This window comes from Candidatus Cloacimonadota bacterium, assembly GCA_019429305.1.
In the GTDB taxonomy this organism is placed as follows: domain Bacteria; phylum Cloacimonadota; class Cloacimonadia; order Cloacimonadales; family JAJBBL01; genus JAHYIR01.
In genome coordinates, this window is record JAHYIR010000005.1 from 1 (window position 1) to 57,671 (window position 57,671).

General features: G+C 38.8%; 56 protein-coding genes and 2 rRNA genes (1 of these 58 running past the window's edge). 32 read left to right on the forward strand and 26 right to left on the reverse strand.

The features are described from left to right. The 3 genes from K0B81_03590 to K0B81_03600 form a co-directional block, all read left to right on the forward strand. A 23S ribosomal RNA gene (locus K0B81_03590) occupies positions 1–388 on the forward strand; the annotation flags it as partial. A 50-nt stretch (positions 389–438) separates the two neighbouring features. Further along, positions 439–555 (forward strand): 5S ribosomal RNA (gene rrf / locus K0B81_03595). Then, on the forward strand, positions 555–707 hold the full coding sequence (locus tag K0B81_03600; GenBank protein ID MBW6515686.1) for a hypothetical protein: 153 nt from the start codon (positions 555–557) through the stop codon (positions 705–707). The genes rrf and K0B81_03600 overlap by 1 nt, the downstream gene beginning before the upstream one ends. 144 nt (positions 708–851) lie before the next feature. On the opposite strand, the gene K0B81_03605 is transcribed toward K0B81_03600, so the two are convergent. The 15 genes from K0B81_03605 to K0B81_03675 all read right to left on the reverse strand — a co-directional run bounded on the left by K0B81_03605 (position 852) and on the right by K0B81_03675 (position 19,515). Next, entirely contained in the window at positions 852–3,131 is a 2,280-nt protein-coding gene (locus tag K0B81_03605) for a vitamin B12-dependent ribonucleotide reductase (GenBank protein MBW6515687.1), read from the reverse strand. Between the two features lie 36 nt (positions 3,132–3,167). After that, positions 3,168–4,568 carry a hypothetical protein gene (locus K0B81_03610; protein MBW6515688.1) on the reverse strand — a complete coding sequence of 467 codons (1,401 nt, stop codon included), beginning with the start codon at positions 4,566–4,568 and terminating at the stop codon, positions 3,168–3,170. Between the two features lie 10 nt (positions 4,569–4,578). Beyond that, complete coding sequence (lon, locus tag K0B81_03615) at positions 4,579–6,900, reverse strand: endopeptidase La (protein MBW6515689.1); 2,322 nt, start codon at positions 6,898–6,900, stop codon at positions 4,579–4,581. 109 nt (positions 6,901–7,009) lie between these two features. Beyond that, positions 7,010–8,227 (reverse strand): ABC transporter permease, encoded by a 1,218-nt coding sequence (locus K0B81_03620; GenBank protein MBW6515690.1) that lies wholly within the window; start codon positions 8,225–8,227, stop codon positions 7,010–7,012. 16 nt (positions 8,228–8,243) lie between these two features. Then, positions 8,244–9,746, reverse strand: a complete 1,503-nt coding sequence (lysS, locus tag K0B81_03625) for a lysine--tRNA ligase (GenBank protein ID MBW6515691.1) — start codon at positions 9,744–9,746, stop codon at positions 8,244–8,246. A 166-nt stretch (positions 9,747–9,912) separates the two neighbouring features. Then, the gene (locus tag K0B81_03630; protein ID MBW6515692.1) at positions 9,913–10,395 is read right to left on the reverse strand and encodes a YbaN family protein; all 483 of its coding nucleotides are present in this window, start codon (positions 10,393–10,395) and stop codon (positions 9,913–9,915) included. A gap of 35 nt (positions 10,396–10,430) precedes the next feature. Further along, complete coding sequence (locus K0B81_03635) at positions 10,431–11,897, reverse strand: catalase (protein MBW6515693.1); 1,467 nt, start codon at positions 11,895–11,897, stop codon at positions 10,431–10,433. Further along, positions 11,894–12,382, reverse strand: coding sequence for a transcriptional repressor (locus K0B81_03640; protein MBW6515694.1), 489 nt, complete (start codon positions 12,380–12,382; stop codon positions 11,894–11,896). The genes K0B81_03635 and K0B81_03640 overlap by 4 nt, the downstream gene beginning before the upstream one ends. Before the next feature lie 217 nt (positions 12,383–12,599). Further along, on the reverse strand, positions 12,600–13,193 hold the full coding sequence (locus tag K0B81_03645; protein MBW6515695.1) for a hypothetical protein: 594 nt from the start codon (positions 13,191–13,193) through the stop codon (positions 12,600–12,602). Between the two features lie 23 nt (positions 13,194–13,216). Further along, complete coding sequence (locus K0B81_03650; protein MBW6515696.1) at positions 13,217–13,486, reverse strand: RNA-binding protein; 270 nt, start codon at positions 13,484–13,486, stop codon at positions 13,217–13,219. Between the two features lie 40 nt (positions 13,487–13,526). Next, positions 13,527–14,900, reverse strand: a complete 1,374-nt coding sequence (locus K0B81_03655) for a family 10 glycosylhydrolase (protein ID MBW6515697.1) — start codon at positions 14,898–14,900, stop codon at positions 13,527–13,529. Next, on the reverse strand, positions 14,864–16,216 hold the full coding sequence (gene xseA / locus K0B81_03660) for an exodeoxyribonuclease VII large subunit (protein MBW6515698.1): 1,353 nt from the start codon (positions 16,214–16,216) through the stop codon (positions 14,864–14,866). Before xseA ends, K0B81_03655 begins: the two co-directional genes overlap by 37 nt. A gap of 153 nt (positions 16,217–16,369) precedes the next feature. Then, positions 16,370–17,125, reverse strand: a complete 756-nt coding sequence (locus K0B81_03665) for a SagB/ThcOx family dehydrogenase (protein ID MBW6515699.1) — start codon at positions 17,123–17,125, stop codon at positions 16,370–16,372. A gap of 261 nt (positions 17,126–17,386) precedes the next feature. Next, on the reverse strand, positions 17,387–18,865 hold the full coding sequence (locus tag K0B81_03670; GenBank protein ID MBW6515700.1) for an inorganic phosphate transporter family protein: 1,479 nt from the start codon (positions 18,863–18,865) through the stop codon (positions 17,387–17,389). 5 nt (positions 18,866–18,870) lie between these two features. Further along, complete coding sequence (locus K0B81_03675) at positions 18,871–19,515, reverse strand: DUF47 family protein (GenBank protein ID MBW6515701.1); 645 nt, start codon at positions 19,513–19,515, stop codon at positions 18,871–18,873. A gap of 700 nt (positions 19,516–20,215) precedes the next feature. Here K0B81_03675 and K0B81_03680 point away from each other — a divergent pair. The 7 genes from K0B81_03680 to K0B81_03710 all read left to right on the forward strand — a co-directional run bounded on the left by K0B81_03680 (position 20,216) and on the right by K0B81_03710 (position 27,264). Continuing rightward, positions 20,216–21,631, forward strand: a complete 1,416-nt coding sequence (locus tag K0B81_03680; protein ID MBW6515702.1) for an MATE family efflux transporter — start codon at positions 20,216–20,218, stop codon at positions 21,629–21,631. A 157-nt stretch (positions 21,632–21,788) separates the two neighbouring features. Further along, positions 21,789–22,451 (forward strand): hypothetical protein, encoded by a 663-nt coding sequence (locus tag K0B81_03685; GenBank protein ID MBW6515703.1) that lies wholly within the window; start codon positions 21,789–21,791, stop codon positions 22,449–22,451. A 34-nt stretch (positions 22,452–22,485) separates the two neighbouring features. Then, positions 22,486–23,121: a hypothetical protein gene (locus tag K0B81_03690; protein ID MBW6515704.1), complete on the forward strand. Its 636-nt coding sequence runs from the start codon at positions 22,486–22,488 to the stop codon at positions 23,119–23,121. A 448-nt stretch (positions 23,122–23,569) separates the two neighbouring features. After that, complete coding sequence (locus K0B81_03695; protein MBW6515705.1) at positions 23,570–24,547, forward strand: asparaginase; 978 nt, start codon at positions 23,570–23,572, stop codon at positions 24,545–24,547. Between the two features lie 310 nt (positions 24,548–24,857). Next, the gene (locus K0B81_03700; GenBank protein MBW6515706.1) at positions 24,858–25,313 is read left to right on the forward strand and encodes a GNAT family N-acetyltransferase; all 456 of its coding nucleotides are present in this window, start codon (positions 24,858–24,860) and stop codon (positions 25,311–25,313) included. Positions 25,314–25,610: 297 nt separating this feature from the next. Then, positions 25,611–26,315 carry a flavodoxin family protein gene (locus K0B81_03705; GenBank protein ID MBW6515707.1) on the forward strand — a complete coding sequence of 235 codons (705 nt, stop codon included), beginning with the start codon at positions 25,611–25,613 and terminating at the stop codon, positions 26,313–26,315. 472 nt (positions 26,316–26,787) lie between these two features. Further along, positions 26,788–27,264 carry a flavodoxin domain-containing protein gene (locus K0B81_03710; GenBank protein MBW6515708.1) on the forward strand — a complete coding sequence of 159 codons (477 nt, stop codon included), beginning with the start codon at positions 26,788–26,790 and terminating at the stop codon, positions 27,262–27,264. Positions 27,265–27,356: 92 nt separating this feature from the next. On the opposite strand, the gene K0B81_03715 is transcribed toward K0B81_03710, so the two are convergent. The 10 genes from K0B81_03715 to speD all read right to left on the reverse strand — a co-directional run bounded on the left by K0B81_03715 (position 27,357) and on the right by speD (position 37,906). Further along, on the reverse strand, positions 27,357–27,785 hold the full coding sequence (locus tag K0B81_03715) for a PUR family DNA/RNA-binding protein (GenBank protein ID MBW6515709.1): 429 nt from the start codon (positions 27,783–27,785) through the stop codon (positions 27,357–27,359). A gap of 578 nt (positions 27,786–28,363) precedes the next feature. Then, positions 28,364–29,461 (reverse strand): nitronate monooxygenase, encoded by a 1,098-nt coding sequence (locus K0B81_03720; GenBank protein ID MBW6515710.1) that lies wholly within the window; start codon positions 29,459–29,461, stop codon positions 28,364–28,366. 140 nt (positions 29,462–29,601) lie between these two features. Further along, the gene (locus K0B81_03725; GenBank protein MBW6515711.1) at positions 29,602–30,900 is read right to left on the reverse strand and encodes a phosphoglycerate kinase; all 1,299 of its coding nucleotides are present in this window, start codon (positions 30,898–30,900) and stop codon (positions 29,602–29,604) included. 877 nt (positions 30,901–31,777) lie between these two features. Beyond that, positions 31,778–32,863 (reverse strand): hypothetical protein, encoded by a 1,086-nt coding sequence (locus tag K0B81_03730; protein ID MBW6515712.1) that lies wholly within the window; start codon positions 32,861–32,863, stop codon positions 31,778–31,780. A 112-nt stretch (positions 32,864–32,975) separates the two neighbouring features. Further along, a complete protein-coding gene (locus K0B81_03735; protein ID MBW6515713.1) occupies positions 32,976–34,046 on the reverse strand; it encodes an ABC transporter ATP-binding protein in 1,071 nt (356 codons plus the stop codon). Between the two features lie 5 nt (positions 34,047–34,051). Further along, entirely contained in the window at positions 34,052–35,125 is a 1,074-nt protein-coding gene (gene buk, locus K0B81_03740) for a butyrate kinase (GenBank protein MBW6515714.1), read from the reverse strand. Between the two features lie 158 nt (positions 35,126–35,283). Then, on the reverse strand, positions 35,284–36,120 hold the full coding sequence (gene speB, locus K0B81_03745) for an agmatinase (protein ID MBW6515715.1): 837 nt from the start codon (positions 36,118–36,120) through the stop codon (positions 35,284–35,286). Positions 36,121–36,131: 11 nt separating this feature from the next. Further along, positions 36,132–36,977 carry a polyamine aminopropyltransferase gene (speE, locus tag K0B81_03750; GenBank protein ID MBW6515716.1) on the reverse strand — a complete coding sequence of 282 codons (846 nt, stop codon included), beginning with the start codon at positions 36,975–36,977 and terminating at the stop codon, positions 36,132–36,134. 21 nt (positions 36,978–36,998) lie between these two features. Next, a complete protein-coding gene (locus K0B81_03755; protein ID MBW6515717.1) occupies positions 36,999–37,466 on the reverse strand; it encodes an arginine decarboxylase, pyruvoyl-dependent in 468 nt (155 codons plus the stop codon). Between the two features lie 5 nt (positions 37,467–37,471). Then, complete coding sequence (speD, locus tag K0B81_03760; protein ID MBW6515718.1) at positions 37,472–37,906, reverse strand: adenosylmethionine decarboxylase; 435 nt, start codon at positions 37,904–37,906, stop codon at positions 37,472–37,474. Positions 37,907–38,412: 506 nt separating this feature from the next. On the opposite strand from speD, the gene K0B81_03765 reads away from it, so the two are divergent. Beyond that, positions 38,413–40,686 (forward strand): T9SS type A sorting domain-containing protein, encoded by a 2,274-nt coding sequence (locus K0B81_03765; protein ID MBW6515719.1) that lies wholly within the window; start codon positions 38,413–38,415, stop codon positions 40,684–40,686. Between the two features lie 452 nt (positions 40,687–41,138). On the opposite strand, the gene K0B81_03770 is transcribed toward K0B81_03765, so the two are convergent. Beyond that, positions 41,139–41,873, reverse strand: coding sequence for a TetR/AcrR family transcriptional regulator (locus tag K0B81_03770; GenBank protein MBW6515720.1), 735 nt, complete (start codon positions 41,871–41,873; stop codon positions 41,139–41,141). Between the two features lie 434 nt (positions 41,874–42,307). Here K0B81_03770 and K0B81_03775 point away from each other — a divergent pair, with 434 nt between their 5' ends. The 21 genes from K0B81_03775 to K0B81_03875 form a co-directional block, all read left to right on the forward strand. Beyond that, on the forward strand, positions 42,308–43,441 hold the full coding sequence (locus tag K0B81_03775; GenBank protein ID MBW6515721.1) for an OmpA family protein: 1,134 nt from the start codon (positions 42,308–42,310) through the stop codon (positions 43,439–43,441). A gap of 136 nt (positions 43,442–43,577) precedes the next feature. Then, on the forward strand, positions 43,578–43,730 hold the full coding sequence (locus K0B81_03780) for a lmo0937 family membrane protein (protein MBW6515722.1): 153 nt from the start codon (positions 43,578–43,580) through the stop codon (positions 43,728–43,730). Positions 43,731–43,856: 126 nt separating this feature from the next. After that, positions 43,857–44,357 carry a porin family protein gene (locus K0B81_03785; protein ID MBW6515723.1) on the forward strand — a complete coding sequence of 167 codons (501 nt, stop codon included), beginning with the start codon at positions 43,857–43,859 and terminating at the stop codon, positions 44,355–44,357. A 633-nt stretch (positions 44,358–44,990) separates the two neighbouring features. Further along, positions 44,991–45,986 carry a 4Fe-4S dicluster domain-containing protein gene (locus K0B81_03790; protein MBW6515724.1) on the forward strand — a complete coding sequence of 332 codons (996 nt, stop codon included), beginning with the start codon at positions 44,991–44,993 and terminating at the stop codon, positions 45,984–45,986. A gap of 4 nt (positions 45,987–45,990) precedes the next feature. Next, a complete protein-coding gene (locus K0B81_03795) occupies positions 45,991–46,812 on the forward strand; it encodes an FAD/NAD(P)-binding protein (protein MBW6515725.1) in 822 nt (273 codons plus the stop codon). A 9-nt stretch (positions 46,813–46,821) separates the two neighbouring features. Then, complete coding sequence (locus K0B81_03800) at positions 46,822–47,322, forward strand: 4Fe-4S binding protein (protein MBW6515726.1); 501 nt, start codon at positions 46,822–46,824, stop codon at positions 47,320–47,322. An 81-nt stretch (positions 47,323–47,403) separates the two neighbouring features. Next, positions 47,404–48,333 (forward strand): NADH-quinone oxidoreductase subunit H, encoded by a 930-nt coding sequence (locus tag K0B81_03805; GenBank protein MBW6515727.1) that lies wholly within the window; start codon positions 47,404–47,406, stop codon positions 48,331–48,333. 66 nt (positions 48,334–48,399) lie between these two features. Continuing rightward, the gene (locus K0B81_03810; protein ID MBW6515728.1) at positions 48,400–48,789 is read left to right on the forward strand and encodes a GxxExxY protein; all 390 of its coding nucleotides are present in this window, start codon (positions 48,400–48,402) and stop codon (positions 48,787–48,789) included. Between the two features lie 92 nt (positions 48,790–48,881). Continuing rightward, positions 48,882–49,322 carry an NADH-quinone oxidoreductase subunit B family protein gene (locus tag K0B81_03815; protein MBW6515729.1) on the forward strand — a complete coding sequence of 147 codons (441 nt, stop codon included), beginning with the start codon at positions 48,882–48,884 and terminating at the stop codon, positions 49,320–49,322. Positions 49,323–49,364: 42 nt separating this feature from the next. Continuing rightward, the gene (locus K0B81_03820) at positions 49,365–49,811 is read left to right on the forward strand and encodes an NADH-quinone oxidoreductase subunit C (protein ID MBW6515730.1); all 447 of its coding nucleotides are present in this window, start codon (positions 49,365–49,367) and stop codon (positions 49,809–49,811) included. After that, positions 49,812–51,014, forward strand: a complete 1,203-nt coding sequence (locus tag K0B81_03825; GenBank protein ID MBW6515731.1) for a nickel-dependent hydrogenase large subunit — start codon at positions 49,812–49,814, stop codon at positions 51,012–51,014. A gap of 110 nt (positions 51,015–51,124) precedes the next feature. Next, on the forward strand, positions 51,125–52,981 hold the full coding sequence (locus tag K0B81_03830; protein ID MBW6515732.1) for a hypothetical protein: 1,857 nt from the start codon (positions 51,125–51,127) through the stop codon (positions 52,979–52,981). A gap of 13 nt (positions 52,982–52,994) precedes the next feature. After that, the gene (locus K0B81_03835; protein ID MBW6515733.1) at positions 52,995–53,531 is read left to right on the forward strand and encodes a DUF4040 domain-containing protein; all 537 of its coding nucleotides are present in this window, start codon (positions 52,995–52,997) and stop codon (positions 53,529–53,531) included. Beyond that, positions 53,528–54,001 carry a hypothetical protein gene (locus tag K0B81_03840; GenBank protein ID MBW6515734.1) on the forward strand — a complete coding sequence of 158 codons (474 nt, stop codon included), beginning with the start codon at positions 53,528–53,530 and terminating at the stop codon, positions 53,999–54,001. The genes K0B81_03835 and K0B81_03840 overlap by 4 nt, the downstream gene beginning before the upstream one ends. Next, positions 53,998–54,333 (forward strand): cation:proton antiporter subunit C, encoded by a 336-nt coding sequence (locus K0B81_03845; GenBank protein MBW6515735.1) that lies wholly within the window; start codon positions 53,998–54,000, stop codon positions 54,331–54,333. Before K0B81_03840 ends, K0B81_03845 begins: the two co-directional genes overlap by 4 nt. 4 nt (positions 54,334–54,337) lie before the next feature. After that, positions 54,338–55,870: an NADH/ubiquinone/plastoquinone (complex I) gene (locus tag K0B81_03850; protein MBW6515736.1), complete on the forward strand. Its 1,533-nt coding sequence runs from the start codon at positions 54,338–54,340 to the stop codon at positions 55,868–55,870. A 2-nt stretch (positions 55,871–55,872) separates the two neighbouring features. After that, positions 55,873–56,358 (forward strand): Na+/H+ antiporter subunit E, encoded by a 486-nt coding sequence (locus K0B81_03855; protein ID MBW6515737.1) that lies wholly within the window; start codon positions 55,873–55,875, stop codon positions 56,356–56,358. Then, positions 56,358–56,615 (forward strand): cation:proton antiporter, encoded by a 258-nt coding sequence (locus K0B81_03860; GenBank protein MBW6515738.1) that lies wholly within the window; start codon positions 56,358–56,360, stop codon positions 56,613–56,615. The genes K0B81_03855 and K0B81_03860 overlap by 1 nt, the downstream gene beginning before the upstream one ends. Further along, complete coding sequence (gene mnhG / locus K0B81_03865; GenBank protein MBW6515739.1) at positions 56,608–56,931, forward strand: monovalent cation/H(+) antiporter subunit G; 324 nt, start codon at positions 56,608–56,610, stop codon at positions 56,929–56,931. The genes K0B81_03860 and mnhG overlap by 8 nt, the downstream gene beginning before the upstream one ends. Further along, positions 56,928–57,539, forward strand: coding sequence for a 4Fe-4S binding protein (locus K0B81_03870; protein MBW6515740.1), 612 nt, complete (start codon positions 56,928–56,930; stop codon positions 57,537–57,539). Before mnhG ends, K0B81_03870 begins: the two co-directional genes overlap by 4 nt. 106 nt (positions 57,540–57,645) lie before the next feature. After that, a protein-coding gene (locus K0B81_03875) for a hydrogenase maturation protease (protein MBW6515741.1) crosses the window boundary here: on the forward strand, positions 57,646–57,671 show its 5' portion. It continues 439 nt past the right edge of the window; 26 of the gene's 465 nt are visible here — the first part of the coding sequence; the start codon lies at positions 57,646–57,648; the stop codon falls past the right edge of the window.

The following is a 57,671-nucleotide window of genomic DNA, read 5'->3' on the forward strand; positions in this document are numbered from 1 at the left end:
CTCGATGTCGGCTCAACTCATCCTGGGGCTGAAGAAGGTCCCAAGGGTTCGGCTGTTCGCCGATTAAAGAGTTACGCGAGCTGGGTTCAGAACGTCGTGAGACAGTTCGGTCCCTATCCTTCGTGGGAGCAGGAAATTTGAGGGGGACTACATCTAGTACGAGAGGACCGGTGTGGACGAACCTCTGGTGTATCGGTTGTGACGCCAGTTGCATTGCCGAGTAGCTATGTTCGGTCAGGATAACCGCTGAAAGCATCTAAGCGGGAAGCCGTCCCCAAAATAGATTTCCCTGAAGAGTCGTTGTAGACTACAACGTAGATAGGTCACAGGTGTAAGCACAGTAATGTGTTCAGCCAAGTGATACTAATCGCTCGATTGTCTTCGTGCCTTTTTTCTCTTATCTCTTAGTTTCACAATAATCAAGTATGAGGCATTCATTCTGGTGGTAATGGAAGTGAGGTCACACCTGTTCCCATCCCGAACACAGCAGTTAAGCTCACTATCGCCGATGGTACTGCACGGGCAACTGTGTGGGAGAGTAGGTCGCCGCCAGAATGAATGCCTCTTTTTTTTATCAAAACAATCAAATACATATCTGGTTCTTAGTTACTATTCGACACAATACAGTATCCTTCGATACACCCTTCGCCAAAATGGAGTACTCCCTCAATGATGCCTGCCATTTTGGTGCAGAAGACTCAGGTTGATAACTACGAGGGAGTGAATGGGTGAGAAGGCGAATATTGATCGATCACTCAGATTGAATAAGATCATTGTACTGAAAAGGAAAGCAGGATCCCGGATGGATCCTGCTTTTGAAAAATAATAAGTAATTAAATCTTATCTATATTTTAACATTTAGACCAACCACAGAGATGACACTTTTTACATCCTTCACTGAATTCGACAGTACCTCCACAATCAGGGCAAACTCCTCCTATACTCTTTTTTTCTTTCTTTTCAGGATTCGAACTGGGGTTTGAACTGAGAACGACATCAGGATCAGAGGAAGAAAAACCATTTAATTGACCTTTCTTATACAAACTAAGATATGATTCTAAGGACTTAGCAATGGCATCAGCACAAGAGGATACTACAGTTCCGCAATACCACATAGGAGAAGGACAACGAATACCTCTTAGCTGATGAATCAGTGATTCTACTTTGACATTTGTACGTAGGCAAAGTGAAGCTAATCGGGCAACAGCTTCCAACTGTGCAGAAGCGCAACCACCGACTTTTCCCATTTGAGTAAAGATTTCGAAAGCGCCATTTTCATCAGAATTAATTGTTATATACAGATGTCCGCAACCGGTTTCTATTCTGCTGGTCAAACCTGTCATTATTTCAGGTCTTGTTCTTGGAGTAATTCTTTGATCGGTCGGATCATAAGTAACAGAAGTTTTTTTACCAGTACTAAGTACCTGGTTAGCCCTACTTCCGTCTCGATAGACTGTAACCCCTTTACAACCGAGTTCATAAGCTAGTAGGAAACTGTTTTTAATATCTGCTTTAGTAGCAGTATGGGGGAAATTGATAGTCTTAGATACAGCATTGTCGGTATATTTTTGGAAGGCAGCCTGCATTTTTATATGCCATTCAGGAGAGATATCATGCGATGTGATAAATACTTTTTTTACATCATCAGGGATTTCTGCAACATTAAGTAAAGAACCGTTTTCCGAAATTTGCTCCATCAATTCTTTAGAGTAAATACCGATCTCTTTCATCTTTTTTTCAAACACAGGGTTAACGTAGAGCAGTTTTTCTCCATCCATGACATTTTTTACATATACAAGAGAAAATTGAGGTTCAATACCACTGGATGTATTACAGATCATACTAATTGTACCAGTAGGTGCAATAGTTGTTACTGTTGCATTTCTTATGCCGTTAGCTTGAATATCAGCCATAATTTGTTCCCAGTCGAGCTTATTTTTTTGACGTTTAAGGTTTTTAGTATCATATATACTTTTGGAGAAGTTAGGGAATGCCCCTTTATCTTTTGCTAACAACATTGATTTCAACTTAGCATGATAATCAATAAATTCCATTAACTCTTCAGCAAAAGATACTGAGGCATCACTATTATATGGTAATCCGATTTCAAAAAGCAAATCGGCGTATCCCATTATTCCGAGTCCGATTTTACGATTTTGCCTTGCCATATTATCAATTTCAGGAAGAGGAAATTCCGATTGGTCAATCACACAATCGAGAAACTCAACAGCATCGAAGACAGTCTCTCTAAGTTTGTCCCAGTTGAAATTACCATTTTCGTAGAAACTATGGACATTTATAGAACCGAGATTACATGCCTCATTAGCCAGAAGAGGTTGTTCGCCACATGGGTTTGTTGACTCGATTTTTCCAATATGGGGAGTAGGATTATGTTGATTAATAACATCAATAAAGACTATACCAGGTTCGCCGTTTTTATATGCCATTTCCACTATCAGATCAAAGACCACTTCTGCCTTTTTTGTTTCAATAACTTGATGTGTATGGGGTGAAACTAATTGAAATTCACCTTTATTTTTTAAAGCATCCATAAAAGAGTCAGTTAAACCAACACTAAGATTGAAATTTGTTAACTCATTAGGGTCACTCTTTGCCGTAATGAATTCAATAATTTGTGGATGATCAATATTGAGAATAGCCATATTGGCACCTCGACGAGTACCACCCTGCTTTACAGCATCTGTTGCAGCATTAAAGACCCTGAGAAATGAAATAGGCCCACTGGAAACTCCACTAGTTGTTTTAACACGAGAATTTGTCTCTCGTAAACGGCTAAAACTGAATCCGGTACCACCCCCACTTTTGTGTATCAAAGCTGCATTTTTAATGGAATTAAAAATACTGTCCAAACTGTCTTCAATAGGTAGTACAAAACAGGCAGAGAGCTGTTGTAGATCGTTACCCGCATTCATTAGTGTCGGTGAATTAGGTAAAAACGCGCCAGAATCAAGCAAAGCACAAAACTTCCGGAAAAGAACCGGATCCCCTTTACTAATATTTCCGGCAACTCTTTCTATAAGCTGTGACCAATTTTCAATGATTGCACCACTCTCATCTTTCTTAAAATATCTCTTTTCCAGTACGACTTTAGCGTTCTCTGATAGTAACATAACAAAACTCCGTAATAGTTTATTTATAAAAAAGTTTTACCTGTCCATCCAATGATAATAAATATCATGAGGAGAGCTTAACCAGGCATTTCTTTTCAGTACTAACTTCAATAATCTTAAATAATAATCAAAATTCAAATCGTTTAATGGTGATATTTGCGAATGATTCCAGATTATACCAAAGTGAGTTTTATATAGAGTTGCATCGTCAATCAAGTATTTAATATGGTTCTTAATAAACCTTTTTGATCGGGGAATGCTCGTAAAAAGAGTATTATTAATAACTTGTGGTATCTCCAGTATTGTAAAAGGTTTATTCTCTTTGATATTATAAGGGTAATATGGATAAGATATCCCTGCTCTATAACCCAATACATCGCAATAACTTATTGATATATCATACTTGATGTCTGTCTCTTCTAAAATCTTCATTAAAGGTTGATAATGATGACACCAGCAATTTTGATAGTAACCCTGAACAATAAAGCCCTGTTCTACATATTTCGAATATGATTCATTGATTTGCTCGGTTGTGACCTCTTTGTCCGCAAAAATTCCGATTGTTTTATCTGATACAGAAGAAAGAATAAGACTAATAAGGGAGTTAATATCTTTTAGTTGCTTTTCATGCAAATTGCCAGGTAATTCAATGGGAAGGAAAAACTCCGGTGTTGATTTGAGATTCTTTTCTCTTTTTATTTGATTTAATAAGCGAGTTGTAGATATCAACTTCTGAGTAGTCAAATCAATCGATTGTTTCTTCTTAGTCTTTTTCCTTTCTGAGCTATCATTTCTTTCAATATCATCCCCAGCTATTAAATGACTGACAGAAGCAGCAAAATCCTTATTATGAGGCAGCTTCATTTGTCTTTGATAACCCGGAAGCATTGTTTCTAAAGCTTTCTGAAAAATATCACAGTATCTATCAACTATAGGTATGTCTTCGAAGTCCCAAGTTCGTTGAATGGTTAATTGCTGAGCTTGTTTTTTAGGAGCATTCTTTTTTTTGTTTTGATGACAAATATCATTTTTCCCCTGAGTGTATTCTTCCCAGCAACTCAGGAAGAAGAAAGCAGAAGAGATGATATCTTTCTTAATTTCTAAGCTTTTAGCCGTATAGAGGAATAATTGCCCCGGTTTTGAGAAAAGAAAGGGTATATTTTCGTTTCTGTAGTTCAGGAAATGAATCTCTTCACTGAAATTATTTTGCTTATTGAAAAAGTCAGCTGCCTGTTTATTGTAATAGATCTCTATAGGTCTTTTGTCTTCAACCGGTGGTCCATAATAGACATGAATATCTTCCAACGTATATTCATAATAGAAATTGGGCTGCAAACCGAGGATCTTACCAAAAGTACGAAACACGTATTCTGCTTTAGGGATAAAGCTTTTCTCTACATTGAGCAAGATACTGATATTTCTACTAATTTCATCCATTGAACTAATACTACTTGTTTAGGATTACCAGATCAAGGATTTCCGGATATTCCCTAACAAAGTGAATTTGCATATCTTGGCGAATCTCATCGTCGAGATCTTCATACGTATCTCTATTCTCTTCGGGGAGAATAACATTCTTGATTCCTGCTCTTTTTGCGGCTAAAATTTTTTCTTTCACACCGCCAATTGCCAGTATCTTCCCTTTTAGTGTTAGCTCACCAGTCATAGCAATGTTTGGTTTAACTTTCTTACCTGTAACCAGAGAAACAATAGCTGTAGTAAGAGTAACTCCGGCAGAGGGACCATCTTTCGGTATCGCACCTGCAGGTAAGTGGATATGAAAATCAGATTTTTTGAATCTATCTATATCGATCCCAAATGTTTGATAATTGCTCTTTATATAACTAAAAGCCAATTTAGCCGATTCTTTCATTACTTCACCCAGAAGACCGGTTAACGAGAGTTCCCCTTTGCCCGGCATAGCAGTTGCTTCACAAAAGAGAATTTCTCCACCATAAGGAGTCCAAGCAAGTCCCGTAACCACTCCAATCTCCGGTTTTTTATTTGCTAATTCCATAGAGAATTTTCTTCTACCGAGAAATTCCTTAACATTCTTATCGGTAATTATATGTAGTTTTGTATTTCCGGTAGCAATCTTTCTGGCAATTTTTCTCATAATCGAAGCGATCATTCTCTGCAAGTTTCTCACCCCGGCTTCTCTGACGTAATACCTGATTATCTCCTTGAGAGCAGAATCCTGAAAGCGAACATTCTTCCCGGTCAGTCCATTGTTCTGTGCTTCTTTTGGAACGAGGTATTTGCGGGCTATATGGATCTTCTCCTCTTCAACATAACTGGAGAACTCCAATATTTCCATTCTGTCTCTAAGAGCAGGAGGAATTGTATCGAGAATATTAGCTGTAGTTATGAAAATAACTTCCGATAGATCGAATTTCAGGTTGATATAGTTATCGATAAACTCGTTGTTTTGTTCCGGATCGAGTACTTCTAACAGGGCAGATGCAGGGTCACCCCGAAAGTCACGACCAATCTTATCAATTTCATCAAGCATGAAGAGCGGGTTAGCTGTTCCGGCGCGTTTAATCTCATTAAGGATCTTACCCGGCATAGCTCCGATATATGTTCTGCGATGTCCTCTAATCTCCGCCTCATCATGAATGCCACCTAGAGAGAGGCGTATAAATCTTCGTTTGAGAGCTCTCGCTATCGATTTTCCAAAAGATGTTTTTCCAACACCCGGAGGACCAACGAAGCAGAGTATCGGACCTTTTAGTTTTTTATTGAGTTTCTTAACCGCGATATACTCAATTATTCTTTCTTTTATCTTGGGAAGGCCATAATGATCAGTTTCCAGAATCTCTTCAATTTTTTGCAGATTCAGACGGTCTTTTGTCTGTTTTCGCCAAGGTAAGTTAACCAGCCATTCCAGATAGCTACGGATAACATTATACTCCGCAGAAGCCGGAGACATCATTGCTAAGCGGTCTAATTCCTCAAAAGCTTCCTTTTCCACATAATCGGGCAGATCAGCAGTTGCGATCTTTGTCGTCCAATTCTCTATCTCCATATTAGCTTCGTCTGTTTCGCCGAGTTCTTTTTTTATAGCAGCAAGCTGTTCTTTGAGATAGTACCGTCTTTGATCCTCATCCATTTCCAGTTGAATATTACTGCGGATAGTATTTTCCAACCGCATCTGCTTGATTAGCTCAGCAAGATACTTGTTTAATCGCTCATATCTTCTTACCAGATCTACAGCTTCTAAAACGGCTTGTTTTTGCTTTACTTCCAATGGAATATTGCCGGCAATAATATCTGCCACACGCCCGGCTTGTTTTATATTCTTCAAACCAAGGATGATCTCTTTATTGAGATCGGATGACTCACTAATGATCTTCTCGACAAGTTCTGTTGCAATATTACGCAGCGCTGTTATCTTAGGAGATTCTTCCAAAATCTCCGGTATGGTCTCAACCTCAACCATCATGAAGGGTTCTTTTTGAGTAATTCTATCTATGCGGATCCTTGATACACCTTGCAAGAGAAGACTAATAGAACCGTCTTGATTTCGCAACATTCTCAATATAGAAACAGCAGAACCGTATTCATATATTTCAACTTCATCCCTTTTATCTTCAATTTCGCGGGTTAAGAAGAATCCTAACAATTTATCATTGGAGAGGGCATAATCGATCACCTTTTTTAACGATTCTTCAGAGACGACCAAAGGGATCATTAAATAGGGAAACATTACCGTGTTGTTGAGATGTATTACCGGTAAAGAACGGGGAATACGATTATTCTGTTCCATCCTTTAACCCTCTGAAATATCCTTTTGTAAACATTTATTCCTCTTAATTATTATGCTAAAAAGACTTTATTAAGCTTACTAACAAGCCGTAGAAAGAATAATGATCAATTTATTCTAATTCCCTTATTATTCGAATAGGTTCAATTTCTTTGATTTTTTGTAAAGCAATTATTGTTGCTAAAAGGCAAATAATTATCACTATACTTGGCACGACAAGAAAATCGCTACTCTTCATGACTACCGGCAGCCACTGCATAGGAAAACCGGGAACAGGTATTTGTATAAACTGATAGTTTTCTTGTACATAAATGAAAGCGAGCGATATAAAACCACCTAAAAAAATACCAATGAATCCCAGCAATAGATTAATGCCGATAAAAAAGCGATTTATCCGGCCTGATTTCATACCGAGTGCCTTCAATATGCCGATCTCTGTCTTTTTCTCTGCTACAGTTTTAAGTGAATTACCTGCCATATTGAAACCGGAAATGATCAACATCAAAGCCAATACTGTAAACATCACTGCTTTTTCTAATTGCATTGCTTGAAAGAGATTAGCATCAAACTGACTCCAATCTTCAACCAAATACTTCCTATCAACTATTCTCTGCAAAGAAGAAGCATATCTTGTCGAATTTTTAGGATTGACGGTCTTAACCTGCAGCAGTGTTACCGCATCACCAATATCAGAAAAAAATCGGGCATTATTGAGCGAGATGTAAGCATAAGTTTTATCGAATTCCGGCATATCGGAAACAAAGATTCCCATCACTCTGAATCGCTTCATTCTCGGCAGTAAACCAAAAGGTGAAGGTGCCCTGTCCACCGGAGATGAGAGCTGTATATATTCACCAATAGTAGCACTAAGTAGAAGAGAAAGGTCGAGTCCAATGATTATTCCGTTCTCTTCGAACTCTTTAATGTCTGGTTTACCTAATCTGATCTGTTGTTCAAGAGAGATCAATTCATTATGTTTTTCATAATCGATACCGAAAGCATTTATCACGGTAGTTGCCTGTCCCTTATGTGCTAATAATTCTTTATTAACCACAGGGGATACAGCAACCATAGAAGGGTGGTTTTCGATATCGGAGACCAGCGATTCGTATTCACTAATTGGGCTTCTGTCGGCACTGATAACACGGATTTCCGCTTTAGAGCCAATGATCCGGTTCATCATATCCTGCTCAAAACCATTCATCACAGTTGATACAATAAGTAGAGCAGTAACTCCGATCGTAATCCCTACAAGAGTAAAGATATGTGAAGTTTTGGGAAAAAAGCGGTTCTTTCCGCAAAGAAACTTCTTGATCAGTATGTAATCCATCTGGTTTTAAGAACCCTTAAATATGATGCTCAGGTTTCATTTGAGGAAAGAGAATTACCTCTTTTATTGACGAATTATTGGTAAAAAGCATACAAAGCCGGTCAACACCAATACCCAAACCACCTGTTGGCGGCATACCATACTCCATAGCTTCCAGAAAATCCTCATCAAAAGGAGCTGCTTCCATATCACCGGCTTCCCTCATAGCTGCTTGCTTCTGTAGTCGTCTTTCTTGTTCTATAGGGTCATTGAGCTCGGTGAAGGCATTTCCCAATTCATGACCGGCTATGAAGAGTTCGAACCTTTCCACAAAGTGTGGATTGTCAACACGACTCTTTGCTAATGGTGAAACCTCTTTTGGGAAGTCTATAATAAATGTCGGTTGGATCAAATTCTTCTCTATATAAATCTCAAATAGTTCAATTATTAATTCACCTGCGGTGGCTTTCTCTGGTATCTCCAGATTATGCTCTTTAAAGAAGGAAGTTAGCTTTGCCAGATCACAATCGGAAGTATCCAAACCGGTCTCTTTCTTGATCAGGTCAATCATACTCCCTCTCGCCCACGGTTTCTGTAATGAAATGGTGTGATTGTCATATTGGAAGCTTGTTGAGTTAAATAACTTTTTCGCAATCGTAGTGATCATATCTTCTGTAAGATCCATCATTGTATGATAGTCAGCATAGGACTGATAGACCTCCAACATAGTAAATTCGGGATTATGATTTCTATCCATCCCTTCATTACGAAAATCTTTGCCGATCTCATATACTTTCTCAAAGCCACCAATGATTAATCTTTTCAGATAGAGTTCGGTTGCTATTCTCAGATAGAGGTCGATATCGAGAGTATTGTGATGAGTAATAAAAGGACGGGCATAAGCACCACCATAGAGTGGCTGTAGCACAGGCGTCTCCACTTCGATAAAATCATGGTTATCGAGATATTCGCGCATAAAACGGATGATATTCGCTCTTGTTATAAAAGTCGCTTTATTATCCGGATTGAGCAGCAAGTCGAGATATCTCTTGCGATAACGCAGCTCAATATCTGAAAACTCATCATAGCGGACAGTTTTACCATCTATAACCTTCTCTTTAACTGTAGGTATAGGTCTGAGATTCTTCGACAAGAGTTTTAAGGTCAAACATTTTAGAGAGTATTCACCTCTTTCTGTTATTATTGCCACTCCGCGAGTCTGAATAAAGTCTCCTAAGTCACAGTGTTTGTATATCTCATAATCAGCTTCTCCAATAGTATCAAGGCGGACATAGAGTTGTATCTTGCCACTCATATCCTCGATATTAGCAAAGCCAATCTTTCCGTGACGACGTAAAGCAGTTAAACGACCTGCAATAGTAATCTCTTCCTGAGATTGCAGTAGATTTTCTCTCTTTTGCTGCAACTCTTTTATCTGATGGGTTCTTTCTACCCTGTTGTGGTAGGGATTTATGCCCATTTCAATGATCTTCTGCAGCTTTTCTCTTTTCAATTTAATGATCTCTGTTGTGTTATGCATATTTAACCTCTTATTTTGGAGACTATTTCTGGAACAATCATTTGATTAGACGTTCAATGTCAAGGATTATGAAGTGTTCATTTCTTGTTGTTCCCATGCTTTAAAAAAGAAAGAAATGAATATCCCTACAAATATGGGGGGTGATAAGATGAAATAAAACAGACTATTATTCTGTAACTACCTCCCGACTCTCTTTTTGTTTTTCTTGCGTCTTGATTTTCAGAATATGGATTGTCACTCCAAGACCTATTAAGAGCAGAACGATTCTTACATACCATCTTTCCGGTGAGACGGCAAGAAATGCCGAACTAGCCAGAGTAATCCAGAGTACTGATAGCACCCCTATTTTCAATTCTAAGGGAATACCCTCTTTATTCCGATATCTTCGCAAATATTCTCCGAAAATCGGATTGGTATGCAACCAATTATAAAGTTTCGGAGATGCATTAGCAAAGAGCGCTGCCGATAGTAGAAGAAATGGGGTGGTTGGTAATAAAGGCAGAATAATACCAACCACTCCCAAGGTTAAAGATATCAAACCAATAGTAATAAAGATAATCCTCTGGACTTTCTTGCCGGAATTTTTGAGTTTCCTCGTAACTATACTTTTTTGTGTAGTTACGAAAGGTTGCTTGTCATTTATACTCATAAGATTATCTCCTATCGGTTTTGATCAATTTTTTTTTAACTCTCGTTTAAAGCTTCTTCTAAAGAGATTCCCAATGCTTTGGCGACACCTTCACCGTAAGGAGGATCTACCTTATGACAATTGCGGATATGTCTTGTTTTGACATGTTTCGGAGCATCTCCCATATTACGGGCGGTGTTTTCATAGAGAACTTGTTGCTGTTCCGGTGTCATCAATCGATAAAGAGCCCGAGGTTGAGAGTAATAATCCTCATCTTCACGATGATCGTAATGATAGGCATCTCTATGTAGTTTCATTGGTGGTTCTGTAAATTCTGGTTGATCCTGCCATTCACCATAGCTGTTTGGTTCATATCCCAGTCTGCTTCCTTGATTGCCGTCAACTCGCATCTGTCCATCCCGGTGATAGCTATGGAAAGGACACTTCGGTCTGTTGACCGGTATTTGATGATGATTAACACCAAGGCGATATCGTTGAGCATCTCCATAAGAGAATAGGCGTGCCTGCAATAGTCGATCAGGGGAATATCCTATACCCGGAACGATATTTGCCGGTGTAAAAGCTGCCTGTTCAACATCTGCAAAATAGTTCTCCGGATTACGGTTAAGCTCCAGAATACCAACTTCCATCATTGGATAGTCACCGTGTGGCCATACCTTAGTTATATCAAAGGGATTAAACGGACAATTCTCTGCCTGCTCTTCAGTCATGATTTGAATAGACATTTTCCATCGTGGAAACTCTTTACGTTCGATACTCTCATAAAGATCTCTTTGATGGCTTTCTCTGTCCTTACCTACAATAGCTTCAGCTTCCTGATCGGTTATGTTCTTAATTCCCTGCATGGTTTTAAGATGGAATTTTACCCACACCTTCTCATTCTTTTCATTGAACATAGAGAAAGTATGGCAGCCATAACCATTCATATGACGATATGAATAAGGAATACCGCGATCACTCATAGTAATTGTTACTTGATGAATAGCTTCCGGTAACATTGTCCAGAAATCCCAATTGTTTCGAGCACTGCGCATATTGGTTCTGGGATCTCGTTTAATAGCATGGTTAAGATCCGGAAACTTGAGCGGATCTCTGATAAAGAATACCGGAGTGTTGTTTCCCACTAAATCCCAGTTACCTTCTTCGGTATAGAATTTAACGGCAAATCCGCGAATATCTCTCTCGGCATCGGCAGCACCTCTTTCCCCGGCTACAGTAGAAAATCTCATAAAGACCTCTGTCTTCTTGCCAATCTCGGAAAAGATCTTGGCTTTGGTGTATTTAGTGATATCATGGGTCACGGTAAAATGCCCAAAAGCTCCTGACCCTTTGGCATGCATACGTCGTTCAGGGATTACTTCCCGGTCAAAATGAGCCAGCTTCTCCTGTAACCACATATCCTGCATCAATATCGGACCTCTTGGTCCGGCGGTTGTTACATTCTGATTATCTACTACCGGTGCTCCGGCAACAGTAGTCAGCTTCGGTTTTTCTTCTTTCATGTTTTACTCCTTTTTTGTTTATTTATTGGTGATTTGTTTTCTTTCTTATGACATTTATCACAAATACCCTGAACCTCGACTTGTAATGAGATTGTTTCGCCATATTCTTTGGCTTCTTTAGGGATTTTTAGCTTACTCAACTCTTTGTTGGTAAAGTCTCTGAGTATACGACAACGAATACAATAAAAGTGATGATGATGATCTGTCTTGCCATCAAAACGGATGCTTCCCCTATCTTGAGAGACTGTATTAATAAAACCTAGATCAGCCAGCATCCATAAAGTACGGTAAACAGTATCAAGAGAAACGGTCGGCATTTTCTTTTTCAATTTAGCATATATCTCTTCAGCACTGGGATGATTTTCACTTGTTGTTAAGAGCCGGTATATTGACAGTCTTTGATGGGTAACTTTTATGCCTGCTTCCCTTGCTGCTTGCTGGAAATCATCCAATCTCCCTTTAATCTGCTTTTCAGTTAAATGCATAATATTTCCTATTTAGGTATAATTACTAACTAAGAAACAATTAGTATTAGGTCGCATTTTGAGTCAAGCCATATTTTTTTATTAATGAGTATTTAGCTAGCTAAGCTAACTTTCGCTAGCTATAATAAGATGCAATAGGAGCTAATCAGAATAGTAAGATTACAAGATTCAGAAGTCTAAAAGTTTAGAGGTCAGTTATTTATAAGGGTGAAAAGTTTTATTTCATGCCGTACCATGGTTCGGAGTTTAGATCATCAAAGAAGAGAGTTCTGTTCTCTTCAGCAGCGATCTTTTCTCCGGCTTCCCTTGCCAGTTTAAAATTCTTTTCGAACTCGGTAGTATTACCGGCTGAGGCATAAGCTCTCGCCATTGCTTCATAAGCATAAGCGAGATCAAAATCAAGGAAACCATGCTCTTTGGTCAGTGCAAGACAATTTTCTGCATGATAAACAGCAGCTTCAGGACGGTTGAGTACTGCGTAAACACGTGAAATTAACCATTCTCCTCTCTGCAGATTAATAGCTGTACCGATCCTGCTCCAATGGTAAAGAGAAGTATGAGCAGCATGGATCATCATATCTTTGTCCTGCTGAGTTTTCTCTTCTTTATCCAATAGATTCCAGACCAGATTGTTCAATCCGATAGCATATTTTTGGTGAAATTCATTTTCGGTTAACTTGATCTCTTCGGTCATCTCATTATCCTGATTCATAGTCTCTGCAAAGCAACAGAGCATAGTTGACAACAATAAAGCTATTATAAATATGATACAAAGACAATGTCTTTTATTTTTCTGATAATCATTGAACATTTCTTATCTCCTAATATGGATTATTAATAATTAACTTCCAATTTCTCACGGGAAATTACTTCATAATACTCGGTAGCATTTTTCTTAGAAACGTTTCCCAGCGGGATTTTTATGATTTTGATCACGGTTAGATAACCATAAATAGAGTATTGGAGAGTATCATTTTCGTGTACTGTAGAACTCGCTTTAACAGGTTCTCCATTGATAAGAACCAGTTGATGATCACAGGCTTTTTTTGCCACACTTCTGCTCTTCACAAGGCATAGTTTGTTCATTAGTTGATCGATTCTCATATCTAACTCCGTTTAATCAAGGATTCACCCTTTCTATTTTTTAATCGGTGAAACTGAGATTATATTTAACAGGAAATACTTGCGGAGAAGAAGGGATGTATATATTGCTGGAAAAGACAACATTGATCCCCTTTTCTGTTTTCAGCCAATAATTACCCGGCTTCAGCTGATTAAAGAAAAAGAAGCCGTTCTCATCAGTATAAGTTTTGATGGCATTACCATTAAGAGATACCGGTATTTTAGCTAATGCTTTTCCGTTCTGATCAGTAATGTAGCCAAAGATGAAGTTATTGGAGAGTGAGTTAGCAGGTGAGGAATTTCCTTCTAATGCTTTGTTCAAGACGAAGTTATTATTTGCTCTGATTCCGGTATAGGAGAAGAGTGCAATCCCAGGAAATCCTAATCTTTTACTGAGTAGGATCTTGCTACTTATCAGGTTTGGTGAGTAAGGACGACCATTTTCTGTCCAAGTACGAAGCCCGACAATAATACGGTCTTTCCATTTCTGAACTTCTAGCAATTCTCTATTAACAACTTCATCTGAGGTAGAATAAGACATAATATAGGCATAGTCGATATAACCATCTTCCAGCCATTCTGTCCAGTTTTGGGAGTATCTCATTTTTGCCTTGTTAAGGTCACTAATTACAGCTGCTGATACGATCAAATCAGGATTATGATACTTCATCTCAGCATAAAAGCGACGTACAAACCGATTAATCTGCTCCTCTTTCCATTTATGAAAACTGTTCGATTCAAAATCGGATTGATTGTACTGCTCAATTGCAGCCGGATTATAACCGAATTGACTGTCCGGATACCTGATATAATCTAACTGAATACCTTGAACCTGATAATTACTGACAATATCGAGAAAAACAGTGATCAGATAATCCTGTATCTCCGGTACACCGGGATCAAGATAAGCCCCTTCATAGGAGTTGTATGACATCTTAGTACCCAAAAAATCCTTTGTGAACCATTCACTACGTGTCTTATAAAGGTGTTCAATAGCAATGTTTTCGATAGTTCTGGGAGTTGCAACAAAAACAGTGACCCAGGCATGGATCTCCAAATTTGTATCGATGGTATTTTCTATCAGGTAAGCCAATGGATCAAAGACCTCACAATTAAGGATATAACTCCTCGGTTCCGGATTATAGTAGGTATCGAAAAACCTGTTTGGTATATATAGGGCATCAGAACGATATCTTGTATGAGCGAAGATCTGAGTTATGTTATGTGACAGCGCAAAGGCGATCATTTTATCTATTTTTTCCGGAGTATTCAGATCCCACGCTGTAACCCAGAGAGCTCTGATATCAGCACAGATTGATTGGCTGCTCAGCATGATCAGAGCAGTCAAAAGCAAGAGGGTCAGTAATCTGATTTTTCTACTTTTTCTACAGAGCATTGGCAAGTTCCGTCTTGTAATTTTATTTCCAGTGATCGAGTTTTATCTATTTTATCAACCGAATTTATTATCTTTTTTTCCTGTCTGATAATTCCATATCCTCTTTTAAGTGCTTCATAGGGAGATAGTTTACTGAGTTCATGACTTAAGTTATTCAGTTTTTCTTTCTCTCGTGAGGCAAGATTCATTGTTAAGTTGATCATTTTATTGGTAGTTTTCTCCAGCTTCATTCTATCCTGATGTATGATCTCACTACTCTTTCTATTGCTGAGATAGACAAGTTTATCCTGAAGATTGCGGTTTTGATTTCTCAATTCCGGAATGATTTTCAAACTATTGGCTAAAGATACTACCGCCTCGTCTAATTGTTGTTGAAACTTGAAAAGCATAGACTGAGGATGTTTTTGGTAAAGAGTTTTTTCTGCAGATCGAAGAAAGTGCTTATAATGCAAAAGTTGTTGAGCAGTTCTTACTTTTAGTTGCTTCTGATATTGCTTGAGTTGTTGTAGTATTTCCTGTTTATCCGGAACGGCTAATTCAGCAGCTGCAGATGGTGTAGGTGCTCTTAGATCAGCAACAAAATCAGCAATTGTAAAATCTATTTCATGTCCTACTGCCGAAATAACCGGGATTTGGGAAGCAAATATCGTTCTTGCCAACTCTTCATCGTTGAAACAGAACAGGTCCTCTTGAGAACCGCCTCCTCTACCGATAATAATTATCTCGACAGTAAACTGCTCATTGAAATATCTCAATCCTGCGATCAGTTCCTGTACAGCTTTATCACCCTGTACTGCAGCTGGATATAGATAAATATGGCAAGGAAATCTTCGGGTCAGAATGTTCTTTATATCCTGAAAAGCAGCACCGGTAGGAGAGGTAATTATCCCTATTGATTCCGGATATTCCGGGATCGGCTTCTTATGACGGGAATCGAACAAACCCTCTTCATCGAGTTTTTTCTTCAGAGCATTGAACTTTATCTGCAGTTCACCAATGCCGGCAGGAAGCATCTGCCTGACCAACAATTGATATTGCCCCGATTTCTCATAGACATCGACTTTCCCGAAGCAGAGGACTTTGTCACCCTCTTGAGGATAATAGGTCGAACTGATATTATATTGTTTGAAAAAGGCACAGCGGATAGTGCTTTCTTTATCTTTCAGGGAGAAATAGGTATGACCGGAAGAGTGCGAAGTATAATTAGCCACTTCTCCTTCTACCCAGAGTAAAGGCAGATTCTGATCTATGAGGTTTTTGATTATCTTGTTTACGTCAGAAACGCTAAATATATCTTCTTTCTTGATCTCTAACATAATTATTCAATACCTGATTTGGATTACTATTTTCGACCATTTGTCACTCAGGGTGACACAGAGAGAAAACTTCATCGATTCCCGTGCCACTCCAGTTGAGATCTTTCCGCTGCCTTGACTTCGGTATGTGCCGAAATATCACCTGATTTATCATCATAACTTTCCGACAGGTGCCAGATAGACAACAAATTCATCATCACCATCGAGTTGTAACGCTTGATCGATCTTTTCCTGATCGTAAGCAGCGATACCACAGGTACCTAAACCTAGTGCCTCAGCCACAATATAGAGATTCTGACAGATATGTCCGGCATCAAGCAGGATCAATTTGGCTGCTTCACCGTTATAACGCCATTCGGTGCGGTAAGGAATGGCAACCCATAAGAAAACAACAGGGGCTTGAGCAACAAAACTTTGTCCCATTGTAGCTTCTGTGATCATATCTTCTGTGCAGATTATCTGCTCTTCTTTGACTAATTGATGCTCAACACCTAAGTAACGATAAACACCGGACTCAATACCGGCAACCCGGTTAATGATCAGATAGGTTTCTAAGGGATGTCTTGCTCCGGCAGATGGAACAGTGCGTAAAGCAACAGAATAATCATCACCACGCTTAAAGATTCGCTGAACACCATTAGTAAACCACAGGAGCAGAGATAGTTTCTCCTGTGTGAGCGATTCCTCAGTGTATTTTCTCCTACTGCGTCGGTTTTCCAGACAGTTGAAAATATGACTGTTCTTAACGAATGATTGATCCGGCTTTGGTAAGTCAATGACCTTACTCACCTCCGAAACAGGTTTCTGCAGCGGGGGGCAGGGGAGACCTTGCATCTGGTCGGTCACAATATCATGTAATTCATTGAAATGTGTCTTGGCATTTTCTCGATGATTCTTAGCATCTTTCATGGTTTTTCCCTTATCCTATTGTTCTGAAAAACATTAATAACTTTGATTAAAGGGTGTTACTGTCAACCAAAAAAAAAGAGAAAAGCAACATCTGTATCAAGTGGTATTACACTTTAAAAAAGATATCGTTTGATCACAGAACAGTTAAGTTTTTTACAGTCATCTTAAGTGATCAATTATCTCCTTGTGTATGAAGAAGATTATTTTTTTCTTTTTTATTAAAGTTCATTGGTGACTTTATCAGTCCCTATTCAAGGAAGATCATTTTCTCCTGATCAAGAACAGTTCACGCAGGTATTGCAATATTCGTCTCAGATCTTGATTATATTCAAGATTTTCTTCCGTCTCTTCTTTGAATCGCCATTCATCGGATAATTGTTGTAAAGTTTCATAAAACTCCCATTCAAAGAAAAAAGTTTGTCCTTTAAGTGAATTGAGAGTCATTAATTGCCGTGATGTTAACATCTCCGGCGCAATTTGCCGTAATAGCAATTTACTGATCTCCATCTCAAGTATTGCTGAGTAATATCTGATTTTCGCTCTCTGTTCCGTATCCCTGACCCCAATTTCATTCAGATAGCGATTTAATCTTCTAATATTGCCGAACTCCATTCCGGCAAGCAATTCTAGATCATCCCCCGGAATATCTTCTTCCTGCAATCTTTCAATTACTACATCAGGAAAGGCATATACCGTTTCGTGATAGACATGCTGATCGAAGACATTCTGGACAAAAAATAGTGCAACAAAGGCGATCAATCCGGCTATTACAGGAGTTGTTACCCAACCGGAAGATATTCTTCCCAGTACATTCCACTGGATATTCCTACCACCTTTCGCTATGGCAATTCCAATTATAGCTCCTATAACTGCCTGAGAACTCGATACGGGAACGAGTGGTAAAGCAGGTAGATTATGGGATAACAACCAGTCTCTCAATCCCTGTGAGGCAAAAAGATACAACACCAATGAATGAGATAAAACAACAATAAAAGCAGTGACCGGGGATAAGCGGAAAAGATCTTTCCCGACAGTTCTCATGACTTTAAATGAATAGGTAAAGACACCAATAGAGATAGCTATAGCACCAAGGAAAAAGAGCTGCTGGACTGAAGATATCGTTATAAAATCTCCGATCAGGATCTCTTGAAAAGGGGAGGTCGGGACAAAAACACCAACAACATTAGCTATATTGTTGGCACCTAAGCTATAGGCACCAAAAGCACCAACTATGATCAAGGCGGTACGAGTAATGGCATCCATAGTGATCAAGTGGATCTTGGAGTTTTCTAAAAAATATTTTGTTATCCAGTAGAGTATGATCGCAAAAAAGGCAGATATAACCGGGCATAGAACCCATGTAAGAACTATCTTGGTTAACGAAGTAAGATCAGTAGGAGAGCCACTAAAGATATTCCAGCCGATAATAGCTCCAACAATAGCTTGAGATGTCGAGACCGGTAAGCGTAATCTAGTCATAAAAGTAACGGTAAATCCAGCTGCAAAAGCAACAGCAAAAGCACCGGGGAGTGTATTGACAGCTCCCAACTCTCCCAGAATATGAGTTGCCCCCGATCCTTCCAGCACTGCTCCCAATATAACACAGATCGAGGCGATCAAAGCGGCAGTCTTGAATTTGATCATTTTGGTGCCTACTGCCGTTCCGAAGACATTGGCAGCATCATTGGCGCCTAAAGACCAACCTAAAAAGAGACCACTCGATAGGAAAAAGAGTATCATATTAATTAGATCATTCGTTTAATAGTATAAATTGCCAATCTGTCTGTGACCGATTCTGCACAATCGGAGATAGATTCAATGCTCGAAGCAAAAAAACGAAGATGAATCTTGCTGCTTAAGTCTAATTCATCGGCAAATATCTGTGTCTTTAGTTTGACAGCTATATCGTCGGTCTCCTTCTCATAGAAACCGACTTTGTGGATGTGGTCGTTAACAGATTTAATATCCTTGAAAAAAGCTCTAACAGATCTGACTAACCACTCTACTGATTGGATAGAAGAATCGGTAAGCTCATTAAAGAGAACATCGAATTTGGAGGGGATATCTGGTCTCTCTATCGAAAATTGCTGTAGAGTATGCTTCATTGAGTCGATAACATTGTCGGTATTTTCCAAGATTGCCAGAACATCGCCGCGGTTTTCTGGGATCAAGGTTCGCATATAGAGTTGCTTTTCTACAACCAGTCTCAACTCGTCAGCTTTTCGTTCATAATCTATCACTCTTTCCAAACGGGCTTCAAATTCTTCAGTATTATCCTTGAGATAGTTATCGATAGCTTTCTTGAAGATCAAACCGCTCTCGGAAACAAGGTCAAGGAATTCATCTATTTGGTTTTCAATTACTTTGGATATTTTTAACATCATTGCCATTTGAAATCACTCTCCTTTCTCTTAAATGACAGATATTTAACATATTTATCAAACTGCTTTTGTCAAATTATTTCGTGTTGTTCATTATTGTATCACATGGTCAGAAAACAGTTAATGATAAGTAGGGGCGATTCACGTATCCCCCTCTTTTTTAATTTTAAAAGGTAATTATGTTTTAATGAGTTGATTTCTTAGTCGAAATTCTATTATTAGTTATCCTATTGCTTTTTCGGTGATTCCTGCTCCGAAGTATAAACTATTTTGTGACTACTTCCGAACTCGATGGAGTCATTAGTGCCTATATGTTTGGTAAAGGGTTGGATCGAGGGATAGACAAGTAAGAACTGTCTAGCTAGTATTTGTCGCCTCTTCAGGGCGTTATTAAGAATAAACAGAATACTAAACTGTAATTTGGTTAATTATTATTACTTGTGTCACCCTGAGTGGCACTTGGTAGTGCTTCTTGCTTATGCTTACCAAGTGATGTATCGAAGGGTAAGAAAAGCACAAAACCGTTTCAGTATAATGCATCCTTCGATACATTCTGCTGTTAAGAGCAGCACGAAGCTTACAGCAGAACACTCAGGATGACAATATTGGGTTTCTGGTGAAACTAACAGAGGGTGTGAAGCAAGAACAAACTTGACAGTAGATGAACCGGGAATATATTCCCAAAATAAATGAGCATACAGGAGAGATTTTGGATAGAGTAAATCGAGCAGTCCTGACTAGCGGGAACATTACCAAGCAGCTCTTTTATCTTACATTGCCGATGATAGCCGGTATGCTCGGGATAGTGATCTTCAATCTCACCGATACCTTTTTTGTCGCCAGATTAGGAGAAGAGCAATTAGCAGCCCTATCCTTTACTTTTCCGGTGGTGATGGTCATCAACAGCTTTTCTGCCGGGATCGGTATCGGTGCCGGTGCTCTGATCTCCCGTTATGTCGGAGCCGGTGATCACTACAAGGTTACCAGATTAACTACCGATAGCCTCACTCTCGGTTTTCTTTTTATACTTATTCTCTCAGTTATAGGGTTATTAACTATCAAACCACTTTTTACTATGCTCGGAGCCAGAGGCATCATACTTGAATACATCAATGATTACATGTCCGTCTGGTATTTTGGCTCCTTTATGGTCGTGATCACGATGATAGGCAACAATATAATAAGGGCTTTAGGCGACACCAAGACACCCGGTCTGATAATGATCATCTCGGCAATGATTAACATGATACTTGATCCCTTGCTTATATTTGGGATCTGGATCTTTCCCCGTTTAGAGATTCAGGGTGCTGCTCTGACGACTGTCTTTTCCAGAGCGATCATAACAGCAGTTGCCATCTATGTTCTTCATTTCCGCAGACGATTAATATCATTTAAAAAGGTAAAGCTCATAGAAGTTCTCACTTCTTGGCAAGAGATCCTTCATATCGGCATCCCATCGGCTTCGATCCGGCTCGCTTTACCGGTCGGGTCAGGGTTTATTACCCGGCTTTTAGCTTCATCCGGACCGCTGGTAGTAGCAGGATTCGGGGTGGCTACCAGAATTGAGTTCTTTGCCTTAGCACCGATTATGGCTCTCTCTTCTGTAATGAGCCCCTTTATCGGGCAGAATCTCGGTGCGGGAGATCTTGACCGGGTAAAGAAGGGCAAGAAGATCGGGCATCGGTTCTCTCTGGCGATTGGTGGCTTTTTGGCAATTATTCTTGCCGTTTTTGCCAGACCTTTAGCCGGTATCTTCAATGATAATCCGCTCGTTATTGAAACGATAGTTCTCTATCTCAGGATCGTTCCGATCTCTTACGGCTTAGCAGGAACTTTGCAGATCAGTTCGACTATTCTCAATGTTTTTAAAAAACCTTATCTCGCTTCCGGTATGATGGGATTTCAGATCTTTGCCATCTACTTACCACTCGCCTTCCTCGGACATTTCTTTCTCGGTCCGCAAGGGGTCTTTGCTTCATTGACGATCTCTTACCTGCTTGCCGGGTATATTGCCTACGAGTTAGTAAGAAAAGAGATAAAAATTATTAAACAGAAGCGTGCTCAACAATTAACATATGAGAAACCTGAAACACTTGATATCGAGACTTTCCCTCCTGAGCCGTAATAAAATCCAAGACAAGATATAATCTTCATAGTATCGGGTAATAATTTCTATATCCATTATTTAATTATTATCTTGACAAAATAAACTGAATTCAAGTTGAATATTCCACATAACAACAATTGCTCAGAGATTACCAGAGACCAATAGGAGGTAACAAATGAGAATTCCTTTTTCCGTTGATCAATTCCTGAGCTTATTTAAAATCTATAATATTACTGTTTGGCCGATTCAGATTTTCTTCTATCTGGTAGCATTATTAGCCCTATTTCTTACCGTCAAAAGGAGTGCTCTTACTGATAAGATGATCTCGATTATCATAGCTTATTTCTGGCTCTGGATGGGGGTAATATTTCATCTGTTTTTCTTCACGATGATTAATAAAGGAGCTTATCTCTTTGGCGTTCTCTTTATAATTCAAAGCATTCTCTTTCTCTATTTTGGACTGTTGAAGTCAAAATTGTCATATGAACTGAAACTGGATCTTTATGGAATAACCGGCAGCATCTTTATTCTCTATGCTTTGGCTGTTTATCCCCTCTTAGGTCATTTTTCCGGGCATACTTATCCCCATTCACCGACTTTTGGAGCTCCCTGCCCTACAACGATCTTTACCTTTGGAATACTATTATTGACGATCAAGAAAGTACCTAAGATAATCTTGATAATCCCCTTCTTGTGGTCTCTGACTGGCTTTAGTGCCGCTCTGAATCTTCTGATTAGAGAAGATTTCGGTTTGCTCATAGCCGGTTTATTAGGTACAATACTGATAATCATCAAAGACCGAAAAGGTTGTTTTGATAACCTTAGTAAGAAAAATTGATGCATAAATAAAACAATGCCTAGGAGGTGTAATTATGAAAAACAGACAAATAATAATCTTATTACTAATGCTTGTGTTCAGCGTTGTTTTGATGATTATTAAGGACAATCCATTGCTCCCCTTCATGTTTCCCTTAATGTTTGCTCATTGTGATAGTATAGACGGCCCCGTTATTAGTGCTGCAAAAAAAGCATTGGATACAGAAAATGTAAATTTAGTTTTAATATGGATACCACAGGAAGATGAAGCCGATTTAATAGAAGTCTTTGAACAAGTCCTGAGTATCCGGAAAATTAGTCCTCAAGTAAAAGAACTCGCCGATAGGTTCTTTTTTGAAACCTTAGTTCGAATCCATCGAGCAGGTGAGGGTGAAACTTATACCGGTATTAAGCCAGCAGGTACAGAAATTGATCCTATTATTGAGTTTGCTGACGATTCAATAGATAATGGTTCAGTTGATGATTTGCTCGATGAAATTACGAATGAACTCACAAAGGGCATTCGGGAACGTTTTGCCTTAGTGATGGAAAAAAAGAAACATAAGGAAGATAGTGTTGATGCCGGCAGAGAGTATGTTGAAGCATATGTTACTTATGTACATTTTGTTGAGAGTTTACACAATATATTGTCAGCTAAGGGCTCTCACCATACTGCTGATCACAACCATTAGTTAGTTTAGCTTTAATCTTTAGGGTGCCTACGAGTCGGCTGTGTCAGACTCGTGTCGTGCCTAATGTTAAACCATTGGTATTATTGTTTCGAAGTTGATATCTTCTCACATTCCCCTCGTTTTCTGGAAAATATTCAACTATAGCCGGATACAGGTTTCCGAACATAACAGGTAGATGCTATAACGATATCACCCGTATTTCCGTTTATAAAAATAATCATAATGAAGATGAACTACTAATGAATCATGATTTTCAGATAATTAACGGAGCAAACAAGATAGACCTTCAATTGGAATAGATATAAAAAAAGAAACTCATAAGCTTAATTCTATCAGTTCATCAAAGACTTCAGTATTTGAACAAAGTGACTCGTTGCCAGCTTATAATACTTTCCTTGACACAAAGCATTACAAAAAAGTGTTAATAAGGAAATTTATTGAGGCGGTAATGAAGAAAAAAGTATTGATCATAACGACCGGTGGAACGATCTCTATGCGGTATGATGCTGAATTGGGTATCATACCTGACAATAATCTGGTTGATTTGTTGGCTAACTTTCCGCAATTAACCTCTGCTGCGGAGATTGAGGTTTTTGAATTTTCTAATATGCCGAGCCCCCATGTAACTCCCCAGCGGATGTTTGAACTGGCTAAAATGGTCGATAATAAGATCAGTGATTATGATGGGGTTGTTATCACACATGGTACTGATACCCTGGAAGAGACCGCCTATATGCTCGATCTGGTTTTGACGACTCGTAAACCCGTCATTTTTACTGCTGCCATGAGAAGCGGTTCGGAGCTTGGTCTTGATGGTCCCCGCAATATCGTAGGAGCCGTAAGGGTAGCTGTACATCATGAGTCGATCGATAAGGGTGTTCTTGTGGTAATGAATGATGAAATTCATACTGCCCGTGATGTTGTCAAAGCTGATACCGGCAAACTGGAATCTTTTGTTTCTCCTAACTTTGGTATTCTCGGCATAGTCGATACCGACAGGGTCGTCTATCATCGCAAGCTCTTGTTCAGAGAGAATGTCTGGACCAACGAATTGGATTACAATATTGATCTTATAAAAGCTGTAGCCGGCATGGATGGTCGCTATATCGAGAGTTCCATCGCAAACGATGCAAAAGGAATAGTTATCGAGGCATTCGGCAGAGGGAATCTGCCTCTTACTATGATAGAACCTATTAGAAGGGCAATAGCACGTGACATTGTTGTTGTCATCACCTCCCGTGTATTCAAAGGGCGTGTTTTACCGGAATACGGCTATGAGGGTGGTGGTTTCCATCTGAAAAAGCTCGGTGTCATTCTCGGAGAAGACCTGAAGGGGGTCAAAGCCCGTATAAAACTGATGGCTCTCTTCGGGAAATACAAGGAACCGGCATTGGTGAGAAAAAACTTCACTTTCGTTTATGAATAAAAGGATTTGTCCACGAATGCACACGAATAAATGCACTAATTTGCACTAATAAAAAAAGAATTATGATTATTGTCATCCTGAGTATTATATAACAAGAATGATCACTTCATCTAGTGGATTTCAAACTACTGTAGTCGTTGTAATGATAAGGAGATAACACAGATATGTAGATTAACAGTCTATTGTCATCCTGAGTGTTCTGCACCAGAATGGTTTACTTCATCGAGGGGGCTTAGCATTTTGGTGCAGAATGTATCGAAGGATTAAGCATTCTAACTCACATTCAATAAGGAACTAATAAGAAAAAACCATGAAATATCGAGAAATAACAATATCCGACATCCCTGTTCTGATCGAGCTCAGAACAAAGACCGACGAAAACGATCTATCCTTAGAAGTGCTTCTATCTCTCGGGATCAACGAAAAAACATTCGCCGAAAAACTATCCACAACCTACAAAGGGTGGCTATGCGAGATTGCCGGCAATGTTGTCGCTTTCGCTATAGGTGACAAACAAACAGGTGAGATGTGGGTCATTGCCGTCTTACCGGAATATATCAAACAGGGGATTGGGGGTAAGTTACTCACCTTAGTCGAAGAATGGTTATTCACGCAAGGATGTCAAAGAATATGGCTGACAACCGATATCGATACTAAGCTCCGTGCCTATTCCTTCTATCTAAATCATAGCTGGCTCGATGACAGGATAGAAGACGGTATGAGGTATATGATCAAAGATAGACCGGATAATAAATCCTTATCTTAAATATTTCCAAGCTTTTATTCAACTTCCGGATCACTGACTTCAGATCATCCGGCTTTACAATTAACGGTGTTAAGAAAACCGTACGAGAATCTGCTTCGTAGCTACTGTTAGACGAGCGGAGCGAGGAGTTTAGCGAAAGAAGCAGAGTCGAGAAGGTTTTTAACCGTTGCATTGTACGCCGGGAGTTTTTCTTTGGTACTTTCTTTTGACGGATCAAAAGAAAGAACATAAAAAAGTTGTATTGACAGTTTATTTGGCTGAATTCAATAAAAGTCATAACTCACAAGGAGATTGTTCATGAAAATAACCGTATTTAACGGCAGTCCGCGTGGGAGAGATAGCAACAGTCACAAGATAGTAGAGCCGCTCTTAGCAGGGGCAAGAGAGGCAGGAGCCGAAACCGAAGAGATTTATCTCATCGAAAAAGATATCAAATACTGCCGCGGCTGTTTTAGCTGCTGGGGTAATACACCCGGTTGCTGTATCATCAAAGACGATATGTTGGAATTGATAGACCTCTTTCTGGCATCGGATTATGTCGGTATGGCAACACCGGTCTATGGTATGTACATGACCGCTCTCTTAAAGAATTTCTATGATCGCTTACTACCGTTGGCTACTCCTCAAATCCATAAAAATGATGATGGGAGTTTCTATCACAAGGGTAGAGCAACAAGGTTTCCTCGCCAGTTTTTTGTTATTAACTCCGGCTTTCCGGGAGAACATAATTTTGATATCTTGAAGGCATTTGTCGGCATGGTCAATCCGGTGCTGGCAATATACCGTAATTGTGGTGAAATATTATCAGAACAGGGTATTGCTGATTCGCCCATCAACAAAAAGATCGAGGATTTTCGGACAGCTTTGCATAAAGCTGGCAAGGAAATGGTCACCAATGGAGAGGTGAGCAAGGAAACCGTCGAACAGATTCACCTTGAACTGATCAGTGATGAAGAGTATATGGCAGGAGTCAACAAAGATTGGGATGATAAAATAAAATGAAACATTCATCAGGCATTTGATAGTTACCATAATTTACTACTTGTAGCTCTTCAATCGAATCAAACTATGTAACATATATTTCAGTATATGCTTAGTAAATCTCATTGCTTAACTCCGACAGCACCCTTTTGGGTGCCATTTTATAGCCTGCGGTTTTAACCGCAGGGAATGGAGTTATGTTCCATTTGGGTGGCGGGTGGGAATAGATCATCCGGCATTACAATTAAAGGTGTTAAGAAAACCGTACGAGAATCGGCTTCGAAGATACTGTTCGACGAGCAAAGCGAGGAGTTTATCCAGAGAAGCCGTTTCGAGAAGGTTTTTAACCATTATATTGTACGCCGGGAGTTTTTCTTTGTTACTTTCTTTTGGATCGCCAAAAGAAAGTAATTGAACGAAAAGTCGGGAGTTTTTCTTTGCTACTTTCTTTTGACGGAACAAAAGAAAGTAGTATTATAAAATGGAGGTGAATATGAAAACCATAATTATCTTTTCCACCAAATACGGTAGTGTTGAAAAAGCAGCCCTCAAACTCAGAACTGAGTTGCAGGGTGAAGTTGAACTGGTAAATGTTAAAACCAGTCCTGACTTTGATGACTTTGATGTCGTTGTCTTAGCAGGATCTATTTATGCCGGCAGGGTGCAGGGAGCGATGAGAAAGTTTATCAAGAACAATCTTGTCAAACTGAGAGAGAAAAAGATCGCTCTCTATATCTGTGCCGGTACTGAGAAAGAAAACGAAATAACTAAATATTTGCAAGATAGTTTCACTCAGGAGTTATACGACAAGGCAATTGCCAAAGCTAATCTGGGATTCGAATATGATCTAAAAAGATTCAGCTTTATCGAGAAACTTTTGGTCCGCCTTGTAGGCGGTATTAAGGAAAGCAAATCGGTCTTCTATGATGATAAGATCAAAGAATTCGCTGAGCTATTAAACAATATATAACGACGTGCGTTTTTAAGATAAAGCAATTAAAGTTAATTTGATACCTATCAGCTTAAACTGTTTTCATCATTTTTATCAAAGGAATAGATGCCCTATACTTTGTTTTCTATTAATCCCAATTTTGCTAATCGAGACCGAATGGCAGAGGGTTTTCTCTGAAACTCTATTGCCAATTTATCAATGTCAGAATCTTTATGATATATTTTTTTCAGATATTGATCTTCTTCTTCAGTCCAAGGCATGTAAGCTTTAGCCCATTCTTTTCTAATCTCTTCGAATTTGTTTCTCTTTGCTTTGTCATCGATAAAATCTATAGATTTTGTTAATCCGTGGGCAAAATCAGAGAGGTGTTCTTGAAACACAATAATCCTGTGACGTTCAAAAGTTGACTCTGTTTTCTTTGATTCTTTTATTTCCAGATATTTTGTACCATTTGAGCTTTCCTTTACATCAAAGAAATAGTTGCGGTTACCAGCTGCTATTCTTAGAGTGAACAATTCTTTATTTTCCCGATCTGTCATAAACTTACCCCCTTATGACAAGACTATCAAAATTTAGTAATTAATTGTTTATTAGCAATAATTTATCATCTACTAATAGAATGAACAATAAAATATCTATATGCCAAGATTAGTCAAGCTAAAGATTAAAAATTTGCATTAATGTCTTTAAAATTGCCATTTCGAAGAATATAAACTGAAACCTATTAAAATTCCTACCATACTTATTTTACAAGGGTGAGTTAAATAAACACATTTTTTGCGAGTAGATTCTGCATGATTATAATCGATAAAAAATGGGCACTTAATCATTACTGTAGCAACTCTTGTTTAGAAAGATTGTATTAAGTATTATTTTTTCAACAACTTAGCTTTTTGTGACACATGTATAAGTAGAGGGAGAAAGAATTGAGAGTGAAACTCAATTATATTTTAGTTATCTACTTAGACTTCTTTCTATGTTATAAGTTCTCAATCTCCGATTAGTATTTAACAGGTTCCGGAATAAGGACTGAATGTTCCTCTATGGCAGTCAGGAGAGTGCGACCACTATACATCATTAAAGCTGATTGATGGTATAGGCAATAGAGAGGGAGGCTTTAAGATGAAACTGCCAGATCGTATTCTGTTAATAATTTTTCTATGATTTCCTTAACTGAGAGAATTTCTTCAACTCGATAGGCATTAGCACCACAAAAGCCGAAACCTTCCTCGAAATTGCCTCTTTTTGCCTTTGTCAAAGCCTCTGCAATGCAGTAAGGTACTACTTTGTAATCACAGGTTTTTAAACATCTCCAAGGACAGTTAATCGGTTTTTTGATTCCCGCAGAGACATCATCTAAGAACTTATTGTGGATAGCTCTGCCAGGTAATCCTACCGGACTATCGATGATAATAATATCTTCCTGACAGCAATTTATATAAGCTTCTTTGAACTTAATAGAGGTATCACACTCATGTGTTGCAACAAATCTTGTTCCCATTTGGACACCTTGAGCTCCTAACTGCATAAATTTATAGATATCAGCACCAGTATAGATACCACCTGCAGCAATGACCGGGATCTTCTTATGAAATTTTTTCTCAAAAACATCAATGAGAGGAATAATCTTTGTGATCAATTTTTCTAGAGCATATTCAGGATCATTTATCTGCTGTTTTTTAAAGCCAAGATGACCACCTGCTAAAGGGCCCTCAACGACAACTGCATCAGGAACATGGTTATAATTTTTCGCCCAATATTCGAAAATGATCTTAGCTGCTCTGGGTGAAGAAACAATCGGAATAAACTTGGTAGAAGAAGCTCTTAACCTTTCTATAGGAATAGTATCGGGGATCTTTAAAATAAGACCTGCACCAAGCAGAACAACATCTGCACCTTCATCTAATGCTACAAGTAAGAGTTCGTCAAAGTCCGACATTGCTAACATGAGATTAACCCCGATAGCTCCCTTTGTCAATCTCTTGGCATTTTTTATCTCTTTGGCAAGCGCTCTGCGGTTAGCAGCTTTGAAGTCTGTGTTAAAGTCGGGTTCAAGCATGCCGATACCTGCAGCAGCAATAACTCCAATCCCACCCTGATTTGCTACTGCAGAAGCTAAACCGGATAATGATACCCCTACTCCCATTCCACCTTGAATTATTGGTATCTCAATCTCAAGGTCACCTATTACTAGTTTTGGTACTTCATGAATCATAATAAAACTACTTCCCTTTTTCCTATATAGAAATCTTACAGATAAATGTCAAAGAAATTTTTCTTGTGCCGACTGACAGCAGGAAAAGTTGGTTGGAGTCACTAAGATGCGCTTTCTTTGTTTCAGTGTCTCTTAAGTTACTACGCCTCGCTATGTAATAGAGCTTTAACCGGTTCTAAGCCAAGGACTGAGTTCTCTTCTATAGCAGTGAGCACAGTGCCTCCACCTGAGAAGAAATAGTGATTCTGATCATCGATGGCATTCAGATACTTACCTGGTAACAGCGTTCTGAACTCCTGCAGCGTATCTCCGCCACCGTACATCTTGAAAGCCGAGCTATTGCTATTGAGGGCATTGAAGAGGGCTATAGTGCCTTCGGCAAAGTGGGGGGTTAAACCCATAACTGCATTGACAAAGACAGATCTGGCATTGTTGATCACTTCTTTGATCTTGGCATCTGCAAATGACTGAGCAGCTACATCGAGAATATAGTTCAGCTTCTTTTTGTCTTGCAGGTTATGAATGTCGATATTACGGTATTGATCTTCAACTTTTCCTTCTAAACTGTCAGATTCAACTATGACAGACGGTTCAATGATCTTATCGGGATACTGTTTACTGAATTCCAGAAACTCTCGGGCAGAATCAATATCCTCCGGAGTTAGTCCGGCTATTTCCAGATCGTATTTGGCAGCTAAATAAGCATTATAAATCACACCACCTAAGATGAGATGATCTACTTTTTCCAGTAAGGCACGCAGAGGACCTATCTTGGTATCGAATTTAGAACCGGCTACCACTGCCAAAATAGGTCTTTGCGGTTCAAAAACCTGTTCGAGATTAGATATCTCACTCTGCATAAGTAATCCGGCATAAGAGGGGAGGTATTTGGTGATGCGGACAGTAGAAACATGCGACTGCCAAGAACCGAAGGCATCATTAACGAAAACATCAGCCAATTCTGCCAGTTCTTGAGCAAATTGGTCTGCATATTCACCTTTATCCTCTTCACCTTTGAACCATCTGGTATTAGGGAGATAGATACCGCTGATCTTGCCCTCTTTTAATTCTTTTACTTTTTCTTTGATTGAGGGAGGGATCTGTATTAAGCCGCTTCCCTCTTCAGGTGGAATTTCAGGAGTATAAAAGGTTATGTTTAACTTCTTCTTGAGATATTCTACTATCGGTTGGACAGAAGTCTTTTTGGAGATCTTAATGTTGCCCGTTGCTTTGTCTTTGGGTCTGCCGACATGGGTCATCAGGATCAGTTTGCCACCCTTAGCGAGAATGTTGAACATTGTTGCGAAGGTAATATCGATACGGAATGGGTCTTTGATCGAACCGTCTTTTACAACATTATGATCAACCCTGACTAGAACAACTTTGCCCTGTAGATCTGCATCCTGTAATTTGCGTAAATCTGTTAATACCTTACTCATAAAACCTCCAATCAAGATATGTTTGAGCTTAATAAAACAAGTTTAATGTCAAGCGAAAAGAGAATCTTTAATTCCTGGTTTCGGGATAGCTCACCCTTCGATACAATCCCCGAAAGATGTAGCAAGAAGGTTATCGGGAATCACTCAGGGTGACACTTTATGTAAGCTTCAAGTGTTCTGCAGATTGCTCTTGGTTATTTTTAAAAGCCAACCTTTTGTCATCCTGAGTGTTCTGGTCTATTCTTCTTGCTCTGTTATGGACAGAATGTATCGCAGGATAGCCAATATGACCTAGTTTCGGGATAGCTCACCCTTCAATACAATCCCCGAAAGATGTAGCAAGAAGGTTATCGGGAATTACTCAGGGTGACCCCTGCATGTATTATCTGCAAAAAAAAGAGCAATTCATGAATTGCCCCTACAAAGAAAATGATCTTGAGTAATCCAGAATAATAAGATAGTCCTCCATTTACTAACCAAAGATGTATTAAATAACCAAGTCGCTATCCAGATAGAGAAAACTAACCGCGGATGGATACGAATGAGACAGAGAATGACACAAATCAAAAAGTATGAGTAAGATAAAGGGGGTCTTCTAAAGAGTAAAATTAGAGTTATGCACAAAAGCTTCCAAATCGTTAATAAACGCTAATTAGTTGATATAAAAGAGAAATACGATATTGAAGGGCAAGAAAAATTTACTTATACACAAGTTATCCACATAGTTTGCAGCTTTTTTAACTTAGTGTCTATCATAGAATTATCAAAACTGGTACCTTAAAACACCCTTAAAATCAGTAGATAAATGATATTGTGATGTGTGGATAAGAGACTTTTGGTTGTGGACAATGAACAAGAAGCAGTTCTAAATCTGATGCTATTCAGTAGAGAAGTAGCTTTCTATGTAATTAAGCCATCCTGTCAGAGCAAAATCGAGATTAGAGTAGAGAGATGCACTACCCTGAAGGTATTCAATATAAACTGGGAACCAAATAGTAGCAGTTCCGGTATTTAAGGGGAGATTTTGAGATTCTTGAACAATGAAAAGGTTATCTAAAGCAATTATGATCTCCTCAATATCTGCCTGCAGGAGAGTGTTATCGGTCAGTTCATGAAGAGTGACAAAGAATTCCTTTAAGTCTATATCTGATTGAGGGATATTGAATGAATAGACCGCCTCTCTGGCATCAATAACTACCTGAGAATTTGCCGTATATTTCCAATTAATGACAAACTGTTCTAAAAGGTTGAGAAAGTGTGGTAACTGGGAGGTCTTAGCAACGGAGCTAGTGATACGTCTGGTTGCCCCTTCCGGGTTTTGACTCCCTCCAGGAAGGTAGGAGTTGTAGTATTTGATCGCCATATTAACGGCGAGATTTTGAGGACTAGTATAATGATTCCAGAGTTCGAGTATCTCCTTGTAGGGAAAACCTTCTACCGGAACAGTGTTTTCAGAAGCAACTATATAATCATTGAATTGATATACTTCGGTGATAACCTCAATGGTCTGCATATGACAGGCATCAATAAGCAGGATATCCATCTTTCTGGGAAAGAGCTGAAAGGCACTTTTAAATTCACCTCCGGCTATACTGATATTACTAAGACTCGTATTATCAGGACAGATGTAACGAGAAGTATCATCATCCCTTGTCCATCCTGTTCCATGAGACCAGATAACGAGAGCATAACGATTAGCCGGATATTTGGAGACACCCCAATTGACGAAATCGGCTAAACTTCTATAATCACCACTGTCTATATCACCCAAAAATTCTACAACCGGAGAAGCTATGAAGGGGGCGGTATTATGAGTTATTTTATACCTTCTTGCTTGAGGGTCGGCACTGTATTGATAAGGATCTAATTGAACGATAACATTGACTGATGAAGGGATTCTGGCTTTTTCCATCTGAATAATATCATCAACTGCCTGTGGACTGAGGTTGTTATCTGCTGCCATATAGACCAGAATAGTCCAATTCGCTCTTTTATCTTGCGAACAGGAAAAGAGGGCAAGAGTAAGAAGAAGGAGTAAAGAAAACCTTATAAAGAGTAATGGGGTAATATGAGGCTTAGTTAAGTAGTACATTGTTTTTATAGCTGAGCAGGTTTTCCGGCTTCAGTTTTAGGAAAAGTTGATCTGTCCTGAGAGATAACGGTTTTGAATCAGGTAGCAGTATTTTAATGGGTGCTCCAAAAAGATCAACAGAAAGCTCTGATTTGGAACCGTAGTTCTTGCTGCTGATCAAGCTTACGGGAAACGTGTTTTCCTCTTCTTGTTGTTCGGAGATCAAAGCTCTCTCCGGTTTAATTAATACATCAATCAAATCTCCCTTCTGCAGGTCATCCTTGGATATTATATATATGTTGTGTCCGACAAATTTTGCCATATATCCTTCTTTATATTCTTCTATAATTTCGACTGTTAGACGGTTCTCTATCCCAAGAAATCTGGCAACAACCGGATTGACCGGCTTTTCATAAACAAACCCAGGTCTATCGATTTGCCAGATCCTTCCTTCGAATATAACCCCTATCAGATCTGCAAAATAGAACGCTTCTTCTCGGTCATGTGTTACATAAAGAGCAGTAAAGCCGAGTTCTTGCTGAACTTTTGCTAATTGTTCCCGTAAACGAGTCCGTAGCTCTTCATCAACTGCGCTTAGAGGTTCGTCAAAGAGAATTATGTCGGGTTGAGGGGCAAGAGTTCTGGCTAAAGCTACTCGCTGTTTCTCGCCACCGGAAAGGGTATTAACGTCTCGTTTTTCATAACTGCTCAAACCGACCAGATCAAGAAGGTAAGTTATTTTATCTTGAATTGTTTTCTTAGATAACCGTTGGGATCTTAGTCCGAAAGCGATATTATTATAAACGTTCAGATGCGGAAAGAGAGCAAAATCTTGAAAGACAATTCCGATCTTTCTTTTGTGAACAGGAAGTTTGGTAATATCGATATTCTTAACTGATATCTTGCCATTATTGATAGGAATAAGTCCAGATATTGCCTGGATCAGAGTAGATTTACCGGCACCACTCGGACCTAAGAGGGATAAGATCTTTCCTTGTTCAAGATCGATATTTATATCGTTTAGTTCAAAATCATCTACAACGACTCGGAGATTTTCGACTTGCAGATAAGCCATCTTGGTTAATATTCTTTTGCCTCTTCTAATCCCTTAAGAACGTTAATTGCGCCCTGGCTGAGGGCTTCCATTTCATTTTCACCCGGTAGCACGAAAACAGGGGCGAAGAAGCTAACTCTCTTTTTGATCTCATCAGTCAATTCTTCACCATAAGCCAAGCCACCGGTAAGGAAAATGGCATCAACCTTCCCTTCCAATACTGTTGCACAGGCACCTATCTCTTTGGCTATTTGATAACACATAGCGTCACGGATCAGCCTGAATTTCTGGTCACCCTGTTTAACTCTTTCATCAACTTCGACGCCATTGTCGGTGTTGAGATACGCCATAAAACCGGCGTTCTTGCTCAGATATGTTGTAAGTTCTTTCTTAGTATATTTTCCCGAATAAGCCAACTCAATCAAATCACCTATAGGCAAAGCTCCGGCTCGTTGTGGTGAGAAAGGACCCATGCCGAGAAGTGCGTTGTTAACATCAACTACTCGACCCTGTTTGATGGCAGCGATAGATATACCACCACCCATGTGAGCAGCTATCATATTGGAGGTTTTGAATTCTATATTCATCTGTTTAGCTAATCTGCGAGCCGTATATCTTATATTAAGGGCATGGAAAAGAGATTTTCTTTCTATTTCAGGAATACCGGAAATGCGGGCAATTTCGTCGAATTCATCTACTGTAACCGGATCAACTATGAAAGCAGGGATATTGAGGTTTTGAGAAATGGAGTTGGCGATAAAAGCACCTAAGTTAGAGGCATGGATCCTGCCCCAGATATTAGGATTCTTCAAATCGGTAAGCATTTTTTCATTTACCTTATAAACACCACCTTTAACTGGTTTAACAAGACCTCCTCTACCTACTACGGCTTTAAGAGTTTCTGGTTCGATGCTGTTCTCTTCTAATGCCTCGATAACCAGCCCTTTGCGAAAATCATATTGATCTAACAATCCTCCGAATTTATCCAATTCTTCGGGATTGTGTCGCAATGTCTTACAAAACAGTTCTTTTTCGTCGTCATAAACTGCTATTTTGGTAGATGTTGAACCGGGATTGATAGCTAAAACTCTGTACTCCATTAAGAAACCTCCACTATTTTATCTTTCGTGGCAAGAATTAAAGAGAGCGATTTATAAGTCAATAATTAATGACTCGGTATTTGCAGGAAGATTAAAGCAAAGTCTTGTAAATAAAAGGGATTAGTGAGTTAAGAAGTTTTTTTCTTTAATTAGAGAAATTAGGTCAATAATAGAGCCATTTCTCTAATGATCTTAGCTGCAGTAATACTGGAGATACCGGTGGGGTCATAATCCGGAGCTAATTCTACAACATCTGCACCGACTATGTTTCTATTCATCAAACCGAGCAGAGCATTCAGAAGTTCGGAAAAAGTAACACCACCCGGTTCAGGTGTTCCAGTACCGGGGAAATATGCCGGATCTAGAATATCTAGATCTATTGTAACATAGAGTGGAGTTTGCAAATCGATATCTTTGATCTTATCAATAAAGTCGTTGAGTGAAAAAGGAAAGAATTTCGTGTTATTTCTTCCCCAGTCAAACTCATGCTTCTCACCGGAACGGATCCCGAATTGGTAGATATTCTGAGGTGGAAGATATTCAGTTAGTAGTCGTATCACCGAGGAATGCGAGTATTTCTCTCCCAAATACTCATCTCTCAAATCTGTATGGGCATCAAAATGGACTACTTTTAAGGCAGGATACTTCTTGAGATGAGCTTTGATTAAGGGTAAAGATATTAAATGTTCTCCGCCACAGGCAAGGATCTTATTACCAGCTTGGAGAATTTCTGTCGATCTTTCCTCTATTATCTGAAGTACTTTTTCAGTGTTACCGAAGGGGAGAATCAGGTCTCCGTTATCACAAATATCGTAATCGGCAAGATCTTTGTCCTGATAAGGAGAGTAAGTTTCCAGACTATCCGAAACATTTCTGATAGCATCGGGAGCAAATCTACTGCCGGGACGGAAAGTAGCAGTACCATCAAAAGGAATACCAAGGAATACTATCTTGGCTTCTTCAAGAGACGAATTAAAAGAGATATAATTTGGCATTAATGTAGTACTTATTCTTCGATAAGCTTCTTTACGAAGTTGGGGAGGCAGAAAGCTCCTTGATGAATTCTATCATTATAATAAGAAAGTGACAGAGCATCGCTATTATATCGTTCTTGCTGAAAATTCTCTTCCGGATCGTACTTTTTGCTACCCATTGAGAAAGACCAGAGTCCTGAGGGATATGTCGGGATGTTTGCCAGATAGAGTTTAGATAAGGGAAAAAGATATTTAAAGTCTTTCATAACTGTTGGAATTACTTCAGCAAAATGCTTGATAAAGGGAGTTTCCGATTGAGTTGTCAGGATTCCGTCATCATTCAAAACTTTATGACAAGCTCGATAAAAATCTATATGAAATAACCCTTCTGCAGGCCCTATAGGATCAGTTGAATCGATCAAGATCAGATCAAACTTTTCCTCTGTCTCATTTACATAAGCAATACCATCAGTGATGATTACTTCTGCTTTGGAGGAGTTAAAGCCACTCGCTACATGAGGGAAAAATTCCTTGGAAGCAGCCATGACCATCTTATCTATCTCGACTAATACAGCTCTTTTAACTGCTGAATGTTTGACTACTTCACGTAAAGTACCACCGTCACCACCCCCGATGATCAAAACTTTTTCAGGATTAGGGTGGGAGTATAGTGAAGGGTGTGCCAACATCTCATGATAAACAAATTCATCACGCTCAGTTAACATAACCAAACCATCCAGCAACATAACTCTTCCATAGTCAGGAGTATCGATGATCATTAATTCCTGATACGGGCTTTTTGCAGATAGTAGTGTCTGAGTGACTTTTAAGGTCAACCCGGAGCTTTTAGTATGTTTTTCAGTAAACCATAAATCCATAACTCACTCCTCAAAGAGCTTTTAATACCAAAGAACGATCCCGGCAAAGACAGTAGCAATTGATTCAACTTTGATTGATACAACAACAGATTTGATATCTTTCAGCTTGCGGTTACGGTAAAGAAAACCCTCTGTTACCATATCACGGGCAAATTTTTCTACATATTCGGGTTCACGTGCTGCTGAATACTCCATGATCAACCCGGGAAGAGAGTCATCTTCCGGTATGCCGATAGCTACGGAAGCTGAGATTATTTCACCGGGATTTTCTGAAGTATAACTCGCATAAGCTGTAGGGATCAATGCTCCGCCGGGTAATTTAACGGGCTCTATCTCTCGACAGGAAGGGGGAACAATACTGCTCAATCTAATGAGATTAGTATCACCAATACCGGCATTAATAATGGCTTTATCAAATGAGTTTAGTTTTGTAATTCCTTCTGATGCGCCTTTAGCAAAGAAGTATTTATCTGGTGTTCTGACCATCATCGCTGTTAATTGCCTGCACTGCAATATTTATGATCTATTTCATCAGGAGCAATCTCACTCTCCGGTTTATGAAGCAGCTTCTTGTCTCCTATTTCGAAGAGACCTCTCTTCAGCTCCATGTTACTAGATTGTAAAGATTCGAACTGTTCTTCTAAATACTTATAAATAACCCAAGGGTCTATAGTTTCACCGCAGGTAAAGATATCTACGGCTGCATAATTGTATTCAGGCCATGTATGAATAGCTACATGAGATTCGGCTATAACAACTACTCCGCTCACACCAAAGGGGCTAAACTCATGGAAGGTATGACGGACTATGGTTGCTTTTGCCTTAGTACAGGCCGTCAACATTGCTGCTTCTATTTTTTTGACATCCTTGAGGATGTCGGCATTGCACTTGTAGAACTCAACGAGTATTTGGCGTCCTAAAGCTTGCATTTTTACCTCCTTAATTTTTAGATACTGGTCTTAGGTTAACGATCTGGGAAATGATAGTTTAACTATCGTCAATAAGCAGTAAATAAACGAGTTATGAGGCCTAACTCAATCTGGAGGTAAAAGCGCAAACTTCTACCAAGAACACCTCTCTGTTTTTGCAAATATGGGAGTCGATATAATACAGGTACAAGTTTGTAACTACATGATTTTTCAATAAGTTAATCTTCATTGGTCATTACCTCCCATTTAATTTTGTGCTAATCAAAAAACTACTGCAAAAATGTCAACTACTTTTAAGCAGAATTTTTTTATTAGGTGCTACATAAGATAACAACTTTTTTTAGTCTGGCAAAATTTTTTATAGCGATGTCTTAAGCAGATCGATTTGTTCAAGTAAATATTGATAGTTTTGATTGCCTTTATCATTATCTGAACCAAAGAACCAACATTTCTTTGTTGACAAATATGCTACATCTAATGCCAAATTTAATAGGAGGTATCTGCTTATGAAAACAAAGAAAATATTCCTTAGTATAGCCATATTATTCTGTTTTTCATTGGTTTATGCACAATTTGCTGGGGGAGATGGAACATTAAATGATCCATGGCAAATATCAACTCCGAGCCAACTTGACGGAGTAAGAAACTATCTGGGTAGTGCTAATAGTGATAAACATTTTATACTGATTAACAATATTGATTTAAATGTTCCACCTTATAATACAGGAGATGGATGGGATCGAATTGGAGATGCAGCTAATCAATTTACCGGTCATTTTGATGGAGATGATTATGTAATTTCATTTCTATTCATAGATAGACCTACAACTTGGTATGTAGGTCTTTTTGGTTATGTTGGAGCAAGTGGTGTAATTACTAATCTTCATCTTGATTGTATAGATGTCACCGGCTATTCATCTAGTGCCGGTTTGGTTGGTAATAATGCCGGTAGTATTACGAATAGTAGTGTGGGTGGTTATGTATCAGGATATCAGGGAGTAGGAGCAATTGCCGGTGAAAATAACCTGGGTACTATCGATGGTTGTCATTCTCAAGGAACGATCTATTCTCTTGGTAACAATGGTGGTGGTTTGGTAGGACGTAATAGATTAAGCTCTACGATTATTAATAGTTACTCAACTAGTGAAGTCATCGGTATTGGCAATAACAGTTATGGTGGATTAATTGGTTGGAATGATAGTGTTATCAGCGATTGTTATGCTACGGGAAATGTTAATGGAGCTTTGTACACCGGTGGTTTAGTCGGAAGAAATTATCGCGGTTCTATAACAAATAGTTATGCGACTGGAAATGTAGTCAGCACAACTCATTGGATTGGTGGTTTGGTTGGGGGCAATGGAGGATTATTCGAAGCACTAATAATAGATAGTTATGCCACTGGTGCTGTGCAAGGTAATGCCAGTGTTGGAGGCTTGGTAGGTGAGAATAACAATCATGGTATAATTACTAATTGTTATGCTTTAGGCAGTGTTTACGGTAGTAACCAATCTACCAGTCAATTTGGAGCTGCCGGATTAGTCGGAGAACTTCGTATAGGAGCGACCGTAGAGTATTCATATTCGGTCGGTCATGTTTCTGGAAATCCGCCATTAGGTGGATTAATTGGTTATGATAGAGGTGGTACGGTTTTATTCAGTTATTGGAATACAGAGACTTCTAATCAAAATACAAGTGCCGGAGGGCTCGGTTTGACCACAGAGCAGATGGTAATGCAAAATTCTTTTCAACTCTGGGATTTTAACGATGTGTGGCAAATCATTGAGCTATTAACCTATCCCTATCTCCAAAATAACCCACAGACACCTCCGCCCTCACCTTATACTCTATCTCTTATACTTGTTACGCCAGAATCATTTGATATTGTAGCTGAGTATGATGAATTAGTAATTGATCAAATGATTATCCAAAATTTAAGTAATGTATCATTAACTTTCCAACTGATTTTTGACGATTTTTTAGATAGAGAAAGAGTTAGTGAGAATGAATATCGAGAAAATTGGGTTTATTTTAATCCTCAAAACGGTACGATTGAACCGGGTGAAAGTATCGAGATCGAAGTGATTTTTGATGCCACTATCTTAGATGCGGGTATTATATATTTAGGGGCAATCATTGTTTATAACAATGTCGAAGACGATGTAAATGTACCTGTAACTATGGAAGTGCTAATGCCTGTTTTACCTGCTCCGACAAATCTTCAGGTAGATTCTCAAACCGGACTTTTTACTTGGGATGCGCCTGAACTGAACCTGTCTGGAGTAAATAGAATTGATGACCGACAGGAGCTGATGATGTACCATATATATTTGGATGATGTGGGTATTGATACTACCGAAGAAACTTTTTATCAATTCGAAGATCTGGTTATCAATCAGGAGTACACTGCAGGAGTGCAAGCTGTATATGATATCGGTCTCTCCGAGATTGCTACAATTAGTTTTGTTTATGAAGGGGTAAATGTTGATATTCCTTTTAATACCTATACAACAGAGTTGCTCAATAATTATCCGAACCCCTTCAATCCGGAAACTACGATCTCTTTCTCACTCCAGGAATCTTCTTCTGTCTCAATTATCATTTATGATATCAGAGGTGCCTTGATAACCAAACTTGTTGATTCAATTTTTCAATCCGGGCATCATAATGTTCTTTGGAATGGAAAAAACAACAGTGGACATTCTGTACCCAGCGGACTATACTTCTACCGAATGGAGACCGATGATTATCAAGAAACCAAGAAGATGCTGTTGTTGAAATAAACAGTTCCCGAGAATATAATCTGGGATCATTTCCTAAACTAATCTAATTCAAATATTTCCAGCTAAAAGGTAGTCTTTCTTTAGGCATCTATATAGTCGGATATATCCGACTATATAGATGCCTAAAGATTAATCATTGATAGACAATAAATTAACATTTTTTTGCGTTTATGTTAGATTAGAAGAAAAAGAACGACTATCTCGAAGTACATTTTGATCTTATTGGGTTTTAGTTTTTTAGGTTGTATAAAAAACAGCAGAAAGTATTTTTCAGAGCTCTCACATCCACCCGAAATTTTACATAGAGAGTGCTTGAAAGACAAACTAGTATTAGAAAGTGACTTATTTAGAGAGTGGGAAAAGTAGTTGTCAAATAAATTTCAGAATACTGTATAGGATGGATAATCTGAAATTGACCAACACGCTGTCCAGAGTAGCAAAAATCGTAATTACTATTCCTTGGATTGGGGAATCAGTAATCCTCTTTTGAGAATAGTACTCAGTGTGAGTTTCCATTCTTCCCATACGGTTTCATCGTTAAAGTCTCTTTCGTTGATCATGGAAATCAACGGAGCAAGATAGATAGCACTATAGCCAATTGCCAGAAGGCATTCACGAACAGCTTCGATGGGCAGACTTACTACTTTGCCCCTGCGTACTGCCTCCAGATAAGCAATATGAAAATGCAGGTTAGCGCCCAGTGGACCCTGTTCAGAAACGTCACGTAGTGCCTTCCTGAGGTGAACTGCTCCATCGGCAATCTCGCGACGTAGTAAAGATGCCCATTGAGGGTTGTCATGCAATACGGTCATAAGGCGGATCGGTGAGTCTATCAACATTTCTTCAGGAGACTTTTCTTCGGGATTCGGACCGAAAATTACTGCCAGCATACACATTCCTTCGTACTTGAGAACAGATTCGTAAAGATGCTCTTTGGTGGAATAATGATAATGAATCATTACCTGTTTCACTCCCGCAGCATTTGCAATATCCCTTGTACTGGCTCTTAGATAACCATATTCTGCAAATAATCTGGTAGCTGCAATAAAAATTTTACCTTTTGGCGTGTTTGGGTCTGGAGGAGTGGGTATGGGACTTGTAAATGACTCTAATGGAATAAGGTTAGAAAAATTCTCCTGTTGCTCTTCTGGAGTAAAAGAAATATATTTGTTCATATCAGTCTTCATTGTATTAACTCCCTTTAATTTAATTTATGACTTAGTCTACTTATATTGTCAATCGAATTAGTCAAATGAAACTGTCTTTAGTATAATCTAATTGAGTATCAAGAATAAACAAATTATTTTTTTCCTAAGCTGGTGTTAGTTCATATCACCTTTCTACACGTTATTCCCTCCCTAAAAAACGAGTATCAATATTTCATAATAAAAAATATATTTTGCTTTTGCATCGAAAAGCATTACATTATCAGGTGACATTGTCAGTTGATATTGTCAGTTGATATTGTCGACTGAAATATTAGTGATTGAATAAGGAAGTTTCAATTAGGGATGGAATAGATTCCATCATAATGTAGTGATCTTTTTTACTGTACTCATCAAACAGTAAAGTACTTTTTTAAATGATTGAGAGACCGTTGCTTTGATGACGCAACACTCTTATGAACAAGAGTTTAAAAATGAACAGGAGGTTTATGATGAACTCACTATTACGTTTTACAGTTATTGCATTGATTCTTTTCGCTTTCAGTGCAGTAAATGCTCAGCAGGAATGGCAAGAAAGGGGTTTTGGCCTTGAAATTGGTGGTGCCTATGGCGACAACCACGGAGATGACGAAAGTTGGTCTCCCCGTATTAAAGCTAATTACCAGTTTAAGATCGCTGATCCTCTATCTACTCAAATTGGATTGAGTTATACTACTCTTCAAGGTGGTTCAGGTTACGACAAAACCAAGACACTTGCACTTGATGCCAGATTTCTTTATAGAGTGGTCAAATTGAAGCAGATGCTTCCGTTTATCTATCTTGGAGCGGGTGTAGCGAAAAACATGCATGTAAAAGATTCCGATTTTATGCCGATAATACCTATTGGTATCGGTGTACAAACACCACTTGGAGAACAGCTTGCGCTCCAGTTCAGCGGTGGTTATACTCTAGTGCTCTCTGATGCTCTGGATGATGTTGTACGCACCGACTCAGATCTCAATCGTTTCACAAATGGGAAACACGATGGTTTTTTTGAGCTCATGATAGGCTTGTCTTTTGGTAATCCTAAAAGAAGAGAACCTGTGAAACCTGTGGAAACAACTATTATTCCTCCCAAAACAGTAACTGAGCCTCCCAAACCAGTTGTTGTCGAAAAAGAAGTTGTCGAAAAAGAAGTTGTCCCTGAATTTACTAGGAGCGATGCAGAGCAGCTTATAGCGGATGCTGTTGAAGAAGCTTTGAGAGAACGGGGAAAACAGATTGTACTGCATGGTATTACTTTCGAATTCGACAAAGCGCAGATCAGACCGGAATCAAGACCTATATTGGAGATAGTACGTGAATCCATGGCAGCAAATCCGGAAATAACTGTAGTTATAACGGGTCATACTGACAGTGTTGGTAACGCAGAATATAACCGTCGTTTGTCGCTGGAACGGGCACAGGCAGTCAAAGACTGGCTTATTGAAAATAACATCAGCGCCTCCAGAATGAAAGTCATTGGCAAAGGCGATGCAGAACCTACTGCCACAAATGAAACTGCAGAAGGGCGCGCTCAAAACCGCCGTGTTGAATTCATGGTTGAATAATGTATAAAACAGTAATAAGTAGAAGGTTTAATGTTAGACTTCGTATTCTGGAAAACCTATTCTTTTACTGTGATTTAATCTCGGGTACAAACCGAATCTTATGTCAATGATTTTAAAAAATGTTAAGGAGTATATTATGTTATGGACTATAGCTGTCGTATTAGTGATTCTCTGGTTGCTCGGACTTGTCACTTCCTATACTGTAGGTGGGTTCGTTCACGTACTATTGGTGATTGCGATTATTGTTATCCTGATCAGGTTGATTACTGGGAAAAAACCACTCGCCTGATCGTCTGAGAAATATTATCTTCACAGATATTTTAACTGGTAAAGCGAAATTTTTTATTCTCTGGTAGCAATAAAGTTTTGTTACCAAAGCTTTACCGAAATAGAATTTTAACCAAAGGAGTTTATAATGAAAAAGATGTTATTTATGGTAGTTTTACTCGTTTCTTGTGGGGCTATCTTTGCGCAGAACCCTGTTGCCGAAGGCCAGACACAGTTCAATGCAGGTTTAGGCTTTTCTAACCGTAGTGTTCCCGTTTATATTGGTTTAGATTATGGGATACATAAAGATATCACATTAGGTGGTGAGTTATCTTTTATCTCATATCATGAAAGGTATCAACAAAATAAATATAACCATTCCGTCATCGGAATTTCCGGTAACGCTAATTATCACTTTAATCATATCTTGAATATACCATTGGACTGGGATTTTTATATTGGTCCCAACCTTGGCTTTTACATCTGGAATTCTCCCGATGATTATCCCGGATCACGTACTTCCGGTTTAGGGTTCGGTGCTCAGATTGGCGGGCGTTACTACTTTACCGATAAATTCGGGATCAATCTTGAATTCGGGGGTGGTAATGTTTTCTCCGGAGGCAAATTTGGTATTTCTTTGAAATTATAATCTTATCTGATAGGTAATCGAATAGCTCCTATTTTATTTGAGGGAGTTGATGAAGAGCAGAAGTATCTTGAGTGCAGAAGAATCGGAAATTTTTATAATAGATCTCTAATTCACCATGTGCCAGGAGCCTTCTGCTTTTCGCATTCTACTCGCGATGCACGCTGATCTTGGTGTGGACACGAACCTTCTGTTCAACCTTCTATTAGCCTAATAAAATCGACTTCGACTAGCTGGGCTTGGTTTGTATCTACGATCCCGCTGTGGCACTTGAAAAATACCGTTCCGATCTTCAGGATCAGCATCAAGCTTTGCTAGTTTGTTATCCTAAAGCCGTCTTCGTCAGGATCAATAGACAGCCCTTCCCACCCCGAAAAGAGGCATCTCATCACTGACATGAGTAAAGCCAACATAATTTTGATTTATAAACTTGAATTGGTGTTGAGACCTCTCCATTTCGCTTCGCTTCAGTCGAGATGACAATATTTAGTTGCTATACAAAAAAGGGCAGATAGCATTATTTTTTAGAAATGACTTGACACATGAAATAGCATAATGAATTTTTTCGTCGTGCATTTTCCCGTAGAAGTAGAATTTTTTCGAACAGATCGAAAAGAATAAAGTAGTGGAAGTGTTATGAAAGTTTATACTGTAACTAAAAGACAGTGGACGGAGTTTTTAAGTGAATTTTTGTTAGACTACCAAGTGTACGCTCCCATCAAGAAAGAGAATTCGGTCGACTTCGAAGAGTTAATACCCCGTAAGATCGATTCAATCTATTATGACGGCAATACCCCAATAACTCCCCTGAAAGCTTTTTTGTTTCCTGTAAAGGAGAATGTGGTCAACTTGAAAAAGCCCCAACCGAAAATTGTTATTGGTGTTCCTAACTGTGATCTGGCAGCTTTGAATCTACTCGATAATATCTATCTGGGAGAAGAGTTCTTGGATCCAACTTACAAGGATAATCGTGAAAACACGATAATTTTTGGGAAGGATTGCTATCAGTACAAAGATAGTTGCCATTGCACCGCTTATGATCTGAAACCTTATCCGGAAAAGAACTCTGATGTATCTATGTCTATAATGGATGATAAGTTCTATCTTTCACCGATGAGTAAAAAGGGTGAACAGTTTCTGGAAAAGTATAAGATCAACAAAAGCGAAGAGTCCGAAGAGTTGCCGGAAAAGATTATTGAGAAAAGAGATGAGATGGTAAAAGGACTTCAGGAGCTAAACAAAAATCTTCCCAATCAATCGGAGAGTCGACTTGGTATAGAAAAAGAGAACGTTGAACTCTGGAAACATCATGCATCAACTTGTGTATCTTGTGGAGCTTGTTCCTTTATCTGTCCAACTTGTCATTGTTTTCTCTTAGTTGATAAGGAGAACTTTGAGAAGGTTAAAAACTGGGATGTTTGTCAATTTCCCTCTTTTGCTAAGGTGGCTGCCGGCGAAGATCCCTTAAAGAAGCTCTATGACCGGCTGAAGTATCGCTATCTTTGTAAATTTATTTACAAACCGGATATGTTCAAGGCAATTGCCTGTACCGGTTGTGGCAGATGTATCGATACATGCATTGGTAAGATCAACAAAAATGATGTAATCAAAGAAGCCTGTAAGCAAGGATAAAAATATGCAGGATAAAAACATATACAAACCGATAAAAGCTAAACTGATCGAAGTGATCGATGAGTCTCCGATGATCAAGACTTTCGTACTGGTTCCTGAAGAGGAGTTTTTCTTTAAAACAGGTCAGTTTATTGAAGCAACAGTAGATGGGGTAGGTGAAGCACCCTTCACTCCATCTTCCTCACCATTAGTAACAACTCAGTTAGATCTGACCGTGATGAAAGCCGGTTATGTTACCGAAAAGATGCATGAGATGAAACCGGGTGACTATATGGGTATCCGAGGACCTTACGGGAGAGGATATCCAGTCGAAGAATATTATGACAAGGAAGTGCTGATACTTGGTGGAGGTTGCGGTTTTGCTCCTATCAGGTCACTACTCTATAGTCTGAAAGCGGTATCGGATAAGTTGAGGAAAGTGACTTTTTGCTATGGTTCCAAAACACCGGTAGATTGTATCTACAAGCCCTATATAACAGAACTTCGTGAAACACCTAAATTCGAAGTTTATCGCTCGGTAGATAAAGGTGATGAGAGCTGGACAGAGAAGGTCGGTGTCGTAACAGTATTGCTTGATGATGTAAAGGTAGATATTCCGAATTCAGTAGCAGTAGTCTGCGGGCCACCAATAATGATGAAGTTCGGAACCAAGAGACTTTTGGAGATGGGATATCCTGAAGATAAGATCTATCTATCAATGGAAAAGAACATGTCATGTGGAGTTGGTAAATGCGGACACTGTGCCATGGGTGACTACTTTGTCTGCAAAGACGGACCTGTCTTTACCTATAACGAAATCAAAAATCATCCTCATATCTGGATGTAAGAGAAGTCTATGAGTAAGAAGATACTGATTGATTTAGCCAAGTTTCGCGAAAATGCAACTAATGGAGAATACAACTACGGAGAATGTACTTATGATTTTCATCCGAATAATATTGGGATGAAAGATATTGTTGAACAAGCAATGATGAGATTGACTTGCCGACGTTGTGAAGAAGCACCCTGCGTTAATGTATGCCCTGCAGAAGCGTTGGAGAAAGATGAGGAAGGATATCTTAAAAGATTTACCAATCTCTGTATCGGGTGTCAGTCGTGTGTAGCTGCCTGTCCTTTTGGCACATTATCAAATAGAATTATTACAGATAAGAAATCGATTTGTGATTTATGTGATTTTAATGAGGAGTCAAAACCACTTAAATGTATGCAGACAGCTCCGGAGGGGGCGATCACTTTCACTGAAGCTGAGGCAAATGAAGCTGAAGGGATTTTTCAATTAAATGATAAAGTACTGGTGAAAGAGATCAGGTGGGAAGATTTAAAGCAAAATGAATGAAATAGGTGTTAGGTTCTAGGTTATTGTTGGTTAACACTTCACACCTAACCCCTAAAACCTAATATCTATTTGGAGAAATATATGGGAATTGAGATATTTTACTTTCTGATCTTTCCGGGATTGCTCTTTTCCGGAATTATAGGCGGATTAATCAGTTGGGTAGATAGAAAGATTACTGCCAGAGTGCAATTTCGGCAAGGTCCTCCAATGTTACAGCCATTTTACGACTTTGTTAAACTATTGGTAAAGGAAACCCTAATTCCTGCCAGAGGATCAATTACTACCTTTATTTTAGCCCCAGTGTTTGCCCTATTTGGAGCTACTATTTCAGCCGTTTTTATTCTGTTGCCTATCTTAGGGATTGATCATGGTTTTGCCGGTGATATCATTGTCATAGTTTATCTGCTGAATATTCCCTCGTTGTCCTATATTATGGGTGCTCTGGCTTCCGGTAACCCTTTAGCAGCCGTTGGTGCATCCCGTGAAATGAAACTTATCTTGAGTTATGAAATACCGTTCCTGCTGGTTCTGATCTCGATCATCATCAAAGCAGGAATGACGATAAGTTTATCAGAGATCGTAGCAGTACAAATGACATCGGGAGCTTTCATAGGTAGTATCTCAGGTATAATAGGTTTTATAACTGTTTTGATGTGTATTCAGGCAAAACTCGGTTTAGTTCCCTTTGATATGGCGGAAGGTGAGGGGGAGATCTGCGACGGGATAGCTATTGAATTTTCCGGATCGATATTAGCACTGATCAAGCTGACGAAGTATATAATGTTCTTTATACTGCCTGCTTTGGTAGCCGGTATTTATTTCGCAGGGCTACCTTTAACTGGTATCAATATCTTATGGTCAATATTGAAAATTTTTGCAGTAGTTTTATTAATTACATTAATTCGCAACACTAATCCGCGAGTTCGTATAGAACAGGCAATGCGATTTTTCTGGATATGGATGAATTTGCTGGCGATAATAAGTATCATATTAGCAGTCTTTGGATTATAAATGAACACTAAAATTCAACCACTAATGAACACAGATAACTACACTAATGATCACGAATCAAAAGAAATGGACTCGAATAAAATTCAGGATTTGCTGTTTGGTCAGGAGTGTTATCAGATCATTGGTGCTTGTTATACTGTTCATAACGAGCTAGGGAATGGGTTTTTAGAACCGGTTTATCAAGAAGCTTTATCAATTGAAATGGCAAACAACAAAATCCCATTCGAAAGAGAAAAACATATAAGTATTCATTATAAAGGATATATTTTGGATAAGAAATACATAGCTGATTTTGTTTGCTACGATAAAATTATCTTAGAATTGAAGTCTGTTGATGATCTAATAGACGAACACGCATCTCAAGTCTTTAATTACTTGAAAGCAAGTAAAATGCGGTTAGGGTTATTAATCAATTTCGGTAAGACAAAACTACAGTATAAAAGGGTAATCCTATGAATAGTTTTTATGTCGAAGTTAGGGTCTTTATTAGTGTTGATTCGTGGTTAACCTTTCGTGTACATTCGTGGATATCTTTATAGGAGAGGAAATTGGGTCTTAAAGAGTTAAGTTTTAAGAAATCATTATGGGTATTCCATTTAAGTGTCGGGTCGTGTAACAATTGTGATATTGAAATTCTCGATCTATTGACACCGAGATATGATGTTGAGAGATTTGGTATGAAACTGGTTGGGAGCATCAGGCATGCTGATGTTCTATTGGTTACCGGTATAGTAACCAATAAAACAAAACCACGGTTACTGGAAGTTTATGAGCAGGCACCCAAACCGATAGTCGTTATTGCTATCGGGGCTTGTCCCTGTACAGGTGGGATTTTTGCCTCAGGGTATAATTTTGCCGGTCCTTTGGATAAGGTTATTCCTGTAGATGCTTATATTCCGGGTTGTCCACCCAAGCCGGAGGCAATGTTAGCCGGTATCGTGAAGTTTCTAAACAAGACTAAAGCAGAAAAGGACAAATCTTCAGCATAAGTCATTAGTTTGATAGATTAATAATATAAATACGGAGAAACAATGAACATCGAGCAGTATATAACAGACTTACAAGGTAAGTTTCCGGAGATTTCTAAGATAGAGATTGTAAATGAAAAACGACTAATGGTTCATATTCCCAGAAAGCTATTACAAGAGATAACTGCCTATTGGTTCAATGAACTGCAATATCGTTATATCATAGTAACGGCAATGGATTCTAAAGAGGGTTATGAGATCATATATCACTATTCTGATGATAAGTCCGGCTGGATAATGAATCTTAATGTCTTATTACCCCATGATCAACCTGAAATCGAATCAATGACACCTGTAGTTTATGGGATAGAGTGGATAGAACGAGAGATAATGGATATTTTAGGAATAAAATTCCTTAACCATCCCAAACCGGAACGTTTCCTATTTCCGGAAAATTGGCCTGAAGGGGAGTATCCCTATCGCAGAAAGTACAGACAGGAGGATAGATAAATGGGCAAAAAGACAATAGTACCGATTGGACCATATCATCCACTACTGGAAGAACCGGAATTTTTTAAGCTTTATTGCGATGGAGAGGTTGTAGTCGATATGGAATGGGAAACTGGTTATAACCATCGCGGAATAGAAAAGATATGTGAAAACAAAACCTTTGAACAGGTTTTTTATGTTGTAGAGAGGATCTGTGGGATTTGTTCCACCTCACACCCTTTTGCCTATGCAAATGCTGTTGAGAGTATTCCCGGTGTCGAAGTTCCTGTTCGTGCCAAGTTAATTCGCTCTATAGTTGGTGAATTAGAGAGAGTACATAGCCATCTATTATGGGTTGGTCTGGCAGGACATTTTCTTGGTTATAATACTGTCTTTATGTGGGCATGGAAGTATCGCGAACCTATCTTAGATATGTTCGAGATCATCACTGGTAACAGGAACAGTTACGCTATGTTTACTATCGGTGGTGTGCGAAGAGATATCAATGAAGAACAGGCAACTCAACTGCTTAAAGTATTAGATGATGTAAAGATCAAGACTGATTTACTTGTAGGTACTGTCATGGATGACCCGGTTATTCATGCCCGGTTAAAAGGGGTAGGGACTCTAACAGCCCAAGATATTCATGATTTTGGAGCAGTAGGTCCTACCGCCAGAGCTTCTGGTGTAGATATTGACGTAAGAAGAGATGACCCCTATGCCGCTTATGATATGGTAAAATGGAAGGTTGTTACTGCACAGGCAGGAGATGTTTTTGCCAAAGCAGAAGTCCGCTTATTGGAAATGTATGAATCAATAGCAATAATTCAGCAATGTTTGGAATTGTTGAAAAAAGAGCCGGTGGGAGAGATCAAAGCAAAAGTAAAAGAGATACCACCTGGATTAGGAATTGGTCATGCAGAAGCACCACGAGGCGAAGTATTTCATTTTGTTAAATCCGACGGCAGTAATAGCCCGGTACGTCATAAGATCAGAGCTCCCAGTTATAACTGTATTACTACCTTTAGAAAATCGTGTATAGGTGGTACTATATCAGATGCGGCTATCTGCACAGCTGCAGTTGACCCCTGTTATTGCTGCACAGAGAGAATGACTCAGGTTTATGACTATCGTAGTGGGAAAAGGGTTATGAATGCTGCTGATTTGATTAAACTATCCCAGCAAAAAACGGAAGAGATCAGAAAAGCAATGAGAAAGAAATAGTGGAAAGGTGAAAAGGTGTAAAGGTGATAAGGCAAGAGAAGAATCAATGATATTAGTCCCTTGTCACTATATCACCCTTCCACCATTCCACAACAGTTAATGAGGAATATATGATTGATTTTCGATTATTGATTATGATGCCGATGGTTATCGGAGTAGTGCTATTCATATTGCCGGAATCTTTGAAAACGGTTAAAGGTCTTATCACATTAGCAGTTTCGGCAGTTACCCTGTATTTATCATTGGTATTATTCAGGGTTATACCCGGGGATGTTACACTGCTGGTTAGAATGCCCTGTACTTTCTTACCATCCTTAGAAAAGCTGCTGCTATTGCGTGTAGATGGTTTAAGTAAACTGATTGTATTATTCATTGGTTTTTTCGGGTTTCTCTATACTATTTATTCTCTTGCTTATATTACAAAGGGCAAACGCATCCTCAGTTATTACTCCTATTTTCTGATAACACTTGGTGCCTCTTTTGGTGTAGCATTGGCTGATAATTTGTTAGTCTTTGTAACATTATGGGGACTGTTAGGATTAACTCTCTATAAATTGATCAAAGGTCACGATGATGAGAACTCTTCTACTGCTAAGAAGACCTTGATACTCATAGGAGCATCAGATTCGATATTAATCATGGGAATAGGGATGCTCTTTCTTGCTTCCGGCAGTTTCAGCATGTCAGCTATTAATCTGACAACCAATCATCCCTTTATTAATATTGCCTTCCTAACTCTTCTCATAGCCAGTTTTACTAAAGCAGGAGTCTTTCCTTTTCATACATGGGTTCCCGATTATGCTAAAGATGCTCCGGCATCCAGTTCCGCTTTTCTACCTGCTTCTTTAGACAAATTATTAGGAATATACTTCTTGGCCCGTATATGTATGAATATCTTTTCATTAACAACTTGGGCTACTTTGCTATTATTGATAATTGGAACTGTGACTATTATAACAGCTGTTATGATGGCACTAATTCAACATAATTACAAAAGATTACTTGGCTATCATGCTGTTTCACAGGTCGGCTATATGGTGACAGGTATTGCTCTCGGCACACCATTGGGATTAGCAGCCGGACTGTTTCATATGGTTAATAATGCAATCTATAAAGGTGGTTTGTTCCTGACTGCAGGAAGTGTCGAAAAGAGTACAGGGAGAGAAGAACTTGATCAGTTAGGGGGATTGAGTAAATTGATGCCTCTAACTTTTATCAGTGCCCTGATCTTTGCTCTATCGATCTCCGGTATTCCTCCCTTAAATGGATTCTACTCTAAATGGATGATCTATACCGGGATAATCGATTTTGGTGCAATGAACCAAGCTGGGATCGCCAGTCAGCTCTGGATGGTTTGGTTGATCTTAACTCTTGTTGGCTCTTCTTTGACTCTGGCAAGCTTTGTGAAATTTATTTCCGGTATTTACTTGGGTCGCAGAAATGAATCATTAGGTGCTGTTAAAGAGGTTAACATTCTCATGTGGCTTCCACAGATATTTTTAGCGTTAATATGTGTAGTGTTTGGTATTTTTGCTGCCCGTTGGATCGTTCCATCTTTATTCGGCTTTACTAATGTGGGTTTAATGGGTACAGAGATTAGCGAACAATGGCTTGCACCGGCAGTATCAATTCTCATTCTGATCTCAATTATAATTGGGTTTATAATCTATTGGATGGGAACACTTAAAACCAGACGTACTTCGGATAGTTTTGTTGGTGGAGAAAAATTACAGGAAGAATTGAACTATTCACCCTTAGAGTTCTATAAAACCATTGGGACTTTCAAATTCTTCAACTTCATTTATCAAAAAGCAACTAAAAAGTGGTTTGATATATATCATATAGGTAAAGGCTTTGTTTTAGGTTGCAGTAAAGTCTTCAGTTGGTGCCATACTGGAGTATTATCCACTTATCTGATGTGGATTATCTTTGGTGTGGCAATTTTAATGATCATCCTCATTTTGTAAGGATAACGGTATTATGGAAATATATCTAATAATTATGCTCGTTTTAATGATCTTAGGGTCTATTTATTCGCTGCATGCCAAGGATCTTTTGTCGGCAGTAGTATCATACGGGATCGTCGGCTTTGCCTTGGTCATCTCTTTTCTGATGCTATATGCTCCCGATTTGGCAATTGTTCAGGTTGTGGTGGAAATCATTACTCTGATCATCATGATTGCTGTCATTACTAATGCAACTCATGAAGAGCAGAAGCGGGAATACAATTTCAGCAATATCTTCTATTTTGGAACTATATTGCTATTCGTAGTAGTATTCTTCATAGTGTTAGCAAGAATAATGGGAGTATTGGGTTACTTTGGTCAGGATGTAATGAGGATGGCGAATATGTATATAGATGCAGCTCATGAAGCAGGTAGCGCTAATATAGTAACCGGAATACTCTTTCATTTCAGGGCTTATGATACTCTCGGAGAGGCAACAGTGCTCTTCACAGCAGTTATTGGAGTATTAACGATCTTAAGGCACTACGGTAAGAAAAAGGAAGTTAAATGATGGAAAACAATATTTCTACTCAACAAAAACCGCAAGGAATGACTTTAGTCGTTAAAAAGATCTGCCAATTCATAGCACCAACGATTTTCCTCTTTGGTATCTATGTTACTATTCACGGACATCTTTCTCCGGGTGGTGGATTTACAGGCGGAGTAATAATGGCAAGTGCTTTCATTTTTCAGATACTGTCTGACGGCAGCATATTAGATAAATTGAGAGCAGAGAAATGGCGTTTAGAGCTGACAGAGAGTTTAGCAATATTTACTTTCCTTATGTTGGCTGTCTTGGGATTACTAATAGCCACAGCTTCGGTCTTTTTTGCTAATTTTTTACCTGTCGGGAAGTTAGGTGATCTGATCAGTGGTGGAATTATTCCTATTGGTAATGTCATAATTGGTATTGAAGTTTGTGCTGCCATCACTTCTATTTTTGTTGCTTTGCTAATTTTCAAGGATGAGGAGTCATTATGATACTCTTTGTTTTATGTTTTATCCTATTTATGATTGGTTTGTATGGAGTAATAACTCAAAGAAATTTGATCAAGATCATTATAGGTCTGGCGATAATGGAGTATAGTGTTATTCTGTTTCTCGTTTTGATTGGATATATAGATGGTCAGACAGTACCGATCATATCAGAGGGATTTGAAAGTGGTTTTGTTGATCCGCTACCACAAGCGATGGTGTTAACTGCAATTGTTATAGGATTAGCGACCAAAGCATTAATGCTCTCTGTTGCTATCCGCTTGTATAAGAAATACGGAACATTTGATATTCGAAAAATGAAAGATCTGAAAGGATAAGAATATGAACTCATTGATTCCTTTATATATAATCATTCCACTCGGCTCTGCCTTCCTTACTGTTATTTTTGGCAGATGGTTACAATGCCTGGGTAAATATCTAGTCAACCTCTCTCTGCTTTTCCTTACCGGACTGACACTTCACTTGATTCTTTACGGACCACAGACAATGACCTATAGAGTCGGTGGTTTTGCAGATGTGGCTACTGTACCGATCGCTATCTTTTTGGTAATGGACGGCTTTACAAAGATAATGTTACTGATCATCTCTCTGGTAGGGTTATTAGTTGCTTTTTATTCTACGAGTTATACGAAACAATATACCGGTGAAGAGAAGTTCTATACTCTATTCAGTTTGATGTTAGCCGGCATGTTTGGCGTTGTAATAGCCGGAGACATTTTTAATCTCTACGTCTTTCTGGAAATAGCTTCTATTTCATCCTATGCGTTAGTGGCATTTGGTATTGAGAAACATCAGTTGGAAGCAACGTTCAAGTATCAGGTGTTAGGAGGAGTATCTTCTCTGATCATCTTGACCGGTATCGGATTTTTATATTGGGCTACCGGAACCCTTAATTTAGCCGATATAGCAAATCAGCTGACCAAAATTGAAGGGAATACATTGAGTTTATTTGTGTCAGTTCTTCTGTTAAGCGGTTTTGGGTTAAAAGCAGCTATGGTTCCTTTCCACTCCTGGTTACCAGATGCACACTCATCAGCACCTTCTCCAATATCAGCTATGTTATCAGGTGTTCTGATCAAAGCTATCGGTATATATGTAATAATTCGACTCTTCTTCAATATATTCCAGCTTAACTATGAAATAGCGATGACAATAACCGTTCTGGGTACTTTATCGATGATTATAGGTGCTCTTTTAGCTGTTGGACAATGGGACTTTAAACGGTTATTAGCGTATTCCAGTATTAGCCAAGTAGGATATGTCATATTAGGTATCGGTATAGGTTTATTAGTCTTAACCACTGGAGGAAAGCTCAGTATAGCAGTTCTAGCTATTACCGGCGGTTTATTTCATCTACTCAATCACTCAGTCTTCAAAGCTTTACTATTTCTTAATGCCGGCTCTGTAGAATACAGGACAGGAACAAGAGATTTAAGGAAATTAGGTGGTCTGTCCGAAAAGATGCCTGTAACTTCAGGCAGTTCTTTTGTCGCCTCAATGTCTATCTCCGGAATACCACCCTTCAATGGGTTTTTTAGCAAAGTTATAATTATAATTGCTGCTATTCAAGCGGGATACTATTGGTTAGCCTTTCTTGCTGTCATTATTAGCATCATTACTTTAGCATATTTTACCAAGGTTTTGAAATATGTCTTTTCGAAAGAGCTTCATCCCCAACATGAGAGTGTTAAGGAAGTACCTTTCAACATGTCTTTATCGATGATAATATTTGCTATTCTCTGTTTAGTATTGAGTTTGCTGATTGTTCCGGGGGTCAGAGAGGTATTCTTGGACCCTGCAGTCAATGCTCTGATAGAAACAGCTCACTATTCAACTAAAGTTATAGGAATATAATTATGAAATATATCACTTTATTCGTCAGTATGTTTTTATTGTGGTTGTTACTAACGTTCAATTTGCATGTACATAACATATTGATCGGTTTAGTTGCCGCTTTAATAGTCACCTTGTTGTTTGGACATCGGTTTCTTGAAGATTGGCAGAGATTTTACAATCCTTTGCGCTACCTTTGGGGTATCGTTTATCTGATTGTCTTCATTTGGGAGTGTATCAAAGCCAATTTTGATGTCGCTTACCGGGTATTGAGTCCCAAAATGCCTATCAAACCGGGTATTGTGAAAGTAAGAAGCAGTCTGAAAAGTGATATTGGTAAGACATTCTTAGCAAACTCAATTACAATGACTCCGGGAACAATTACAGTTGATGTGTTAGGTGACGATATGTATATTCATTGGATATATGTCAGCAGTCAGGATCCGGAGATCTATACAAAGAAGATAGTCGGCAGATTTGAAAAACTATTGAAAAAGGTGTTTGAATAATGATAGCAATATTCCTCTATATTCTCATTGGCTTGAGCTTTCTCTGCTTCATACGTGTGCTTTACGGTCCTACAATGGCAGACAGAATGGTTGCCATAGATATTTTCGGTACTATTGTTGCCGGTATCTGTGCACTTCTGGTAATTAAAACCGGTAGATTATTTCTTATCGATGTCGCCATTGCTTGGATTATATTAAGTTTCATCGGTACTATCGCGTTAGCGAAATACTTAACAAGGAAGAAGTTAGATGAATAGTATTAGTATCGCTTTACTCGTCATTGGTGTTACATTTGATCTTTTTGGGTGTATCGGACTCTTAAGATTACCCGACATATACAATCGTCTACAATCTGCTACGAAATGCGTAACCTTAGGAACTTGTAGTATAATGCTTGCCCTTTTCCTTCATTACGGTTTTACTGCTGTCGGGATCAAGGCACTGATAGCTATCCCATTGTTGTTTTTCGCTTCTACTGTAGGGGCACATGCTTTAATCAGAGGTTCCTATAAGTTCGGTATTAAATTAACGGATAAGACAGTGATAGATGATTATAAGGAAGTGGAAAAATGAAGTATCCCAAACTAAGAGAAGTAAAAGAAGCAATAATATCACTTTTTACGAAACCATATACGACTAAATACCCCGCAGGTGAGTTCAAGCCATTTGCCGGATTTCGGGGAAAACCCGTAGTTGATGAAGATAATTGTGTAGGTTGTGAGACCTGTGCTAATGTCTGTCCACCTAATGCCATTACCAATGAAGACGATAAGGAGACAGGGATCCGTACAATTACCCGAGATTACGGACAATGTGTCTTTTGCGGACAGTGTGAAGAACATTGTATTACCGGCAAGGGTGTCAAACTATCAGATGAGATCTATGATCTGGCATGTTTTGATAGAAATGATATAGTAGAAAAACAGGAAAGAGATCTGCTCATCTGTGATAACTGCGGAGCAATAATTACTACAAAAGACCATATGAGATTTATCCATGAAAAACTCGGTCCGTTAGCTTACTCCTCGATCATGAATCTCAATATACTTAATGAACGGCTCAAATTGGCAGGCACTGGTGACACGAGTGTCAAGATCAGAGATGAACTAAAACGTAAAGACTCCTTTAATGTGCTTTGTCCCAATTGCAATCGTCAGGTTCAGGTTAAGAATCTTAAATAACAGTTATTCTTCTTTATTTATAGATGTGAAAGGGTAGTATGATGATTACCCTTTCTAAAACAAGATCCTATAAACATCATTATACTAAGTTTGATTTATCTTCCCTATGAATAACAAGTTAAAAGAAATTCT

Bases quoted from the DNA above. Each gene is read 5' to 3' on its own strand.
- K0B81_03820 (MBW6515730.1), top strand. From the start codon at position 49,365: ATGAACATCGAGCAGTATATAACAGACTTACAAGGTAAGTTTCCGGAG.
- K0B81_03690 (MBW6515704.1), top strand. From the start codon at position 22,486: ATGAAAAACAGACAAATAATAATCTTATTACTAATGCTTGTGTTCAGC.
- K0B81_03700 (MBW6515706.1), top strand. From the start codon at position 24,858: ATGAAATATCGAGAAATAACAATATCCGACATCCCTGTTCTGATCGAG.
- K0B81_03670 (MBW6515700.1), bottom strand. From the start codon at position 18,865: ATGATACTCTTTTTCCTATCGAGTGGTCTCTTTTTAGGTTGGTCTTTA.
- K0B81_03695 (MBW6515705.1), top strand. From the start codon at position 23,570: ATGAAGAAAAAAGTATTGATCATAACGACCGGTGGAACGATCTCTATG.
- K0B81_03730 (MBW6515712.1), bottom strand. From the start codon at position 32,863: ATGGCAGCAGATAACAACCTCAGTCCACAGGCAGTTGATGATATTATT.
- K0B81_03665 (MBW6515699.1), bottom strand. From the start codon at position 17,125: ATGAAAGATGCTAAGAATCATCGAGAAAATGCCAAGACACATTTCAAT.
- K0B81_03800 (MBW6515726.1), top strand. From the start codon at position 46,822: ATGAGTAAGAAGATACTGATTGATTTAGCCAAGTTTCGCGAAAATGCA.
- K0B81_03780 (MBW6515722.1), top strand. From the start codon at position 43,578: ATGTTATGGACTATAGCTGTCGTATTAGTGATTCTCTGGTTGCTCGGA.
- K0B81_03810 (MBW6515728.1), top strand. From the start codon at position 48,400: ATGGACTCGAATAAAATTCAGGATTTGCTGTTTGGTCAGGAGTGTTAT.
- K0B81_03805 (MBW6515727.1), top strand. From the start codon at position 47,404: ATGGGAATTGAGATATTTTACTTTCTGATCTTTCCGGGATTGCTCTTT.
- lon (MBW6515689.1), bottom strand. From the start codon at position 6,900: ATGGAACAGAATAATCGTATTCCCCGTTCTTTACCGGTAATACATCTC.
- K0B81_03755 (MBW6515717.1), bottom strand. From the start codon at position 37,466: ATGATGGTCAGAACACCAGATAAATACTTCTTTGCTAAAGGCGCATCA.
- buk (MBW6515714.1), bottom strand. From the start codon at position 35,125: ATGGAGTACAGAGTTTTAGCTATCAATCCCGGTTCAACATCTACCAAA.
- K0B81_03825 (MBW6515731.1), top strand. From the start codon at position 49,812: ATGGGCAAAAAGACAATAGTACCGATTGGACCATATCATCCACTACTG.
- speE (MBW6515716.1), bottom strand. From the start codon at position 36,977: ATGGATTTATGGTTTACTGAAAAACATACTAAAAGCTCCGGGTTGACC.
- K0B81_03735 (MBW6515713.1), bottom strand. From the start codon at position 34,046: ATGGCTTATCTGCAAGTCGAAAATCTCCGAGTCGTTGTAGATGATTTT.
- K0B81_03600 (MBW6515686.1), top strand. From the start codon at position 555: ATGAATGCCTCTTTTTTTTATCAAAACAATCAAATACATATCTGGTTC.
- K0B81_03770 (MBW6515720.1), bottom strand. From the start codon at position 41,873: ATGAAGACTGATATGAACAAATATATTTCTTTTACTCCAGAAGAGCAA.
- K0B81_03705 (MBW6515707.1), top strand. From the start codon at position 25,611: ATGAAAATAACCGTATTTAACGGCAGTCCGCGTGGGAGAGATAGCAAC.
- K0B81_03640 (MBW6515694.1), bottom strand. From the start codon at position 12,382: ATGCATTTAACTGAAAAGCAGATTAAAGGGAGATTGGATGATTTCCAG.
- K0B81_03835 (MBW6515733.1), top strand. From the start codon at position 52,995: ATGGAAATATATCTAATAATTATGCTCGTTTTAATGATCTTAGGGTCT.
- K0B81_03685 (MBW6515703.1), top strand. From the start codon at position 21,789: ATGAGAATTCCTTTTTCCGTTGATCAATTCCTGAGCTTATTTAAAATC.
- K0B81_03785 (MBW6515723.1), top strand. From the start codon at position 43,857: ATGAAAAAGATGTTATTTATGGTAGTTTTACTCGTTTCTTGTGGGGCT.
- K0B81_03860 (MBW6515738.1), top strand. From the start codon at position 56,358: ATGATAGCAATATTCCTCTATATTCTCATTGGCTTGAGCTTTCTCTGC.
- K0B81_03715 (MBW6515709.1), bottom strand. From the start codon at position 27,785: ATGACAGATCGGGAAAATAAAGAATTGTTCACTCTAAGAATAGCAGCT.
- K0B81_03620 (MBW6515690.1), bottom strand. From the start codon at position 8,227: ATGGATTACATACTGATCAAGAAGTTTCTTTGCGGAAAGAACCGCTTT.
- K0B81_03830 (MBW6515732.1), top strand. From the start codon at position 51,125: ATGATTGATTTTCGATTATTGATTATGATGCCGATGGTTATCGGAGTA.
- K0B81_03870 (MBW6515740.1), top strand. From the start codon at position 56,928: ATGAAGTATCCCAAACTAAGAGAAGTAAAAGAAGCAATAATATCACTT.
- xseA (MBW6515698.1), bottom strand. From the start codon at position 16,216: ATGTTAGAGATCAAGAAAGAAGATATATTTAGCGTTTCTGACGTAAAC.
- K0B81_03795 (MBW6515725.1), top strand. From the start codon at position 45,991: ATGCAGGATAAAAACATATACAAACCGATAAAAGCTAAACTGATCGAA.
- K0B81_03635 (MBW6515693.1), bottom strand. From the start codon at position 11,897: ATGAAAGAAGAAAAACCGAAGCTGACTACTGTTGCCGGAGCACCGGTA.
- mnhG (MBW6515739.1), top strand. From the start codon at position 56,608: ATGAATAGTATTAGTATCGCTTTACTCGTCATTGGTGTTACATTTGAT.
- K0B81_03630 (MBW6515692.1), bottom strand. From the start codon at position 10,395: ATGAGTATAAATGACAAGCAACCTTTCGTAACTACACAAAAAAGTATA.
- K0B81_03725 (MBW6515711.1), bottom strand. From the start codon at position 30,900: ATGAGTAAGGTATTAACAGATTTACGCAAATTACAGGATGCAGATCTA.
- K0B81_03765 (MBW6515719.1), top strand. From the start codon at position 38,413: ATGAAAACAAAGAAAATATTCCTTAGTATAGCCATATTATTCTGTTTT.
- K0B81_03650 (MBW6515696.1), bottom strand. From the start codon at position 13,486: ATGAGAATCGATCAACTAATGAACAAACTATGCCTTGTGAAGAGCAGA.
- K0B81_03840 (MBW6515734.1), top strand. From the start codon at position 53,528: ATGATGGAAAACAATATTTCTACTCAACAAAAACCGCAAGGAATGACT.
- K0B81_03720 (MBW6515710.1), bottom strand. From the start codon at position 29,461: ATGATTCATGAAGTACCAAAACTAGTAATAGGTGACCTTGAGATTGAG.
- K0B81_03855 (MBW6515737.1), top strand. From the start codon at position 55,873: ATGAAATATATCACTTTATTCGTCAGTATGTTTTTATTGTGGTTGTTA.
- K0B81_03845 (MBW6515735.1), top strand. From the start codon at position 53,998: ATGATACTCTTTGTTTTATGTTTTATCCTATTTATGATTGGTTTGTAT.
- K0B81_03675 (MBW6515701.1), bottom strand. From the start codon at position 19,515: ATGGCAATGATGTTAAAAATATCCAAAGTAATTGAAAACCAAATAGAT.
- lysS (MBW6515691.1), bottom strand. From the start codon at position 9,746: ATGCATAACACAACAGAGATCATTAAATTGAAAAGAGAAAAGCTGCAG.
- speB (MBW6515715.1), bottom strand. From the start codon at position 36,120: ATGCCAAATTATATCTCTTTTAATTCGTCTCTTGAAGAAGCCAAGATA.
- K0B81_03710 (MBW6515708.1), top strand. From the start codon at position 26,788: ATGAAAACCATAATTATCTTTTCCACCAAATACGGTAGTGTTGAAAAA.
- K0B81_03850 (MBW6515736.1), top strand. From the start codon at position 54,338: ATGAACTCATTGATTCCTTTATATATAATCATTCCACTCGGCTCTGCC.
- K0B81_03610 (MBW6515688.1), bottom strand. From the start codon at position 4,568: ATGGATGAAATTAGTAGAAATATCAGTATCTTGCTCAATGTAGAGAAA.
- speD (MBW6515718.1), bottom strand. From the start codon at position 37,906: ATGCAAGCTTTAGGACGCCAAATACTCGTTGAGTTCTACAAGTGCAAT.
- K0B81_03605 (MBW6515687.1), bottom strand. From the start codon at position 3,131: ATGTTACTATCAGAGAACGCTAAAGTCGTACTGGAAAAGAGATATTTT.
- K0B81_03790 (MBW6515724.1), top strand. From the start codon at position 44,991: ATGAAAGTTTATACTGTAACTAAAAGACAGTGGACGGAGTTTTTAAGT.
- K0B81_03645 (MBW6515695.1), bottom strand. From the start codon at position 13,193: ATGTTCAATGATTATCAGAAAAATAAAAGACATTGTCTTTGTATCATA.
- K0B81_03775 (MBW6515721.1), top strand. From the start codon at position 42,308: ATGAACAAGAGTTTAAAAATGAACAGGAGGTTTATGATGAACTCACTA.
- K0B81_03655 (MBW6515697.1), bottom strand. From the start codon at position 14,900: ATGCTCTGTAGAAAAAGTAGAAAAATCAGATTACTGACCCTCTTGCTT.